The organism is Acinetobacter sp. YH01025 (assembly GCF_013420185.1).
Taxonomy (GTDB): domain Bacteria; phylum Pseudomonadota; class Gammaproteobacteria; order Pseudomonadales; family Moraxellaceae; genus Acinetobacter; species Acinetobacter indicus.
On the sequence record NZ_VOYR01000005.1, the window covers coordinates 1 to 57,671 of the forward strand.

The 57,671-nt window shown below is 49.0% G+C and carries 44 protein-coding genes, 4 tRNA genes and 1 pseudogene (1 of these 49 running past the window's edge); 27 read left to right on the forward strand and 22 right to left on the reverse strand.

The annotated features are described in order from the left end of the window. Positions 1 to 163: 163 nt before the first annotated feature. Positions 164 to 421, reverse strand: coding sequence for a sulfurtransferase TusA (gene tusA / locus FTT89_RS06775; RefSeq protein ID WP_005181880.1), 258 nt, complete (start codon positions 419 to 421; stop codon positions 164 to 166). Positions 422 to 619: 198 nt separating this feature from the next. Between tusA and FTT89_RS06780 the strand changes: the two genes are divergently transcribed. Together FTT89_RS06780 and lnt are read left to right on the forward strand one after the other, a co-directional pair. Beyond that, positions 620 to 1,459, forward strand: a complete 840-nt coding sequence (locus FTT89_RS06780) for an HlyC/CorC family transporter (RefSeq protein ID WP_005181878.1) — start codon at positions 620 to 622, stop codon at positions 1,457 to 1,459. After that, on the forward strand, positions 1,456 to 3,015 hold the full coding sequence (gene lnt / locus FTT89_RS06785; protein WP_180006876.1) for an apolipoprotein N-acyltransferase: 1,560 nt from the start codon (positions 1,456 to 1,458) through the stop codon (positions 3,013 to 3,015). The genes FTT89_RS06780 and lnt overlap by 4 nt, the downstream gene beginning before the upstream one ends. A 150-nt stretch (positions 3,016 to 3,165) precedes the next feature. Here lnt and FTT89_RS06790 read toward each other — a convergent pair whose 3' ends face one another. From FTT89_RS06790 to gspF, 3 genes are all read right to left on the reverse strand, one after another. After that, positions 3,166 to 3,501, reverse strand: a complete 336-nt coding sequence (locus FTT89_RS06790; RefSeq protein WP_168395521.1) for a hypothetical protein — start codon at positions 3,499 to 3,501, stop codon at positions 3,166 to 3,168. Between the two features lie 279 nt (positions 3,502 to 3,780). Further along, positions 3,781 to 4,218, reverse strand: a complete 438-nt coding sequence (gene gspG / locus FTT89_RS06795) for a type II secretion system major pseudopilin GspG (protein ID WP_005181871.1) — start codon at positions 4,216 to 4,218, stop codon at positions 3,781 to 3,783. A 51-nt stretch (positions 4,219 to 4,269) separates the two neighbouring features. Then, positions 4,270 to 5,475, reverse strand: coding sequence for a type II secretion system inner membrane protein GspF (gene gspF, locus FTT89_RS06800; RefSeq protein WP_168416979.1), 1,206 nt, complete (start codon positions 5,473 to 5,475; stop codon positions 4,270 to 4,272). Between the two features lie 151 nt (positions 5,476 to 5,626). Here gspF and FTT89_RS06805 point away from each other — a divergent pair, with 151 nt between their 5' ends. The 6 genes from FTT89_RS06805 to FTT89_RS06830 all read left to right on the forward strand — a co-directional run bounded on the left by FTT89_RS06805 (position 5,627) and on the right by FTT89_RS06830 (position 12,627). After that, positions 5,627 to 7,849, forward strand: coding sequence for a primosomal protein N' (locus tag FTT89_RS06805; RefSeq protein ID WP_005181868.1), 2,223 nt, complete (start codon positions 5,627 to 5,629; stop codon positions 7,847 to 7,849). A gap of 50 nt (positions 7,850 to 7,899) precedes the next feature. Further along, positions 7,900 to 9,741 (forward strand): monovalent cation:proton antiporter-2 (CPA2) family protein, encoded by a 1,842-nt coding sequence (locus FTT89_RS06810; RefSeq protein WP_180006875.1) that lies wholly within the window; start codon positions 7,900 to 7,902, stop codon positions 9,739 to 9,741. A 50-nt stretch (positions 9,742 to 9,791) separates the two neighbouring features. Beyond that, positions 9,792 to 10,667 carry an Hsp33 family molecular chaperone HslO gene (locus FTT89_RS06815; protein ID WP_005181862.1) on the forward strand — a complete coding sequence of 292 codons (876 nt, stop codon included), beginning with the start codon at positions 9,792 to 9,794 and terminating at the stop codon, positions 10,665 to 10,667. Between the two features lie 410 nt (positions 10,668 to 11,077). Further along, the gene (locus tag FTT89_RS06820) at positions 11,078 to 11,539 is read left to right on the forward strand and encodes a DUF2147 domain-containing protein (RefSeq protein WP_005181860.1); all 462 of its coding nucleotides are present in this window, start codon (positions 11,078 to 11,080) and stop codon (positions 11,537 to 11,539) included. A 403-nt stretch (positions 11,540 to 11,942) separates the two neighbouring features. Beyond that, complete coding sequence (locus tag FTT89_RS06825) at positions 11,943 to 12,281, forward strand: chaperone modulator CbpM (RefSeq protein ID WP_005181858.1); 339 nt, start codon at positions 11,943 to 11,945, stop codon at positions 12,279 to 12,281. 76 nt (positions 12,282 to 12,357) lie between these two features. After that, on the forward strand, positions 12,358 to 12,627 hold the full coding sequence (locus FTT89_RS06830; protein WP_034598128.1) for a YdcH family protein: 270 nt from the start codon (positions 12,358 to 12,360) through the stop codon (positions 12,625 to 12,627). An 86-nt stretch (positions 12,628 to 12,713) separates the two neighbouring features. On the opposite strand, the gene FTT89_RS06835 is transcribed toward FTT89_RS06830, so the two are convergent. The 7 genes and pseudogenes from FTT89_RS06835 to FTT89_RS06865 form a co-directional block, all read right to left on the reverse strand. Next, positions 12,714 to 13,940, reverse strand: coding sequence for a magnesium transporter CorA family protein (locus tag FTT89_RS06835; RefSeq protein WP_168369775.1), 1,227 nt, complete (start codon positions 13,938 to 13,940; stop codon positions 12,714 to 12,716). A 97-nt stretch (positions 13,941 to 14,037) separates the two neighbouring features. After that, positions 14,038 to 16,125, reverse strand: a complete 2,088-nt coding sequence (pnp, locus tag FTT89_RS06840) for a polyribonucleotide nucleotidyltransferase (protein WP_171065134.1) — start codon at positions 16,123 to 16,125, stop codon at positions 14,038 to 14,040. Positions 16,126 to 16,372: 247 nt separating this feature from the next. Then, positions 16,373 to 16,642, reverse strand: a complete 270-nt coding sequence (gene rpsO, locus FTT89_RS06845; RefSeq protein WP_004637724.1) for a 30S ribosomal protein S15 — start codon at positions 16,640 to 16,642, stop codon at positions 16,373 to 16,375. A gap of 217 nt (positions 16,643 to 16,859) precedes the next feature. Then, a pseudogene (locus tag FTT89_RS06850) lies at positions 16,860 to 17,868 on the reverse strand (RNA-guided endonuclease InsQ/TnpB family protein). 725 nt (positions 17,869 to 18,593) lie between these two features. Next, positions 18,594 to 20,384 carry an exodeoxyribonuclease V subunit alpha gene (recD, locus tag FTT89_RS06855; RefSeq protein WP_180057036.1) on the reverse strand — a complete coding sequence of 597 codons (1,791 nt, stop codon included), beginning with the start codon at positions 20,382 to 20,384 and terminating at the stop codon, positions 18,594 to 18,596. Between the two features lie 62 nt (positions 20,385 to 20,446). Then, positions 20,447 to 24,163 carry a UvrD-helicase domain-containing protein gene (locus FTT89_RS06860; RefSeq protein WP_180006874.1) on the reverse strand — a complete coding sequence of 1,239 codons (3,717 nt, stop codon included), beginning with the start codon at positions 24,161 to 24,163 and terminating at the stop codon, positions 20,447 to 20,449. Positions 24,164 to 24,166: 3 nt separating this feature from the next. Then, positions 24,167 to 27,853 carry an exodeoxyribonuclease V subunit gamma gene (locus tag FTT89_RS06865; RefSeq protein ID WP_168370337.1) on the reverse strand — a complete coding sequence of 1,229 codons (3,687 nt, stop codon included), beginning with the start codon at positions 27,851 to 27,853 and terminating at the stop codon, positions 24,167 to 24,169. A 181-nt stretch (positions 27,854 to 28,034) separates the two neighbouring features. Here FTT89_RS06865 and FTT89_RS06870 point away from each other — a divergent pair, with 181 nt between their 5' ends. Further along, positions 28,035 to 28,541, forward strand: a complete 507-nt coding sequence (locus FTT89_RS06870) for a hypothetical protein (protein ID WP_005181834.1) — start codon at positions 28,035 to 28,037, stop codon at positions 28,539 to 28,541. Between the two features lie 74 nt (positions 28,542 to 28,615). Here the strand turns inward: FTT89_RS06870 and FTT89_RS06875 are convergent, their stop codons facing one another. After that, a complete protein-coding gene (locus tag FTT89_RS06875) occupies positions 28,616 to 30,040 on the reverse strand; it encodes a phosphate--AMP phosphotransferase (RefSeq protein ID WP_104505587.1) in 1,425 nt (474 codons plus the stop codon). A gap of 207 nt (positions 30,041 to 30,247) precedes the next feature. Between FTT89_RS06875 and FTT89_RS06880 the strand changes: the two genes are divergently transcribed. From FTT89_RS06880 to FTT89_RS06945, 14 genes are all read left to right on the forward strand, one after another. After that, the gene (locus FTT89_RS06880; RefSeq protein ID WP_168370336.1) at positions 30,248 to 30,952 is read left to right on the forward strand and encodes a hypothetical protein; all 705 of its coding nucleotides are present in this window, start codon (positions 30,248 to 30,250) and stop codon (positions 30,950 to 30,952) included. A 207-nt stretch (positions 30,953 to 31,159) separates the two neighbouring features. Beyond that, positions 31,160 to 32,101 carry a bifunctional demethylmenaquinone methyltransferase/2-methoxy-6-polyprenyl-1,4-benzoquinol methylase UbiE gene (gene ubiE / locus FTT89_RS06885; protein WP_168370335.1) on the forward strand — a complete coding sequence of 314 codons (942 nt, stop codon included), beginning with the start codon at positions 31,160 to 31,162 and terminating at the stop codon, positions 32,099 to 32,101. Between the two features lie 19 nt (positions 32,102 to 32,120). After that, positions 32,121 to 32,792 carry an SCP2 domain-containing protein gene (locus tag FTT89_RS06890; protein ID WP_104471776.1) on the forward strand — a complete coding sequence of 224 codons (672 nt, stop codon included), beginning with the start codon at positions 32,121 to 32,123 and terminating at the stop codon, positions 32,790 to 32,792. A 12-nt stretch (positions 32,793 to 32,804) separates the two neighbouring features. Then, positions 32,805 to 34,424, forward strand: a complete 1,620-nt coding sequence (locus FTT89_RS06895) for an AarF/ABC1/UbiB kinase family protein (protein ID WP_104494772.1) — start codon at positions 32,805 to 32,807, stop codon at positions 34,422 to 34,424. Positions 34,425 to 34,618: 194 nt separating this feature from the next. Beyond that, the gene (locus tag FTT89_RS06900) at positions 34,619 to 35,695 is read left to right on the forward strand and encodes a patatin-like phospholipase family protein (RefSeq protein WP_005181814.1); all 1,077 of its coding nucleotides are present in this window, start codon (positions 34,619 to 34,621) and stop codon (positions 35,693 to 35,695) included. Positions 35,696 to 35,843: 148 nt separating this feature from the next. Continuing rightward, entirely contained in the window at positions 35,844 to 36,629 is a 786-nt protein-coding gene (gene hisIE / locus FTT89_RS06905) for a bifunctional phosphoribosyl-AMP cyclohydrolase/phosphoribosyl-ATP diphosphatase HisIE (RefSeq protein ID WP_005181811.1), read from the forward strand. 11 nt (positions 36,630 to 36,640) lie between these two features. Beyond that, positions 36,641 to 38,143 (forward strand): UvrD-helicase domain-containing protein, encoded by a 1,503-nt coding sequence (locus FTT89_RS06910; RefSeq protein ID WP_005181808.1) that lies wholly within the window; start codon positions 36,641 to 36,643, stop codon positions 38,141 to 38,143. 16 nt (positions 38,144 to 38,159) lie between these two features. Next, entirely contained in the window at positions 38,160 to 39,527 is a 1,368-nt protein-coding gene (locus FTT89_RS06915; RefSeq protein WP_168370334.1) for an AAA family ATPase, read from the forward strand. Positions 39,528 to 39,866: 339 nt separating this feature from the next. Continuing rightward, complete coding sequence (locus tag FTT89_RS06920) at positions 39,867 to 42,704, forward strand: monovalent cation/H+ antiporter subunit A (RefSeq protein ID WP_104499198.1); 2,838 nt, start codon at positions 39,867 to 39,869, stop codon at positions 42,702 to 42,704. A gap of 2 nt (positions 42,705 to 42,706) precedes the next feature. After that, the gene (locus tag FTT89_RS06925; RefSeq protein ID WP_075167613.1) at positions 42,707 to 43,072 is read left to right on the forward strand and encodes a Na+/H+ antiporter subunit C; all 366 of its coding nucleotides are present in this window, start codon (positions 42,707 to 42,709) and stop codon (positions 43,070 to 43,072) included. Further along, positions 43,072 to 44,880, forward strand: coding sequence for a monovalent cation/H+ antiporter subunit D (locus tag FTT89_RS06930; protein ID WP_168370333.1), 1,809 nt, complete (start codon positions 43,072 to 43,074; stop codon positions 44,878 to 44,880). Before FTT89_RS06925 ends, FTT89_RS06930 begins: the two co-directional genes overlap by 1 nt. Positions 44,881 to 44,882: 2 nt before the next feature. After that, on the forward strand, positions 44,883 to 45,404 hold the full coding sequence (locus tag FTT89_RS06935; RefSeq protein WP_104499197.1) for a Na+/H+ antiporter subunit E: 522 nt from the start codon (positions 44,883 to 44,885) through the stop codon (positions 45,402 to 45,404). Next, positions 45,401 to 45,676, forward strand: a complete 276-nt coding sequence (locus FTT89_RS06940; protein ID WP_168370332.1) for a monovalent cation/H+ antiporter subunit F — start codon at positions 45,401 to 45,403, stop codon at positions 45,674 to 45,676. Before FTT89_RS06935 ends, FTT89_RS06940 begins: the two co-directional genes overlap by 4 nt. Before the next feature lie 9 nt (positions 45,677 to 45,685). Further along, positions 45,686 to 46,096, forward strand: coding sequence for a Na+/H+ antiporter subunit G (locus FTT89_RS06945; protein ID WP_168370331.1), 411 nt, complete (start codon positions 45,686 to 45,688; stop codon positions 46,094 to 46,096). A 200-nt stretch (positions 46,097 to 46,296) separates the two neighbouring features. On the opposite strand, the gene FTT89_RS06950 is transcribed toward FTT89_RS06945, so the two are convergent. From FTT89_RS06950 to tpiA, 10 genes are all read right to left on the reverse strand, one after another. Continuing rightward, the gene (locus FTT89_RS06950; RefSeq protein WP_005181793.1) at positions 46,297 to 46,701 is read right to left on the reverse strand and encodes a ribosome-binding factor A; all 405 of its coding nucleotides are present in this window, start codon (positions 46,699 to 46,701) and stop codon (positions 46,297 to 46,299) included. Then, positions 46,701 to 49,421: a translation initiation factor IF-2 gene (infB, locus tag FTT89_RS06955; protein WP_005181788.1), complete on the reverse strand. Its 2,721-nt coding sequence runs from the start codon at positions 49,419 to 49,421 to the stop codon at positions 46,701 to 46,703. Before infB ends, FTT89_RS06950 begins: the two co-directional genes overlap by 1 nt. 10 nt (positions 49,422 to 49,431) lie before the next feature. Next, the gene (nusA, locus tag FTT89_RS06960) at positions 49,432 to 50,916 is read right to left on the reverse strand and encodes a transcription termination factor NusA (RefSeq protein WP_005181786.1); all 1,485 of its coding nucleotides are present in this window, start codon (positions 50,914 to 50,916) and stop codon (positions 49,432 to 49,434) included. A 32-nt stretch (positions 50,917 to 50,948) separates the two neighbouring features. Then, positions 50,949 to 51,473: a ribosome maturation factor RimP gene (rimP, locus tag FTT89_RS06965; RefSeq protein ID WP_005181784.1), complete on the reverse strand. Its 525-nt coding sequence runs from the start codon at positions 51,471 to 51,473 to the stop codon at positions 50,949 to 50,951. A 228-nt stretch (positions 51,474 to 51,701) separates the two neighbouring features. Further along, positions 51,702 to 51,778 (reverse strand) — tRNA-Met (locus FTT89_RS06970). A gap of 143 nt (positions 51,779 to 51,921) precedes the next feature. Further along, positions 51,922 to 51,998 (reverse strand) — tRNA-Met (locus tag FTT89_RS06975). Between the two features lie 78 nt (positions 51,999 to 52,076). Then, positions 52,077 to 52,153, reverse strand: a tRNA-Met gene (locus FTT89_RS06980). A gap of 51 nt (positions 52,154 to 52,204) precedes the next feature. Beyond that, positions 52,205 to 52,289: transfer RNA gene (locus FTT89_RS06985), tRNA-Leu, on the reverse strand. A 53-nt stretch (positions 52,290 to 52,342) separates the two neighbouring features. Then, positions 52,343 to 52,672, reverse strand: coding sequence for a preprotein translocase subunit SecG (secG, locus tag FTT89_RS06990; RefSeq protein ID WP_005181783.1), 330 nt, complete (start codon positions 52,670 to 52,672; stop codon positions 52,343 to 52,345). A gap of 13 nt (positions 52,673 to 52,685) precedes the next feature. Further along, entirely contained in the window at positions 52,686 to 53,477 is a 792-nt protein-coding gene (gene tpiA, locus FTT89_RS06995) for a triose-phosphate isomerase (protein WP_005181780.1), read from the reverse strand. Positions 53,478 to 53,765: 288 nt separating this feature from the next. Between tpiA and pilB the strand changes: the two genes are divergently transcribed. The 4 genes in view from pilB to coaE are tightly spaced (at most 30 nt apart) and all read left to right on the forward strand, a layout consistent with a single transcriptional unit that may run on beyond the window. Continuing rightward, entirely contained in the window at positions 53,766 to 55,472 is a 1,707-nt protein-coding gene (pilB, locus tag FTT89_RS07000) for a type IV-A pilus assembly ATPase PilB (RefSeq protein ID WP_168370330.1), read from the forward strand. Between the two features lie 30 nt (positions 55,473 to 55,502). Continuing rightward, positions 55,503 to 56,729, forward strand: a complete 1,227-nt coding sequence (locus tag FTT89_RS07005) for a type II secretion system F family protein (protein ID WP_016659656.1) — start codon at positions 55,503 to 55,505, stop codon at positions 56,727 to 56,729. Beyond that, positions 56,729 to 57,589 (forward strand): A24 family peptidase, encoded by an 861-nt coding sequence (locus FTT89_RS07010; protein ID WP_005181774.1) that lies wholly within the window; start codon positions 56,729 to 56,731, stop codon positions 57,587 to 57,589. The genes FTT89_RS07005 and FTT89_RS07010 overlap by 1 nt, the downstream gene beginning before the upstream one ends. A gap of 10 nt (positions 57,590 to 57,599) precedes the next feature. Further along, on the forward strand, positions 57,600 to 57,671 hold the 5' end (the start) of the coding sequence (gene coaE, locus FTT89_RS07015) for a dephospho-CoA kinase (RefSeq protein WP_005181773.1). It continues 537 nt past the right edge of the window; the window shows 72 of its 609 coding nt (coding positions 1-72); the start codon lies at positions 57,600 to 57,602; its stop codon lies off the right edge, out of view.

Below are 57,671 nucleotides of genomic sequence, written 5' to 3' on the forward strand. Positions count from 1 at the left end.
GCTTGGCATCATTGTTCTGTAATAAATAGCTAAAAAAAAGTGTGGCTATTTTATACAAAATAACCACATAAAACATCGCTTCAACCCGGCCGCTTGTTTATCAATATGTAACTATCCGATAAAAAGCATAGCCTTTAAAACCGCGGCATTGTCGGAGGATGACCTAGCCTTTTTTGACCAGATAATGAAATTCTTTATTACCGGCAGCATCCAGCACTTCTTCCTGTAACAGCAGCTCATGGCCCAAATGCATACAGAATTTTGGAATATCCCACGAAGTAGAATTGTCGGTGGCAAAAATCTCCACCACATCGCCCGATTTAGATTTACGAATAGCTTGATGCAACATCATCACTGGTTCAGGGCAACGCAGACCGCGCGTATTTAGCTGAATGGCAGGGGTAATGGATGAATCAGACATAATAAAACTCGGCGAGATACAATTTTTCTATTCTAACACAAAGCCAGCAAAACCACTGATGCCGCAAGCTGGCTTTATCCGCCTGATAAATCATCAAATTCATTGTTTCAGCGAAAGTCGATAAACAATAGACAACTGTATTTTCTGCGGTATGATTAAATCAAGTTTTTTAGATACAACGAGTCTTTAGGAAGGATCATGCACGAGGAATCAGGCCCATCGTGGGGTATGCGTGGCTTACGTAAATGGTTAGGTACTGCACCGGAAACCCGCGATGAATTGCTAAAATTAGTACAAGATTCACGTCGTTTTTTAGAACCCGATACTGTGGCAATGCTGGAAGGTGTGCTGGATTTGCCGGCCACCAAAATCCGTGAGGTTATGACCCCGCGCACTTCCATGATCAGCTTGCAGGAAGATGATGAGCTGCTGGATATTCTGCATGTACTGGTCGAGTCGGCCCATTCACGCTTTCCGGTCTTCTCTTCAGACCAGCCTGACAATGTAGTGGGCATTCTGCTGGCCAAAGACTTGTTACCCTTTCTGACCGAACCAACGCCGAAGGTTGATATCCGGGCACTGATGCGTCAGCCACTGTTTGTGCCAGAAAGTGCGCGTTCCGATCAGGTCCTGCGTATGCTGAAAAATACCCAGACCCATATTGCCATTGTAATTGATGAATATGGCAGCACTTCAGGACTGGTAACCCTAGAAGATATTCTGGAAGAAATTGTTGGTGAAATTGAAGATGAGCATGATCAGGCCGATGCCGAAGCACAATACATTGTGCCCGATCATGATCCGCAGACCGCCAACACCTGGCTGGTACAGGCACTTACACCAATTGAACACTTTAACAATGTTTTAGATGCTGATTTTTCTGACGATGAAGTAGAAACTGTCGGCGGTTTACTGCTTCAGGAAATTGGATTGGTGAGTGATCTGCAAGGTCAAATTATTGAAATTGGGGATTGGCAGTTTAAGATTCTTGAAGCAGATGCACGCACTATTCATCTGATTCGAGCTGTACGTCAATGAGGACTTATTTCACCAAGCTGTTAGATTCATCCCAACAACACAAACAGCTCCCGCTAGTTTATCCCCTGCTGATTGCCTTAATCGCAGGTGCCATTTTCAGTTTTGCCCTGGCACCGTATTATTACTGGTGGATTGCCCTGCTGTCTCCGGCCTTGCTTTATGCAGTTTTACGTCAGCGCTCTGCCAAACAGGCCTTTTTTATTGGCTGGGCCTACGGTATTGGCCTGTGGTTTGTCGGTGCCTTCTGGCTATATACCTCCATTCATGTCTATGGAGATACCCCGGCCATTTTAAGCGTGCTGATGATTGCGATTATGGCCTTGGCCATGGGGCTGTTTACCGCCATTCAAACCTGGCTGTATCGCCGCTTCTTCCCGGAAACGCCGCTAACTTTTGCGCCGCTGTGGGTGTTCTTTGAATGGGCCAAAACCTGGGTATTTACCGGTTTCCCGTGGCTATTTGTCGGCTATGCCTTTACCGAGCGTTTTCTGGACAGCTATGCGCCTTTATTCGGGGTGTTCGGAGTGTCGTTTGTGGCCATTATTCTGGCCTGTGCGCTGGTGGAAATTCTGAATAAACGCATCTTCTGGCTGGTGCCGTCATTGCTGCTCCTGGCCGGTGCTTGGGGTGCTTCCCAGCTCAGTTTTGTCAGCGAGAAAGATGAACCGCCGCTGTCCGTGTCCTTGATTCAGGGCAATATTCCACAAGACCTGAAATGGCTGACCGAATATCAACTGAAAACCCTGTTAATCTACAGCGAACTGACCCGCACCGAATGGGGCCGCGACCTGATTGTCTGGCCAGAATCTTCCATTCCAATGTTCCAGACCGATATCGAACCGTTTTTAGCCGCCATGAAAACCGAGGCGGAAAAATCGGGAAGTGCCTGGGTCACCGGTATTCCGTATTGGGACCTGCCTGAATCGCAGCAAAATGGCCAGCCGATGTACTACAACAGTATTATGGCCACCGGTACAGATTCAGAAGGCTTATACAAGAAACAGCGCCTGGTGCCATTTGGTGAATATATTCCTTTATCCGGCCTGTTAAGCTGGGTCTTGCCGGCCTTGCAGAATGATCCATCCATGAGTGGTTTTTCGCGCGGTGTCAAAGAGCAAAAACCGCTGATGATTCATAACTCACCGTTGGGTGCAGCCATCTGTTATGAAGTGGCCTATCCGAATCTGACCCGTCGTAATGCCAGCCAGAGTGATTTTCTGGTGACTGTATCCAATGATGCCTGGTTTACCGGTACAGCCGGCCCGTGGCAGCATTTACAGATGGTGCAGATGCGTGCCAAAGAAAATGGCCGCTGGTTTATTCGGGCCACCAATACCGGCGTGACCGCTTTTATTGACCATCAAGGCCATATTGTGCAGCAGGCCCCGATTGATCAGAAAGCAGTGCTACGCGGTGAGTTACCGGCAATGCAGGGCCAGACCTTGTATACCCGCCTTAGTGATTGGCCGGTGCTGATCTTCTCCTTCCTGTTGCTGATTTTGGGCTGGATCTATCGTCCACGTAAGGTCGATGTCAGCTTTAAGTCGAGAAGATAATTCGCCTATGAAGTCCCCCTTTATCAAAGGGGGGGTAAGGGGATTAACTTTATAAATCCCTCCCTTGCGAAGCAGTGCTTCTCACCCTTTGTAAAAGGGAGGCGTAATAAAAAAACCGAGGTTCATGCCTCGGTTTTTTATTGTCTACATTTAAAGCTGGGTCACCAGATAGGACAGCATCGCCGCCAGAGAGAGCATCGGCAGATAGCGATAAACTTTTACCACTGCCTGCTCAAAGTAAGAAGCCTGTTCTGGTTCTAGTTTTAAAACAGTGGCTTGTAGCGCCGACCAGAAACTTAAGAGCAAGCACGAGCTCATCAGGCTCAGCGCGAAGAAACCAACCATAATCTGGCTGCTGCCTTCGGTGCTTTGCCAGAGATGCAAAAACCCCTGACTCAAGGGAAGCAGGCTTAAAATCAGCAGAACAGACTTCAGCATCGTCCAGTGAAACTGGTTAATTTCATCCGACAAGATTAATGCTTTCATACCATCCTCCAGACAAATATGTGCCTTTTGACTTATTATGAACGGTTTTAATGAAATAAATAGATGATATTGCTCCACATTCCCAGGATTATTGTAATCAGTACTGTTGGAAATAATTCTTATTATGAATCTCAAATCTGGAAGATTATCTTAAATTCATATTTATCAGAATATTAGAATATTTTTTATAATTAAGAGCTATTATCACTTCACCTTTAATTGAATAGTCCAATCAGGTGAAGTGATATATTCCATCACGGCATTTATAATCAAGCCGGCTTAAGGCTGATAATAAATATCGGCATCGGTGCCTTCACCGCCCTGCTGACCATCTGCACCAAAAGAATACAGGTCAAAAGCGCGACCTTCAGAGCCTGGAATCACATATTGAATGTCATTGTCCCAGCTGTCTTTTGGATAACCGCCTTTGACATAACCACCCGGCAACCAGTTTTTAGCTGACGCGGGCTGATTGACCAGCGCATCTAAACCACCATCCTGCATGGACGGATAACGGCCATTGTCCAGCTTGTATTGATCCAGCGCACCAGCCACACCTTTTAAGGTAATTGCGGTGGTATCGACTTTGGCTTTTTCACCACGGCCCATCACGTTCGGGACAATCAGCGCCGCCAGCACGCCTAAAATGACAATCACCACCATTACTTCAATGAGGGTAAAACCGGCCTGTTTATTCGAATAGGATTTCCGTTGCATCAGGTTCTCTCTTGAATCTTTCATCATTTGTTATCTTCAATGGGTCTCGATTTAAATCATATTATTCATATTGACAATAGGCAGCATCACCGCAATCACAATCACCAGCACAATACTGGCCATCAGCACCAGCATTAAGGGCTCCAGTAGTGCCAGTAAGGTCGAAATGAGTGTGGTCACTTCGCGGTCCTGCATGGTCGATGCGCGTTCCAGCATCCGGTCGAGCTCACCCGATGCTTCACCACTTTTAATCATTTGTACCATCATCGGCGGGAAATAACCACTGCGCTCCAGCTGGGTGCCCAAGTTCCCCCCTTCGGTGACTTTCTCGGCCGCCAGATTGACCGAATCACGGATCACCCAGTTACTGCTGACCGCAGCGCCAATTTTTAAGGCATCAACCAAAGGCACACCGGACTGGGTCAGAATCGACAGGGTGCTGGCAAAACGTGCTGCGTTTATACCACGTGACAGTTTACCGAATAGTGGCAGTTTGAGGGTTAAACGATCAAATGCATAATGGCCGGCCGAGGTTTTTAAAAAGCGGACCAACAGGAAGATGCCCAGAATCGTCCCGACCAGCAAAAAGGGCCAGGCCAGACGGATAAAATCACTGGCTTGCATTAACACCACGGTAATCCACGGCAAGGCGCCTTTGTCCTGATCAAAGGTTTTGACAATATCCGGCACCACATAGGTCATCAGCCCCATCACAATGGCAAAAGACATCAGCATTAAAATAATCGGATAAATCATCGCGCCCTGCACTTTTTTCTGCATGGCAAAGCGGTTTTCGGTGTAGTCCGACAGCTGGTCCAAAATTAAATCCAGATGTCCAGAACGTTCCCCGGCGGCAATGGTGGCAATATATAAATCCGGAAAATGCCCCGACTGCTGCAAGGCATTGGCCAGTGAATATCCTTCTAAAACCTTGGAGCGTACCGACAGCAATAAATTCTGCACATGGACTTTTTCACTTTGCTTGGCCACGGCGCGCAAGGCTTCTTCCAGCGGAATGGCTGCGGCCACCAGTACCGACAGCTGCCGGGTCATTAAGGCCAGATCATAAGCGGTCATTTTTTTCTGGAACCAGCGCTGGGCCTGATGCTTCTGTTTTTGTTCTACCGGATCAACGCTAATCGGGATAAGGGCCTTGTCACGCAATTGCTGACGAATCTGCCGTGCAGAATCCCCTTCTAAAACCCCTTTTTGCTGCTTTCCTGATGCATCAAGGGCTGTAAACTGATATGCAGGCATTGTAATGCTCTAATTTTCCAAAAAATTATTCAACGCAGTTGCGTCTCACCACCAAAATCATTCATATTCTGAGATATAAATTATTTGCTCACTCTATCATAACTCCAGATCGAGCACGACGACATTTTCATCAGGAAGCAGACCCGCTGTTATGCCAAATTCGCCCGTCCATCCCGCCCCCATCTACCGTGTTCGTGTAGCTGTTCCGGTCTATCTGTATGACGGGTTTGACTATATGCTCAGTGCGGCTGAATATCAGCAGGCTGCCGTTGGCGCGCGGGTGCTGGTGTCCTTTGGCCGGCAGAATCTGGTGGGCATCATTATTGAAAAACTCCCGCCCGATCATCCGCTTGACCCCAAGATTAAACTGAAAGCCATTAGCGAGCTGCTCGACCAGCAGCCGATTCTAGATCAGAAAGTTTTAACTTTGTTGACATGGTCGGCGCAGTATTATCAGTTTCCGATTGGCGAAGTGATGCATAGCGCCCTGCCCAGCCTGTTACGTCAGGGACGCCCGTATAATTTACTGGCACGAATGTGGAAACTACTGGATGATCAGGCCGAAGCCAAACTGAAGCGCTCCGAGAAGCAGCAGGAGGCCTATAAAGTCCTGAAGCTGCATCCGAGCGGGACTTCAGAAAATATCCTGAATCTGGCCGGTATTGAAACTGCAACCTTAAAAGCGCTGGAAAAAAAGCAGATTTGCTATTGCGATCTGGAGCAGCAGGATTTTAGCCCGGTGCCAATGACGCTGGCGCAAATGCCGTTAACCCCGAACAGTGACCAGAAACGGGCCATTGAAACCGTACTGAAAGCGCAGCATCGTTATCAGGCCTTTTTACTCGATGGTCTGACCGGTAGTGGTAAAACCGAAGTCTATCTGCAGATCATGCAGGAAGTGCTAAAACAGGGTAAACAGGTATTGGTGCTGGTGCCGGAAATTGGCCTGACTCCTCAAACCATTAGCCGCTTCCAGTCACGTTTTCACTGTCATATTGCGCTGCTGCATTCCGGTTTAAATGACAGCAAACGTCTGCAGGCCTGGCAGGCCGCCCAGACTGGCAAGGCTTCGATTATTCTTGGTACACGCTCGGCAATTTATACCCCGCTGCCCAATCTGGGGCTGATTATTCTGGATGAAGAACACGACCTGTCATTTAAACAGCAGGAAGGCTTTCGTTACCATGCCCGCGATGTGGCCTTATACCGTGCTCATTTAGAACACTGCCCGGTGATTCTCGGTTCGGCCACGCCCAGCATTGACAGCTATGCCTTAACGGAACAGGGTAAAATGATCCGTCTGGAACTGAACCAGCGTGCCGGCCCGGCACTGATGCCGAAAATTCACATCATTGATTTAAAAGTTGCGCAAAAGCAGCAAGGTCTAAGCCTGCTGCTGATTCAGGAAATCAAAAAACGCCTGCAGAAAAAAGAACAGGTGCTGATTTTCTTAAACCGCCGTGGTTATGCACCGGTGCTGGTCTGTGACAGCTGCGGCTGGCAGGCACAATGCCCACACTGTGATGCCAACTTTACCCTGCATCATAGTCCATATACCCATCTGCATTGTCATCATTGTGGCACCATTCAACGCAAGCCGGAGCAATGCCCGCAGTGCCAGCATAATGAACTGAAAACCCTGGGCATGGGCACAGCCAAGGTTGAAGAAAACCTGCAACAGCTGTTCCCAGATTACGATGTGGTGCGGGTGGACCGCGATTCCACCAGCCGCGTCGGCAGCTGGCAAAAAATTTATGACCGCATTCAAACCAGCCAGCCGCTGATTCTGCTCGGCACCCAAATGCTGGCCAAAGGGCACCATTTTCCTTATGTGACTCTAGTGGCGATTTTGGATATTGATGCCGGCCTGTTAAGTGTTGATATCCGGGCGCCAGAGCGGACTGCGCAGCTGATTGTGCAGGTGGCCGGTCGTGCCGGCCGCGGTGAACATAAAGGCGATGTCTATTTACAGACCCTGCGTCCTGATCATCCGCTGCTGAGCACCCTGGTCGAGCAGGATTATCGTGCCTTTGCCCGGCAAACCTTAAAAGAACGTCAGGCCGCCCTGCTGCCCCCGTTTCGCTATACCGCCCTGATTCGCTGCGAATCCAAAAGTCAGGAGCAGAACCAGCAGTTTTTACAGCAACATGCCCAGTGGCTGCGAGAAAATTCTGAACAGTTAATTGATATCTGGGGACCGATTCCGGCGCCAATGGAACGCAAGGCCGGCCGCTATCAGGCGCATCTGGTGCTGTTGTCGCAAGATCGCGCCCGTTTACATTTTTATCTACGTGCATGGTGGCAAAATATGTTGCATCACAAGCCATCAAATATGAAACTTAGCTTAGATATAGACCCTCAGGAATTCAGTTAACCACTGACTTTGGCTGCAGCCTGAGGGCACCATAACTCCTAGGATTGTCGATGTCGTTACTGCTGCAAATCACCCTGTTTCTGGGTGCCTCTTTATTACTGGTTCCGCTGCTCAAGCGTTTTGGGATTGCCACCGTACTCGGCTATCTGTTTACCGGTATTTTATTGGGCCCGAGTGTGTTCAATATCGCCAGCGACCCGGAAGCCATTCAGGAACTGGCTGAATTTGGCGTCATTTTACTGATGTTCATTATTGGTCTGGAACTCAGACCCCAGCGGCTCTGGCAAATGCGTCAGTCGATTTTTGTCATGGGCAGCGCGCAGGTGGCCGTCACTGGCCTGTTACTGGCGATTCTGGTGTTTTTCAGTTTGCAGCAGCAGATTGCCGCCAGCCTGATTATTGGTTTTGCCCTGGCCCTGTCCTCAACCGCCTTTGTGCTGCAACTCTTGAATGAAAAACAGCAACTGAACAGCAGTTATGGCCAGCAGTCTTTTTCAATTCTGCTATTTCAGGATATCGCCGCCATTCCATTAATTGCAATTATTCCCTTGCTGGCCGGTACTGAATCGACTCATCATGGGCTGGCCTATTTCGCCGCGATTTTAGCCACCTTTAGCGGGCTGTTTTTATTTAGCCGTTATCTCATGCGCCCGTTTTTCCGTTTTGTTGCCAAAACCGGCGCGCATGAGCTGATTACCGCGGTCGGCCTGTTTATTGTGCTGGCCGTGGTCTGCCTGATGGATGTCTTGGGGATTAGCACCACGCTTGGCGCCTTCCTGACCGGGGTGCTACTGGCCGATTCCGAATTCCGACATGAACTGGAAGCCAGTATTGCACCGTTTAAAGGACTATTGCTCGGCCTGTTTTTCATGACCGTGGGGATGACCACTCAGATGTCCCTGCTGATCGACAGTCCACTGTTCATTCTCGGCGGCGCCTTAATACTGCTGTTGGTGAAATTTATTTCCCTGACCGCAATTGCCCGGTATTTTAAATATTCCTGGCAAAACAGTTTGCTACTGGCCACCTGTCTGGCGCAAGGCGGTGAATTTGCCTTTGTGGTGTTACAGGTTGCCTTAACAGAAAAAGTGGTGGCACAGGCCATTTTAGAGCCGATTACCCTGATGGTGACCCTGTCGATGGTGCTAACCCCGGTGCTGTACTGGTTCATGACCAGCCAGGTGATTCCGCGTCTGAATCAGGACAAGACGCCGGAATATGACCAGATTCCCGATGCGCATCCAGCGCTGATTATTGCCGGTTTTGGCCGGGTTGGGCAGATTATTGCACGGGTGGCCTATTTGCAGCACCTACCCTATACCGCCATTGACAGCAACCTGGATAAAGTTGATTTTGTGCGCAATTATGGCGGTAAAGTCTATTATGGCGATGCCACCCAGCCCGATATTTTACGTGCTGCGGGGATTGAACATGCCAAGACCTTTATTCTGGCCATTGATGATATTGAAGACTCGATGAATGTGGCCCGGCATATCCGCCTGAATTATCCGCAGCTCAAACTGCTGGTGCGTGCCCGTGACCGCCATCATGTGCATTTATTGCGGGATTTAGGCGTTGAACACATCTGGCGTGAAACCTATTTATCTTCTTTAGGCATGGCCTATTGCGCGCTACGCGACCAGGGTATTGCTGAAGAAGATGCTTACAAGAGTATCGAATTGTTTCGCAGTTATGATGAAAAATTACTGGCCCAGCAGCAGAATATTTATACCGATGAGCAAAAAATCTATGAAACTCATCGCAATGCACTGGCCGAGCTGGAGCACCTGTTCGAGAATGATGCTCAGGTCCGGGAAAGCCCGACCGGTGTAGATTTAAAGCGTTCACTACAAAACCATCATATTGATGTAACACGTAATGAATCAAACTGACTTGTGATTTACAATATCATCACCATTAATGCAGGGTTATGGAGAATTTTATGTCTGATTTACGCCAACGCTTTTTTATTGAAGATAGCCCTGTCCGCGGTGAGATTGTTCATCTTGAAGAAGCCCTGCAAACCATTTTGGCCCAACGTGACTATGCGCCTGCCATCCAGGTCCTTTTGGGAGAAATGCTCAGTGCCACCGCTTTGCTGGCCAGTACCTTAAAAATTAAAGGTCGGATTAGCCTGCAAATTCAGGCCAGCGGCACCTTTAAATGGGCAATGGCCGAATGTAATCATCTGGGTGAAATTCGTGCTTTGGCAGATTATGAACCAGATCCACATTTCCAGCAGGCTGAAGACAGCAGCACGGTACTCAAAACCCTGGTCAATCCGGTGCTGTTTATTAATATTGAACCGGAATTTGGTGAGCGTTATCAGGGTATTGTGCCTTTAGACAAGCCAAATCTGGCCGGCTGCCTGATGCAATACTATGATTTATCTGCACAAATTCCCACCCGTATTGTACTGGCCAGCAACGACCAGCGTTCTGGCGGCTTGCTGATTCAGCTGTTACCGCGAAATAGCGAAGAAGAACAGCAACGTGTAGATGAAGATTTATGGCCACGTCTGACCATGCTGACCGAAACCCTGAAAACCAGCGAACTGACCGATCTGGAAGTTCAGGAAGTATTGTACCGTCTGTACAACGAAGAAGAAGTACGGCTGCCAGAAGTTGAACATCTTAAATTTGGCTGTACCTGTTCCAAAGAACGCTGTGCTACGGCACTGACCCAGATTGGGGCCAATGCAGTACGCGAAACCTTGGAACATCAAAACCCGATTGTGATGGATTGCCAGTTCTGTAATGCACGTTATCAGTTTACTGCAGAAGAAGCACTTGGCCTGTTTGGTGAACACCTAAGCTAGGCCGCAAGATTCAAGATTACCAAGAGATCAAACCGGAGAACGGTTTGGTCTCTTTTTTTATGTTCAGTTTCATACGTTTATTCAAGCTTTTTGCGCTGTAGATATAGCTTCAAATAGCGCACGCTTTTTACTGAACTCAGCATCAATCTCGCTCAAGCTGTTACTCATCTTTTTTAAGCGACTGGGTTACACAAACCGTACCGCTTTATTCATCTAGCGCAAGCACACATTCTTTGTATAACCTGACTGATGAATTCAAGCGTGTGCAATAGTTGCAACTATTTAGTGGTTTCTCATCTTATTGTGATCTCTTTCACTTATTATTTCATTGATTTAACAGTATTTTCTTCTATAAAATTAGGCACTTTACTCTAATTTTAATAACGCGCATGGCGTTGGGGATAATAATCATGAAAAAGGGGTTTACAGGGATTGTTGCTGGATTGCTTTTGGCAACAGTTTCAGGCGTATCTTTCGCAGAGAATGATCCATTGGTGGGGAAATGGAAAACAATTGATGACCGTACCAGTTATTCCCGTGCCGATGTCGAAATCCGTAAAAAGCCAGATGGCACCTATGAAGGTATTATTGTTGAAACCCGCAACATTCCGGGCGCAGAAAAAATGAATATTTGCCACCAATGTCCGGGTCAACTTAAAAACAAACCGTTTATCGGCTTGCCATTTATCTGGGGCTTTAAGCAGGATCCAAAAAACCCGTTACAGTTTGTGCAAGGCAGTGTACTCGACCCGATTGGCGGCAAAGTCTATAAAGGCAAGGCACGCCTAAGTGCCAACGGTAAACGCCTGACCTTACGCGGCTATGTCGGTGTTTCCGTGATTGGTCGTAGCGTGACCTGGATTAAATACTGATTCTTCAACAGGTTTACAAGAGGCTTCTACGGAAGCCTTCATTTTATCTTAATGATATGGACATAATTTGAAACAATATAGTTGCTCTACCCTCTGTCCGTCCCTCTCGAAAGCCTGAATAATGAATAAAATTTAAACAGTTTATTTAAACTGGAGATTAGCCAAAAGTAGGCCTGCTGAGCGTCCTTGGTGCCAGCAAAATGGCGAAAAAGCAAGCAAGGCTACGTTTCAAGCACAAAGGAATACCAAACAAAACAGCCAAATGCTGAAATATGGTTTTAAATAAAATTAATCCTTCAGATAAAACAACAAGAGCGCAGCGCATAGACCCGAAATTACGTTAGAACAACCCATGCATCTGCTCTTCCTTGTTTTAACAAGTTCAAGCTAAAAGGAGTAAGCCATGACCACGATCCAATATCGCGAAAACTCCCAGTCTGGTCGCCCACAAGCTGAAATTATAGATGAGCGCGTATCTTTTGATTTAGAGCATTTTGCTGAAGCTTGTGGTCAAAGCCCGGAATGGGTATTACAGCTTTTAGAATATGACATTCTCCCTTCACGTCCGGAAGAACGGATTCACCAGTTTTTTGGGGAAGATGTCTCTCGTGCCCGCCAGGCCTATCGCCTGCAACGTGATTTTAATGCCAGCTTTTCTGCCGTCGCCATGATGCTCGACCTGATTGATGAGCTGCAAAATTTGCGCAAAGAAGTCAAACATCTGCATTTAAGACAAAGCTAGGCACCACGCCATTTACTCTCTACAGGGAAATCTGCGTATTTCCCTCTCTTTATTTTTGGGAAAATAGACGGTCGCAATGAAAACAAAAGAATGCAACAAAAAGGTCAAACTCATGTTCCCGGAGTTTCGGGAATTAATGCAACAACTGCGCGAAGACAACCCACATTTTGCGCGCCTGTTTGAAGATCATGAACATCTGGACCGGAAAATCAGCCAGCTCGAGCTTGATCCGGTTCATCAGATTAATGATGATATCGAGGCGCTGAAACGCAAAAAATTAAAACTGAAAGATCAGATTTATCAGCTTTTGCAGCAGGCCCAGCAAAATCCTTCATCTTCACCTTAACCGGTTTTTATTGCAGTGCGATGAAATCTGCACGCTGCCCGAAAGAAAGCAGATGCTTTCTTTCGGGCAGGCAAATGAAGGCTGCATTATTTTGGTTTAAGCTGAGAATCTCGAAGAGCGTTCTGACCTTCCGGCAGTAATGGCTTGCCAGGCACATAATCCAGAAACCAGAACAGGTCCATCCGGGTCCGATCCGGCCGCTGCGAAAGCATGTCCAGTACGCTTTTTTCACCGCGTCCCACCATATGTCGCCGATAAAAATAATACAGCAGCAACAAAGTGGTAATAAGCATGGTGCCAAGCATCACCCAGAAGGCATAGGGTGAATCCAGCCCCGGAATCATCACGAAATTCATGCCATAAATTCCGGTTAACAGGGTTAAGGGTGCAAACACCGCGGTAATAATCGCCAGAATCCGCATATTTTCATTGGTCTGGTTGGCAATAGCAGAAAAATGCAGGTCAATCGCCGCCTGAATGGCACTTCTTAAACGCAAGGTATGTTTCTGGATGCGGGCCACATGGCTGCTTAAGTCATCTACCCGCACCAGCATGATTTCCTGTTTTTCACTGCGTTTCTTACCTTTTAAATGCAGATAGTTTTCGACAATTTCATCGCGCAGTTCCTGCAAGGTATCAATCTGTTCTTCACACAGATTTTCCACATGCTGAAATGCCATATTTTCCTGTAGCAACTGATGCCACTGGTTAAAACGGCGATGGCCCTGCAACAGCTCACGCTGCCAAAACTCGACCCGGCGGGTTAAAGGATGACGCAGGTTTAAATAGTCATCGACCATACTGTTCAGTAAACGTAAGGCCAAATCTAGAGGCGAGGTCGCCAGTTTTTTTGGTTTATTCTGCTCTTCAGCCGGCCGGCTTAAAATGGTATCTAAACGGGCAATATAATTTTCAATGGCTTTATTGCCCTGCTCACTCACCGTAATAAGCACCTGCGGGGTCAGAATAAAACTGACCGGTGTGGTGCTTAAGCCAAACACATGCTCATGCGCTTCGTCATTAAAGTTATGAATCTGGTCATCCGGAGTAATCAGTTTGCGGAAAATCAGCAGGTCATAATCTTCCAGACTGTCGAAATTACAGGGATGTTCCAGATTTAAAATATCTCGCAGATGATATTCATTCAGCCACAGCTGGGTGTGCTGCAGTACCTGTTGCTGCCACTGTTCCGGATGCTGGCGTACATCTTCCCGGGTATAGTCCAGCCAGATAAATTCTGCCTCGGCGGCCGGCCCCCGATGCAGAAATAACTGTTGTGTGGTGTCATGGAGGGAAAAATAATACTGTTGCATCCGCGTGCATCCACATTCCTGTCATTTTATTTTGCGATCATGCCATAAAAAAGCCCGCTTCATAAAGCGGGCTTTTTCAATTCATCAGGGCCTGAAATTAAGCCTGATCAATGTCTTTCATGGTTAACTTGATACGGCCACGGTTGTCGACATCTGCAACCTGGACTTTCACTTCCTGGCCTTCTTTCAGTACGTCAGTCACGTTGGCTACACGCTCATTTGAAATTTGAGAAATGTGCAGCAGACCATCTGTACCCGGCATGATGTTTACGAAGGCACCGAATTCAACAATACGAATTACTTTACCGGCGTAGATTTTGCCTGGTTCAACTTCAGCAGTTAAAGCCTGAATTTTGGCAATAGCCGCTTGTGCAGCTGCTTTGGTTTCACCAAATACGCGAACGGTACCGTTGTCTTCAATATCAATTGCCGCTTTGGTTTCTTCAGTGATTTGACGAATGGTTGCACCGCCTTTACCAATCACGTCACGGATTTTGTCCGGGTTGATGGTAATGACCTGGAAGGTAGGCGCATGCATTGAAATTTCTGGACGTGCACGTGAAATCACTTTGTTCATTTCGTTCAGGATGTGCATACGACCGGTATAAGCCTGGTTCAATGCCACTTCCATGATCTCTTCAGTGATCCCTTCGATTTTGATGTCCATTTGCAGCGCAGTAATACCGTTGGCAGAACCGGCAACTTTAAAGTCCATGTCGCCCAGGTGGTCTTCGTCACCCAGGATGTCAGAAAGCACTGCGAAACGCTCGCCTTCTTTGACCAGACCCATCGCAATACCCGCAACTGGTGCTTTTAGTGGAACACCGGCATCCATCAGTGACAGAGATGCACCACATACAGACGCCATAGAAGATGAACCGTTCGATTCAGTAATGTCCGATACAATACGGATTACGTACGGGAAGCGGTCAGCAGCTGGAAGAACCGCTTGTACACCACGACGTGCCAGACGACCGTGACCGATTTCACGACGTTTAGGACCAGACTCACGACCCGTTTCACCAACCGAGTAAGCCGGGAAGTTGTAGTGCAACATGAAGTTGTCAGTTTTGGTTCCAGCCAGGGTATCAACCATTAATGCATCACGGGTGTTACCAAGAGTCGTTGTTACCAACGCCTGTGTTTCACCACGGGTGAACAGCGCAGAACCGTGAGCACGATCAAGAACGCCCACCTGTACATCTAACGCACGTACAGTTTTGGTGTCACGACCATCAATACGCGGCTTACCAGACAGGATGTTGTCACGTACAGTGCGGTATTTCAGATCTTCAAACAGTTCATTCAGGTCATCTGCGATGCCATCTACATCTTCTTCAGGTACGAACTGCGCAACCGCCTCTGCTTGCAATGCATCCAAAGCAGCATAACGGTCTTGTTTGATTGCAATGGTATAGGCTTCAGAGATTTTCGCTTCAAACGCTTCTTTTAATTTCGCGCGAAGGTCTTCATTTTTCTCTGGTGCAGTCCAGGTTGACTCAGTTGCGCCAGCTGCTGCTGCAAATTCATTAATCGCCTGAATCGCAATTTGCATTTCGTCATGACCGAATAACACTGCGCCCAGCATCTGGTCTTCAGACAGTTCTTTCGCTTCAGATTCAACCATCAGTACTGCAGCTTCTGTACCTGCAACCACGAGGTCAAGGTCAGACTGTGCCAGCTGTTCGTGGTTCGGGTTCAGGATGTATTCACCGTTGATTAAACCCACACGTGCTGCACCAATTGGGCCACGGAACGGTGTACCCGCAATTGCCAGTGCTGCTGAAGTACCTAACATGGCAGCAATATCCGCTTCCATGGTTTTGTCAGAAGAGACAACTGTTGCTGTTACCTGGATTTCGTTGTAATAACCTTCCGGGAACAATGGACGAATTGGACGATCAATAAGACGTGAAATTAAAGTTTCTGCCTCAGACGCACGGCCTTCACGTTTGCCATAACCACCCGGAATACGGCCAGCAGCGTATTGCTTTTCTTGATAGTTTACGGTTAGTGGGAAAAAGTCCTGACCGGCTTTTGCTGTTGGCTGTGCAACTACCGCCACCAGTACCGATACACCACCCATGGTGATTAAAACCGAGTTGGCCTGACGTGCAACACGACCGGTTTCCAGTACCACGTTGTACTGACCATATTGGAATTCTTTACGAATAATATTAAACATTGACATGTATTTTTGTTTCCTGATTTTATTCTAGTGGAGACCCCTAAGGTTTGGCATTCACGACTCAGGTTCAAGTAAATGACAAAGCTTAGAAGCCGACCTCACTAGAAATATAGGTTTTTTAAACACAAAGAAGGAGCGAAACAATCGCCCCTTCTTAATTACCCGGTCAACGCCGGGTACACTTTAGTTTTCAGACATACAGCGCAACGCATGCAATAACCCGAAAATAAAAGTCTAAATCGAATTAACGACGTAAACCTAAAGCACCGATCAACGCAACATAACGACCGTGATCTTTACCGTTTAAGTAGTCTAATAATTTACGACGTTGGTTAACCATACGGATCAGACCGCGACGGCTATGGTGGTCGTGTTTGTGCTCTTTGAAGTGACCTTGTAAGTCATTGATTTGAGCAGTTAAAAGAGCTACTTGAACTTCTGGTGAACCAGTGTCGTTTTCAGCACGAGCAAATTTAGCGATGATCTCTGCGCGATCTGCGTTTGTTAAAGCCATTCGATTTCTCCGAGATGCTTATAAAATACCTTGATAAAAATCAAACCGATGTCAAGCATCTGTCTGACTGCCGTGCATCACTACAGCAAGTGCATTATTTTAAGACAAAACCGCTTAAATTGCAAAACACAACGCGAAAAAGCCATGAATTATCCGATGCGATGTCACATGAATGATGCAGCGTCTACCCGGAGGATTGATTCTATTCTTGACATCCTCACCCACCTGAAAGGAGGGTGATTCCTACTGCTAGACGCTTATGCCCAAGCGCAAGTATGTTCTTGGCGGAGTTTAAATCGCGTTGATTTACACTTCCGCATTCACATTCCCATACTCTTATTCGCAAATCTATCTTTCGGACTGCTTGCGGTGACTGCACCGCAGCTCGAACAGGTTTGGGTTGTGAATCTCTCGTTGACTTCCTCAAACATGACCCCTGCGTTCTCGCATTTATACTTGAGCATGGTTTTGAGTGCTAAAAATCCTGTATCTAAAACAGATTTCGCCATTTTAGTTTTTACAAGTTTGTTCGCACTTAGATCACCAACGACAATCAGTGCATTGTCTTTCACCAGCTGGGTGCTAGCCTTGTGCAAATGGTCTTTACGACAGTTTGCAATCTTGGCGTGTAATGCACGGACACGCTTTTTATTTCTCGCTCTCTGAGCAATCCCTAATTTCTGTTCATATTGATGGTAGAACTTGGGATTGGAAATGATCGTACCATCTGAACAAGTAGCAATATCTTTTAAGCCTAGATCAATGCCCACGGCTTTTGTGGCGGTAGGTTTGTTTTGTTTGGGTGAATCAACCACTAAGCAGACATACCAACGTCCACGACTATCCTCTACAAATGAGCCTGTTTTAATGCTGTATTTCGATAGTCCGTAACTATCCCATAGCTTGAATTGATGCTTGCCATACTGAACGTATCCATCGGCATATTTAATAGCGACCTTTTTAAAGGGTATCCAACCTAGTGATCTTCTTGCTGATTTCTTATTACTGACACGCCATCTCAATTTTAATTTTTTGAACTGTTTTCTGCGAGTGACCAATTCTTCTGTTACAGCCTGAATAGTTTGGCTATGAAGATTACATTCCTTTGATGCGCCTTTCGTATATTTAGCAATATCGTATGCTGAAAAGAATTGTTGTTTGCGCTGTAGGTGTTTGAAACACAAATCATTGACATAGTTCCAGACAAAATTAACTTCAGATGCCAATTAGTCTAGCACCTTTGTGTGACTGTTTTTTATGCGTAATTTAAGTGTTTTCATGGGCTTATATTAGCTCATATTAGGCTTAATATATTGTTTTTTAGCAATTAAACGACATTTCATGTCGTGTCGCTTATATCTCTGACCTGAAAGACAGAGGTTTACGCTCCATTTGATAAAACACCGAGTAGAAGCCCAAGATGATCAAACGCAAATAAGCCAAGATGGAATAAAAATAGCCCGGGAATAAATTCCCGGGCTATTTTTTGCGCTGTAGTTTCTTCTTTTTTCGTTGTTCTAATTTTATTTATTGTGATGTATAGCGAGGCTTTGGCCTTCTTCTAATCAACATTCCCTGTTTTAATTGGCTTTCCTTATGTGATAGATTTTGCCACAAGCCCTTGGGGAAAGAAGCAGATAATTACCTCTCTCCTTGTACGTTTTCGCTTACGTCGATGAATGACGCTTCATTTTTTTGATTTTGAACTGCCAATAAAAAAGCCCTGTAGTCTCTCCCAAAACTACAAGGCTTAGCGGCTGTAAGTTTCCTCTTTTTTTTCACCTACTTCAATGTAAGCTCGCTGTCTCTCGACTTTCTTATTCTGGTTTTGCGATTTTCCTCAACTTTCCGTGTTGAGCTTTTGTGTGAAGTCATCTTCTCAAAAACTCAGGCAAAGCTCTATGCGCAAATTTCTCGAATCGTTGTAAGCATTTTCTTACAACGGCCGGGTTTATTTATGCCAACTTGATAATGACAAATGTTCATTTACTTTTTCTAACACACCACTGTTACGGCTGGTTTTCACGGTTAAGGCCTGTACCAGCGCCTGCCGGTCAGCCAGTAAACTCACCACCGATTTGGCCCGGGTAATGGCGGTATAGATCAGTTCCTTGCTCAGCAGATTCTGCGCGGCCTGATCCAGCACCACCGCCACATGCTGAAACTCCGAACCTTGAGATTTATGAATGGTCAGAGCAAATGCGGTTTCAATATTTTTTGGCAAGCGTGTGGCTGGCACCCATTTATCCAGACTCGGGAAATACACTTCAAACTGCCGGTTGCCCTCACGCAGACGTTGCAGACACAGGCCAATATCACCGTTGGACAGGCCGAGCTGATAGTCGTTATAGGTCATCATTACCGGCCGGCCGACATACCAGTCGCCCTGCTTGGCCACGTCCAGAACCAGTTGCTGCAACAAACGCTGCTCAATCTGCATGTTCAGCTGTTGCAAGCCCAAGCCACCATGCCGAATTGCAGTCAGAATCCGATACTGGTCAAAGGCTTTCACCACCTGCGCCACCATCGCGTCCGGATCATCGGCCTGTAAATACTGTTTTAGGCTGTGCACATAGCCCTGATAGCCCAGCATCAGTTTGTCATAATAGCCCTGCCCGGCTATGGGATCCGGGGCTTCATCGGGTAAATATTCCAGTTGCAGTACATCGGCCATGTCCTGCGTTAAAGTTACGGCCTGTAATTCGCCCGGCTGCACCAGCTGTGCGGCAAACTGCTGCAAGATTTGCGCGGCCGGCTGTTCAGCCGTTTGCTGCTGAATAAAGCGGGCCATTTCACCAATTAAGGCACCGGCTTTAAAACGGCGACTGGTGACCAGATGCACATGATTATCTGCCAGTGCCGGCACCTGCTGTAAATCGGCCAGTACCGAACCAACATCGACCGACGCCAGCTGCTGCGCATCTCCCAGTAAAATCACCCGGGTCTGTTCAGCAATGGCATTGAACAGCATACTGGCCAGATTCAGGTCCAGCATGGAGGCTTCATCAATCACAATCAGGTCATAAGGTAAAGGCTGCCGAGCATGAAAACGTGGCTGCTGCCGGTTGCCAAGGCCCAAAAGCCGGTGGATGGTAATCGGGGTCAGGCGTTTGAGATCGTCACTGACCAGATTGGCAATTTTCGGATCATCAAAGGAATTCTGCAGTGCTTCTTTCATACGCTGCGCGGCTTTTCCGGTCGGGGCCGCCATGGCAATCCGGATTTCCGGCAAGGCCTGGTTTAGCACGGCAATAATCCGCGCCAAAGTATAGGTTTTACCGGTACCCGGGCCGCCCGTAATCAGGTTAAAAGCGGTAGTCGCGGTCATTTTGAGCGCCTGCTGCTGGTGCTGGTCTTCCAATAAATGCAGATAGTCCGACACATCTACCGCCGTAACAGCTTGCTGTTTTAAGCGTGCCACCTGCTGTGCCAGCGCCGACTCCAGCGCCCAATAACGGTACAGGTATAAATGCTGCTGGTCATAAATAAACGGCGCCACCGAACCCGGTTCAGAACCGGAACCGACCAGATTGGCCAACGCTGCCACCTGTTCGGCAGAAGCGGCTATACAGCTGTCACCATTGAGAGTAGCCTCCAGCAACTGCGCGATGATTTTAGCGGAATCTTCTCGCTTTTCCGCCTGAAAAAAAGGCGCCTGTAAAAGATAGTTACTCCAAAGCGCAAACCATGCCGGGGTTTGGGTTTCAGGCGTTGCTGCTAAAACTGTCCGCTGGTTGTCCACACTATTATCCTCAAAGTTATCCACATGCTAAATCATTCTTTCTTTAAATGTTATTAAATGATTTAGGCAATTTTCCCCAGTTGATCGACAGTTGGATTCCCCAACAGTGCATCCAGTCGCAAAATAAACTCGACCGGCGGTTTCCAATGGTACACGCCCTGCCCGGCCTGACCATTCATGCCGCGCAAATACAAATAGCTGGCCCCACCTAAATGTTGATAAATATCGTAATTTTCCAGATGGACTTTCAGGTAGCGATGCAGGGCCACCAGATACAGACCGGCCTGCAGCCAGTAACTGGACTGTGACATGCTGGCCTGCACCGAGGCCGCCTGATAATGCGACTGATCGGCGCCTAAAAAGTTGCTTTTATAATCGGCAATATGGTAACGGTGGCCATCAAAATACACCAGGTCAATCGAACCGGTTAAATAGCGCGCCGAATTGGCATCATGAAAATCCAGCATCTGAATGCCATATTCATCAAACAGCTGATGAATCCGCTTGATCGCCAAGACCTGATCGGACAAGGACAGATAAAACGGAAATTCTGCCAGATGCTGCTCGGGCGCCAGCTGTTTTAACTGAAAGCCCGGATGCAGCGGTGTACTCAGCACATCCAGCAGCCAAGCCGACAGCCAGCTCAGCAAGATGTCCTCCGTATGTTCCGGATATTCCTGACTAAACTTGTCCTGCAGCTCCTGCCACAAAGAAGGATAATCATTTTTAAAACGGCGCTGGATTTCCAGCGGCCAGTCCTGCTGATCCTGAAAATCAATGTGTTCAAAAATCTCATGCAGGAAATTACCGGCCAGCGTACCCATCGGGAACTGGCGTTTAATCCAGGCAATCGGCTGATTCAGGATGTCGACATCAGCCACCGCTACTGGCTGATGCAGTTCATCAGAGGCACTGCTGTGCTGCTCAATATGAGCCGCCAGCGCATCAATCGCCTGTTTACGGCTTAAATGCTGGGCCAGAGCACTGAAACTGGTTTTACTGCGCGGATAAAAACGCTGCTGCGGGAAAGTCTTTGCCGTTAATGGCAGCGTCTGCTCATGCTGCTGCAGCTTCAGCCTTGGCGGCTTTTCAGTCAGCAACGCTTCATCGCCACAATGCGGATGCTGGAAAACGTCGCTGCCCTGACCGCGCCAGAAGGCCAGACCGGAGCAGGATTTTCCGCTCTGATCCTGCAAAATGGCATAGACCCGATGGCTGGCCCGGGTCAGTGCCACATACCACAAACGGCGTTGCTCAGCTTCGGCCCGGAGCTGATGCTGCTGTTGATCCTCTGCACTGAGCAAGGCTGCTGCATTTACCGCAATCAGACGCTGCTGCTCGGTTTGACCGGTCAGCGGATTGACCGCCTGAATGGTCGAAAAATTCAGGGTTTTGTTGACCTCACGAAAATCCTTATCCGCCCCCAACAAGAACACCACTTTAAACTCCAACCCTTTGGACTGGTGGATGGTCATCAACTGTACCCCGGCGGCATTGGACAGTTTTCGCTCCAGTTCCCACTCGCGTTCACTTGGCGCCTGCAACTGTTTTAAATACCACTGATACAGGGTTTGTGCGCCCTGATAATGTTCGCTGTGCTGGCTAAGCAGTTCGCTTAAATGGCGCAGATTGACCACCACCCGTTCATTGTCACGGCTGTGGTGGGCGACCAGATTCTCCCAGACCTGAAACAGGTTCAGGGCATATTGCCAGGCACTTAAAAAGCCTTTTTCAAACCAGATGCTGCGGATGCCGTCAAAATCATCCATAAACTGGCTCAAGCCGGCCGGATGGGCTTCCAGTTCCAGTAAGCGCTGTAAATTAAAATTCAGCAGGCGGCTTAACAAGGCTCTTTTGACTTTGGCTTCATCATAAGGATGCATAATTGCGGTCAGCACCGCCCCCACATCTTTGGCGATCTGGCTGTCAAACACACTGCGTTTGGATGGACGGTTCACCCGAATCCCGAGCCGCTCCAGTTCATACTGCACCTTGTCCAGCCCGTCATGGTTTTTGGACAGCACCGCAATATCATCTTCAATTAGCGGGCTGCGCTCCTGACCATTGTGCAGATAGATTTGCTGCTGCGCCGCCTGATTTAAAAGCGCCCGGATTTTCCAGGCCACCTGCAATGCTTCATTATTTTTGTCTTCCAGCATTAACCAGCGTAAAGGCTGCCGGTTCTCCCCTTGCCCGTCAATTAAGGCCGGATGGGGACGAGGTCCGGCTTCTACCAGGCTATATTGCACCTCTTCACCAAAATCTATTTGGCGCTGGAACAAGGCGTCCACCACTTCCACCAGAGCCGGAATAGAACGATGATTGTATTTCAGGCTATACAGGCGCCCCTGTTTGGCCTGCACATCGGCCCGGGCCTTGTTATAGGTCAGCATATCACCGCCGCGGAAACCGTAAATGGCCTGTTTTGGATCACCCACCATAATCATGCAGCCCTGCTGATAATAGCGGGCATGACGCCAGATACTGGCCAGCATACTGTCCTGATCCTGGTTTGTATCCTGAAATTCATCGACCAGAATCAACGGATATTTACTGTGCACAAACTGGGCAAAACGCAGTCCCTGCTCGCCCTGCAAGGCTTCCGACAGGCTGCGGATCTGCTGGGCAAAGGTGGTTTCACCTTTTTGCTGCAACACCTGTGGCAGGCGTTTTTTCACTTCGCGGCTTAAATAGTATTTGAGATAGGCATCCAGCAGCTCTAAATCCAGTTGCAGCTGCTGCAACTGCTGGCAGAAGGCTTTTAGCCGTTGAATCACCGCATGCTGTTCAAACTGCGTCAGCACCTCGTCCGGACATTTGTTCAGCACTTTTTTGGTGGATAAATCGGTACACAGCTTTAAGGTTTTTTCAAAATGTGGTGCAAACAAGGCATAGCCACGTTGCTGGGACAACGCCTTTAGTAATGCCGGCAAAGCCTCGCATAAGGTGTGTTGCATCAGCTGATTGGTGCGCCACTTTTTCCCAACCAATGCAGCGTACTGGCCCTGCTCCAGATAATAGTCGCTTAGGCTGTCGACATCAGCCAGATCCAGCTGCAACAACTCATCAATGGCTGCTTCAAACTGGTTTAAATCCAGTTCGGGCGCCGGTACTTCACGAAACTGGGCCGAGGCAAAATTCAGGGTATTTTCAACAATACCCACATAGGCGTCGACATGCTTGAGTTTCTTTTGCAACAGCAGATAATTCACCACCTGCTGTGGCTGGGCCTGCAGCCATTGCCGCAGCACATCATGAATCAGCTGATGCACATAACTTTTGGCATCATCAGTAATATCGGCGCGTTCAATCTTGCCACATTCAAAACTGAATTCTCGCAACAACTTCTGGCTAAAACTGTCTAAGGTACCCACAAACAGTTCATCCAGCTGGTCAATCACCAGCTTGAGCCGGTCACGGGCAAAGTCCGGTTTGGCAGCATAATCCGCCAGCACTTTTTGCAATAGCGGATCGGACTCAGTCTGGGCCTTGGCTTGCAGTTCGGCTTCAGTATAGGACTGGCACTGTTCAAAATAACGTAGGGTTTCAACCAGACGTGCACGAATCCGGCTTTTCAGCTCGGCCGCGGCGGCACGGGTAAAGGTGGTCGCCACCACCTGATGGGGTAAATAGGCTTCCAGAAAAATCCGCACAATCAGGCTGGATAAGGTATAGGTCTTGCCGGTGCCAGCCGAAGCTTCAATCCAGTGCAGCCCCTTGAACTGCATGTCGGTAATGGGCTGGAAAGATAGTGGCGAAGAATGTGGAGTAGCGGCCATCATTTACTCCTCAAGCGTCTGCTGGTGCCAGAAAATCGGCTGGTATAAATCATAGGAAAACTGTTCACAGGCATGCGCCAATAATAAACTGGCATCCTGCTCCTGCAAAATAAACTGCCAGTCACGATGATGCTTGCAGGCTTCGTTGTCGGCCACCGAAAAGGCACTAAACTGGCCCGAATCATTCCAGTCCTTATACAAGCCATCCAGATCTTTCAGCTGCATACGCTGTTCGGCATCGGGTTCCCATTCATGCTGCTTGCCTTTTTCCGCCACTTTCAGCAGCAAGGCCGATGGCAGCACCAAAGGCTGGCGCTGGCCATAGTCCCAAGCCTTAAACCAGTGTTCCAGCCACTGTCTGGCCTGATTGGAACTGACTCCTTCACAGCAGACGGTATCATCACTAAATACCACAATCCGCTGATGCTGCTGGCCACCATCGCCCAGATTCAGATAGGCCAGCCAGAGCAGATATTCCAGCCAGAGTGCGGTACGGCGTTTGGCACGCGCACTGGACGCTTCCAGACTAACCCAGCGCTCGGCGCCCTGTTTTGGCAGGGTCAGGCGGATGTGCAAGTCAGGACGCACTTTCCAGACCTGTCGGGTGATAGTCGTTTCACTCGGTGCATAGTGCTGCAAGCGGGCCTGTAGCTGCTGCTGTTCGACCAGACTCATGGTCCAGCTGCCTTCACGAATTTTGCCAATCGGCAGGCGGTCTTGTAACAGCGCCGGATCGGGCGTGTTGTGCTGCTGCTTCAGAAAGTCGCGGATGGTATAACGGCCCAAACCATCCAGCAATAACGGCTCGGCCTGATCGCTGCGCTGTTCCGGACGCAGGTTTTCCACCCCGACACTTTTTAAATACAGCCGCGCCGGGAAAATCATGTCCTGAATCCATTGCTGGCTGTCCAGCACCTGCAAATCCTGGGTCAATAAAGGATAAGGCTGATTGGCCCAGTGACTGCGCTGCCCACCCGGCTGACGAATCTGCTGTGCCACTGCATACCACTGGTCCTGAAAACGGATGATCTCGCTGGATTCAAAACCGAGCGGATCAAACGGCTGTAAACGGTGCACACAGTACAGCTGACGCAACTGCTCCGGCACCTCAATCCCGTCAATACTCACGGTCTGGTTCAGCGCAGACTCGGGCTGCGGCGCGGCAACAATCAGCGCCAGATGCTGAATCAGCTCCTGCAAGATGCTGGACGGATCACGCACCTGCCCGTCATTGACATCAAAGCCGTTATAAAACAGCCAGACCTTGTCCTGCGCCAATAGCAGTGCATCCAAAAATGCACCCTGATCATCTTCCAGACGTGAGCGGTCACCCAGTTGCGGTTTCAGCAACTGCATTAAATCGAATGGCAGCTGCACATTACGATTCGGGAATTTGCCACTGTCCAGATTCAGCATCACCACCAGTTTATACGGCAGCGGACGCAGCTGGCCCAGCTGGCAAAAGGTAATCTGGCCGCTTGGTTCAGCCTGTTCCAGTTGTGCTGCCAGCTGTGCTTCAATTTCTTCCAATATATACGGCAAAGGCAGACTTAAGGCCGCCAGTGCATGCCGGTCCTGCTCATCATAATAGCTGGCCAAAGTCAGCATACGGTATTGCTTTTTAATGATTTTATAGACGTTTTCCAGCGCGGTGACACCAGCTGCGCTAAACTCGTCAATGTCTTGCATTAAGCGTTTTAGCCACTGTTCGGCCCGCGTGTTCTCGCCGCGTTCATGCGCAATCATCCAGTGCCGGCGCTCGGCCAGGTCCTGATAAATCTGGATCAGTTTGGCAATCAGTTCAAAATCGGCCGGCATTACCTCGGCAAAACACAGCGTATCCTGAAACAGGGTATGTTCCGGAATGGCCAGCCCCAGCGCCAGACGATCCAGCGCAAATTTAAAGCTGAAGCGATAATCCTGATCATCGGCGCTTAGGCTGCGCTGCAAATGCTCGGCATCAAAACCGCGTTTAAAACCGGCAGCACTGAGTAGCTCCAGCAGACGCTCCAGCTGGGCAATGTCCAGCTCATAACGCTGCAAACTGGCCGCTAGCCCGAGCCAATCGGCAAATTCATCCAGACTAAAGCGGCCCTGTAACAGACGAATCCGGCCAGCCACGGCGCGCCAGGCATTGCTGACATCCAGCTGGCTGACCCCGGCAATCTGAATTGGCAAATACACGCCGTGCTGGGCCAACCGGCTACTGTCATGTAAGGGATTGCCCAGATCACGCGCACTCGGTGGCGGCGCAAAGACACTGCGGATTAAAGGCTCAAGCTCTTTTAAATTTGGACTTAAAACCAGAATATCGCTTGGCCGGCGTGGCTGCTCTTTTGTGCCTTGCGACAGCCAGTGCAGCAGCTGGTCTTTTAACACTTCCAGCTGACGCAGACTGGAATGGCAGACATGAATCTGGATGGAATCATCATGCTGCTCTAAAGCATATTGATGCGCGGCCGGTTCATTTAAATACAGGATATCGGCCTGCAGCTTGCCCAATAAGCTGGGCTGATAGTCATCAATAAACAGATCGGCCCAGACGCCTTCTTCACCGGAAGATAAGGCAGAGAGTAAGGAGAAATGATCGCGTGCCTGCTTGCCCAGACGGGTCAGCAAGGGATGACGCGACTCACGGTTCTGGGCATTAAAATGCAGGGTAAACTGCTCGAAAAACTGAGCAATCTCGGCGTCATTGGCCTGTGGATGCTGCGCCAGAAAACGCTGTTTCACCCGCGCATCATAACGTGCCTTCCAGTTCGGATCGACACTGTCGGCCCAGTATTCCTGTGAAGGGTTATAATGCAGGATAAAAATTTCAATGTACTGACCTAAACGGCGCAGGAACTGTAACTGCTGCGGCGGCAAGTCCAGCAAGGTAAATACCACCAGCTGTTTCGGTAATTTGCGTAGCGCCTTGCCCGGCTGCTCCGGACTGCCCAGCGCCTGCCAGAACAGCTGGTCAATCTGCTGCATCTGCTCAAAATCTTCATGAAAAACTGCCTGCCACAGCCAGCGCTGCCACGCCTCCAGTTCTTCTGCCTGCTGCAGCATAAAGCCCGACACTTCGCTGTCGGTTTTAAAGAACATCTGCTCCAGATCAAGGGCCTGATCACGGCCCCATTGCATCAGCCAGTTGGTCGGACAGCGGCACTGCTCGCCACAGCCTTTCTGGCAATGCCCACGATAAGTCATATAGTGGCTAAACAGTTTGGATACCTGTTCGGCCACCCAGTACAGCATGCTCTGTTTTTTCAGCTGGCGTTCCAGCGGCTGTTCCAGCCGGTCAGCACTGGCATAAATCCGCTGGATAATCGGAAACAGCGCATGGCTGGTTGCTAGCGGATTCTGTTCCGGCTGAATAAATTCTTTTAGCGCCTGAAATACGCGCCATTTAATGATAATTCGTGGAATATTGGCTTGACGGACCAAGTCTTTCTGATCGTGCAGCACCCATTGATAGGCACTCCACTGGAAACCGCGAATCCGGTGATGAAACTCGGTATTGGCACAGATGCTTTGATGTTCGGCCAGACGTTGGGTTAACCAGGCTTCCACCGCAGGGGACGGCACAATAAAGTGCTGGGTTTTTAATACCTCCAGCGGATGCGCTGCAGGTTTACGGACTGTCTTCAGCATCGCCTCGACCAGTACATCGACACGCTGACTTTGAATGACATGAATCCCCATAACGCTCTACCCTGTTAAACTTTTGCCATGATATCTACAAAACCATAAAGATTCATTACTATACTTTTGCAGTTGCCTATGTCACTTTTAGCTCATGGTTCGATTCAAAAATGCTTTGAAATACGTACCTTAATAGTGCTTCAATAAAAAAATCGATACACCGCTTAAGGTATTTAATATTATGAAAATAGACAAGATTCCCAACTCGATTGACCCCAATTTAAATTTAGAGCAAGTTCGTGCTGACTGTCTGGAGCTGGTCAAAAAACGGGCCTACGTGTCCGCAGGCGCGGCGGTCATTCCGGTTCCATTTTTAGATGTCGTGATTGACGTCGGTATTTTGTCACAACTGATTCCTGAAATTAATGCCCGTTTTGGTCTGTCGCCGGAACAGGTCAGTGTCTATGACCCCGAAACCAAGCAGATTCACTGGCAGGAACTGCGTAAACGCGGCATTGAATTTTCCGGCCTGGTGGTGGCACGTACCGCCGTCAAAAAATCATTGAACAATGTTGCCGCGAAAGTGATCACGAAGCAAGTCACCAAATTTATTCCTTTAGGCGGACAGCTGGTGGCGGCCAGCCTGGGCTATTTTGTCATGAAGAAAGTCGCCGAAGCGCATGTGGAAGAAAGCTATAAGATTGCCAAAGGCATCCAGCAGAAACAGACCCAGGTGGTCAATGGCTAAGCCTTTTTCCTCAATCTGATGCCGGTCCAGTGACCGGCATTTTTATAGCGGATTCATGCCTGTTTGCTGCCGGCTTAATCAGCTTTCAGCTGTTTTAAGATGGTTTTCAGCACTTCAATCCGGGCACTGTTTTTATCATTGGTGGCAATAATATGCCACGGCGCATCCTCGGTGCTGGTATGGGCAAACATATCGGCTGCGGCATTTAAATAATCATCCCAGCGATTCCGGTTCCGCCAGTCTTCCTCGGTAATTTTAAAGCGTTTATGTGCAGTCTGTTCACGCGCTTTAAAACGCTGTTCCTGCTCATCTTTGCTAATCGCCAGCCAGAACTTGATAATCACGGTCTGATGCTCGGTTAAATCCTGTTCAAAGCGGTTAATTTCCGCATACGCACGTTGCCATTCCAGATCACTGGCAAAACCTTCAATCCGTTCCACCAGTACCCGACCATACCAGGAACGGTCAAAAATACAGATTTTTTCTTCTGGTTGCAGCTTGGTCCAAAAACGCCATAAATAAGGCCGGCGTAATTCATATTTTTCCGGTGCGCCAATGGTATAAATTTCGTATTCACGCGGATCCAGCTTTTTCACAATCCGTTTAATTGCGCCGCCTTTGCCGGCTGCATCCATCCCTTCAAACACAATCACCACGTTGCGGTCATCAAAACGCAAGGCATCGGCCACTTTGCGGCTGAGTTTTTTGAGTTCGGCTTTATAGTCGCCCTCATCCAGCGCGGCATTGTCCGGATTGAGCAAGGCCTCAGGAATGGGCGCCTGCTGCCAGCTCTGCTCAACAGTTTTCGGATGCTCCGGGCAATCTTTAAAAGCCTGTAATACATGCTGGGCAAACTGCTGGTCACGCAGCTGCTCATCTTCACCATCAATAATAATCCAGTCATCGGTAAAGCGCTGGCGCAGCTTTTGCAAGGTGTCGTACTGTTTTTTGTTACGCCAGTCGAGGCCATTCATCTTATGCCAGCGCACTTCGCTCGGGTCCATCTCGTTCAGGCGTTTTTGCAGGGTTTTCCAGGACAGGTCAAACCAGATCTTGACCACATCGACCTGGTTGTTTTTTAAATCCTGTTCAAAGGCCCGAAAACGCTGCACATACTCATCAAACAGGCTGTCATCAAAAGGCTTCGAGACATGGGTGGCACTGCTGAGCAGATCGCTATACCAGTTGCCAAACAGAATCATGATCTGCCCTTCGGCCGGAATAAAACGGGCATAGGGCTGCCAGAAACTGGTTTTGAAATCAAACAGGTGTGCGGCATCGGCCTTCACATGCAAATAACGCGGATCGACCCATTCACGCAGCTGTTTCACCGCCTCGCCTTTGCCAGCCAGCTCAATGCCGCTGACCAGAATCACCAGACTTTTGGCATTGCTCTGACCGCGGCTGTCTTTTAGGGCATATTGTGCTTCAATCAGCTCGACAGACAGCTGATCTTCATCCATTAACTGAAATTCTGTTTGCGGGTTCTGCTCGGTCATAGGCACACACTCTTGTTTTATTGTTCCGTTCAGTATAACCAGCCTGCTGGCCGGGCGGCTGATGATTTTGTATAGCGCGTCTGTCTGATTTTGTCTATTTCTAGTGCAAACTGACCCGATGATCCTGAATCTGTCACCAATTTGTCATGGCCTGTGCATCTAACTGGCTTTAGAATGCCGCTTAAGTCAAAACAATTGAGACGCTCCATGTCCAAACTTGCGGTTTTAGATGACCTTTTAGAACTTTATAATCAATTTGAATATCATCGCCAGCCGGAAATTTTCACACGTTTGCAGGAAGTGCAGCTGTGGCAGAAACAGCGCATGCAACGTACCCATGCCCCGCATTTTGCCGAAAAAAATAATGTACTGATGGCCGAATATTTTCTGAACCGTTTATACGGCGGCCCCGATTTTGATGCGCTGGCCGGACAGATTGCACGCCTGACCAAATACGCACATAAAGCAGAAAAACTGATTCCGGAAAATGCCATTAAAACCGGCACCTCCGGGGTGGCCCTGGCCATTTTAGCAGTGCAACTGGATGAACAGGTTGCCATTCAGCTGTTAAAGGATTATCCGGCGCAGACGCCATTGAGCGACGAGATGATGCGCCTGACCTATTTAAAGCTCGATCAGGGCAGCGCGCGTTTAAAACAGCTGGACATGCTGGATGAACTGGGCAAAAGCCTGGACAAATACATGCGCTCCTTTATGGTTTATACAGCCTTTAAAATGTGTAAAGGCGCCGCGCATAAATATAATTTCGATATCATGTACGAGTTTATGCAAGATGGTTTTGTGGCCATGAAACCGCTGAAATCTGCAGAAAAATTTGTCCGCGAATTTACCGCAGTTGAACGCCAGATTATTGACAAAGTGCATCGGGGAGATCCGCAGCCCTTTCAATAAAGCCACATAATTTTTTGCATGTGATGGCCAAAATTTGGTACAAAAACAGCAGTAAAACGAATATGCATTCACGTTCATCAGGATAACAATTCAATTTTCTGTATTTTATTCCTGACAATTGCAGGCCGATGACTGTACAACGCCTAAGAATCTGTCATCATGCTTGCACTGCCACATCAACCCGATTTTCATGTTAGGAGTGACACTATGTCTAATGAAGAGCAAAAGCCTACCCATCCAGAAACGGCAACCAACACAGACAAAGTGAGCCCATTCTTAACCTCGCCATTACCGGAAGGTGCACCACAAGGTCAGCAGCAGTCTCTAGAACAGCGCCTAACCGATACTCCGGTAACGGGCAGCATTCCAAAATACAACCTGCCACGTGGCGCCAATACCGGTAATGTCGGTGCGACCACACATTTTGGCTACCAGACCGTAAACAGCGAAGAAAAAGCCCAGAAAGTGGCGGAAGTATTTCATTCGGTGGCCAGTAAATACGACATCATGAATGACCTGATGTCTTTTGGTATTCACCGTTTATGGAAACGCTTTGCGATTAACATGTCGGGTGTACGTCGTGGCCAGCACGTACTGGATATTGCGGGCGGTACCGGCGACCTGGCCAAAGTTTTTAGCCGTGAAGTTGGTCCAAGCGGCCATGTGGTCCTTTCAGATATTAATGAATCGATGCTGAATGTCGGTCGTGACCGTCTGATTGATGCCGGCTGTACCAATGTCGATTTCGTCCTGGCCAATGCTGAAACACTTGAACCTTTTGATGACAACAGCTTTGACCTGGTGACCATTTCTTTCGGTTTACGTAATGTGACCGATAAAGATGCTGCACTGCAAGCCATGTACCGTGTGCTTAAGCCAGGCGGCCGTTTACTGATCTTGGAATTCTCAAAACCGGTATTTGAACCGTTCTCGAAACTGTACGACCTGTACTCGTTCACTGCACTGCCAATCATGGGCAAACTGGTGGCGAATGATTCTGAAAGCTATAAATATCTGGCGGAATCAATCCGTATGCACCCAGACCAGCGCACCCTGAAAGGCATGATGGAAAATGCCGGCTTCCAGAACTGTGACTACCACAACCTGACCGGTGGTATTGTGGCGGTGCACCGCGGTTTTAAACTCTAATTCCGAAAAGGACACTGCTATGTGGTCGATTCTGGCCTTAGGTGCCGTTGAACGATGCATCCATCATGTCATTAATCTGGATGCGATTACCCGCATCCAGCTGAACCAGCTACAGGGCAAAACCCTGCGCGTGGTGATGGATGCGCCGCAACTGTCGGTAGATGTATTTTTTGATGAAAACAAGGTGCGTCTGGAGCCGACCGTTACCGGACAGGCAACCCAACCGTCTATTTTCGAGCAGCGCCCGTTTGAGCGCGAACAGCAGCTCAGTGAAGCCACCGCCACCTTGCAGGTCAAGAATGTGGTGGAACTGCTGAAACTGCTGCTGGCCGATGATGTCGGCACCATTCCGGTACAAGGCGACTATAAGCTGCTACAGGACATCCAGCGTATTATCGAGCAGGCCGAACCCGATCTGGCCGCGCATCTGTCGCCATGGGTTGGCCCGACACTGGCACATGAGCTGGGTAAAATCCAGCTGGCACCCAAGCAGCTGAAAAAAACCTTGCAAAGCCAGCTGTTTTTCGCCGAAGATGCCCTGAAAGAAGATTCCGGCCTGTTTGCACCGCGCTGGCAAATGGATGATCTGCAACAGGATACCCGCATCCTGAACCAGAATATCGACCGCGTAGAGGCCAAGATTCAACAGCTCCGCAAGCAGCTTGAAGACACTCCAGATTCACACGACTAGGTAAAGAGATTTATGATTCCGCACGTTTCACGTTTAATCGAACTTTGGCGTATTGCTGCGCACTATAGACTCGACACGTTGTTCCCTGCGGAAGAATTACCAGAAAAAGCCCGCCATATTCTGAGTCTGATCCGGATGCATCCGGCGGCCTGGTCCAGTAAGGAACGGAAAAATCCGCTCAAGCTGAAACAGGCCCTGGAAGATATGGGACCGCTGGCGATTAAACTCGGTCAGCTGTTATCGACCCGTCGTGACCTGATTCCACCTGAAGTATTACAGCAGCTGGTCTTGCTGCAGGACCGGGTCAAACCCTTTGGTTCCGATGTCGCGCAAATGCGGATTCAGGAATCCTTAAAGGCCGATGTCAACACCCTGTTCGCGCGTTTTGATGAACAGCCGCTGGCAGCTGCTTCAATTGCCCAGGTGCATACCGCTGCCCTGCACGATGGCCGCGAAGTGGTGGTCAAAGTCACCCGTCCTAATATCCGCCAGCAGATTCTGCAGGATTTTGAAATTCTGCAATGGCTGGGCCATTTTCTGGAAAAACGTCTTGAAGCGGCACGCGCGCTGCATTTATCCGAAATTATTCAGGACTATCGCCAGATTATCCTGAAAGAACTCGATCTGACCTTAGAAGCGGATAACACCCGCCGTATGCGCCATTACTTCACCGGCTCCAGCATGATGTATGTGCCGGAAGTGTATATGGACAGCAAAGATGTGATGGTGGCCGAGCGGATTACCGGGGTACCAATTTCCGATGTGGCCACCTTTGACCGCTTGGGTATGGACCGCGCCGATCTGGCGCAAAAAGGCCTGACCATCTTCTTTACCCAGGTGTTCCGCGACAACTTCTTCCATGCCGACATGCACCCGGGCAATGTGTTTGTAGAAACCATCAATCCGCAAAACCCGCGCTTTATTGCGCTGGACTGCGCGATTATGGGCGAGCTGTCCAAGCACGATCAGATGACCGTAGCGCGCATGTTACTGGCAGTCATGAACAGCGACTTTATGCAGCTGATCCAGATTGTGCATCAGGCCGGCTGGATTCCACCGGGCACCGATCAGGATGCTTTGGCACGTGAAATGCGCCGTACGGTAGGACCGATGGTCTCCAAACCCATGCATGAGCTGGACTTTGCCGGCATTCTGATTGAAGTGATGGATATTGCCCGCCGTTTCCATCTGGAAATTCCTCCACAGTTAATGCTGCTGCTCAAAACGCTGGTGCATGTTGAAGGTCTAGGCACCGATCTGTATCCAGAACTGGACATCTGGAGTCTGGCCAAACCAATCCTCACCGATTGGGTCAAGGCACAAATGAATCCGCAGAAAAACCTGAAAGAGCTGGGACAAAAAATTCCGGACCTACTGTTGGGTGCGCAGGATTTACCGACCTTGATGATCGACAGCTTAAACGGCCTGAAAAACCAGTCGGCCTGGCATGCCAAACAGCTGAATGAACTGCAAAGCATGCGTCTGCAAATGGAACATCAGCAAAAACGCAGCTGGATCTTTGGCAGCGTAATGGCGATTCTGCTGTCGATTGCGATTATTTCACCGTGGTTTGTCTCAGTCATTCTGATTGTGCTGGCCAGTATTCTGGCAGTCTGGCGCGTGGCCAAATAAGGCGAAATGGGCAAGTTTCCTGAATCCTTATATTCCTCCATTATTTAAACCGGTCACATGACCGGTTTTTTTATGGCCTGCAATTGCAGATAACATACCGGATGACTGAGCAGTCAGAGAGTGAACATTCCTGCCCTTGTGAGCCTTGGTCACTGGCCTAAAATACAGACAACTGTTTATTTTTCTGCCTGACTATGATCCAGATTCTGCAAAAACGTCCACCTGCCCTCACCCTTCGTGCCGGTCATCTGGCCCGGCAGCTGATTGCCGAGCAGGGCCTACAACCCGATCAGGTCGATATGATTCCGGGTGCTGCCGGTGGTCCAAAAGGTATTGGTATTCAGGGACTGGATCAGGCCATTTTTGGCGAGTTTTTGCCGCAGTCAGCGCAGCGCCGCACCCTGATTGGTTCTTCAATTGGCAGCTGGCGTTTTGCCAGCATTCTGGCCTGGGGCGCCAAAGCAGGTACCGAACGGCTGGCAGACTTATATACCAATCTGAGCTTTCATAAAAAAATGTCACGGCAGGACGTCAGTCATGTCTGCCGCGATATGCTGTTGAATCTGGTCGATGGCAAGGCACAGCAGCTGGTCGATCATCCGGATTATCATCTGACCGTGCTCTCGGTAAAAGCACAGCACATTTTCCAGAGTGACCGTGCACTGGCCCTACTGGCCTCGGTGGCTGGTATTGTCAGCGGCAATGCACTGGCGCGCAAACACAACCGCCTGTTTATGCAGCGCGTGATCAGCCAGCCAGCTCAAGGCAACCAGTTTCAGGTGCAGGATGATTTCTTTACCCATTATCATGCGCTAACGCCGGACAATGTCACCAGCTGGCTGATGGCTTCGGCCTCAATTCCGGGCGTGATGTCCGCAATTCGGGATATTCCGGAAGCGCCGGGCAGCTACCGCGATGGCGGCCTGATTGACTATCATATTGACCTGCCGTTTCAGAGTCAGGGACTGGTGCTGTATCCGCATTTTACCGATAGCATTACCCCAGGCTGGTTCGACAAAATGCTGAAACACCGCAAGGCCAATCCGGACAATCATGCACGGACCCTGCTGATTTCACCATCAGCCGAATATTTACAGTCTTTACCCCTGGGCCGCCTACCCGACCGCAAAGACTTTAATTTAAAAGGTATGGATCAGGCACAGCGCATTCAGCTGTGGAAACAATGTATTGCGGAAAGTCAGCGTCTGGGCGATGAGTTTTTAGAACTGGTCGAAAAGCAGTGTTTGCCGGAGGTGTTACAGCCGCTTTAAACAGGACGATAAATGAATGTTAGAGTGGTAACATCCTGAGCGAAAATAGGCAAAGATTTTTTCCTGCAAGCCGGTCAGATACCGTACACTATAGCGTTTGCGCACTGGCGTAATCTCGTTTTTCTGAACAAATTTTGGTGACATACTCATGAATAACTTGCAATGGCTCGATGAAGTAAAATTTAACGAACAGGGATTAGTGCCAGCCATTGCACAGCATCATCAAACCGGTCGGGTGTTGATGGTGGCCTGGATGAACCGCGAAGCGCTGGCCTTAACCGCAGAAAAAAATCAGGCGGTGTATTTTTCCCGTTCACGCAACAAACTCTGGCACAAAGGTGAAGAATCCGGTCATTTCCAGACCGTGCATGAAATCCGTCTGGACTGCGATGCCGATGTGATTATCCTGCAAATTGAACAGCATGGCGGCATTGCCTGCCATACTGGCCGTGAATCCTGCTTCTATCGCAAACTGACTCCGAATGGCTGGGAAATTGTTGATGCGCAGCTGAAAGACCCGAATGCGATTTATGGCGAGAAGTCCAGCAATCCGCACACCCTGGCCATGAATGCCTCCACTGCGCAATCTGAACAGGTCGAAATTCTGAGCTATTTAGGCAAAATGATGGCTGAACGTAAAGCCGCCGATCCGGATTCTTCGTATGTGGCCAAGCTGTATCACAAAGGCCTGAACAAGATTCTGGAAAAAGTTGGTGAAGAAAGCGTAGAAACTATTCTGGCAGCCAAGGAATATCAGGCTGCAGCTTATGAAGACAATAAAAATGACCTGATCTATGAAGTGGCTGACTTATGGTTCCACAGTCTGGTCATGCTCGGCTATTTCAATCTGGACCCGCAACTGATTCTGAATGAACTGGCACGCCGTCAGGGCTTATCTGGTCTGGTGGAAAAAGCCAACCGTACTCAGGCTTAAGCTGTCGCCCTGTGTCTGAGCTGAAGAAACCGACCGCCACCTATGAGCAGGCCACTGCCATTGATAACGCACGTCTGGGTAAATCCTTCAAGGTGATTGCCTATGCCGGCACAGGGAAAACCACCACCTTGCAGATGATCAGTGAAGCCATGCCGGAGCGGCGTGGCATGTATCTGGCCTTTAACAAATCCATTGCCGCAGAAGCGCAACACAAGTTTCATCGCAATGTCGATTGTCGCACCTTTCACTCGCTGGCCTTTCGTAGTGTTCCACGTGGAGTCACCGACAAACTGCGCCTGCCGCGCCTGAGTCCGAGTTTTATTGCCAAGGAATATCGTCTCGAGCCAATTACCCTGCGCCGGATGATGGGTGGCCGCTATGAAAAATATGTGCTGATGCCTTCACGGCTGGCCAGTCTGGTGGCCAATGCCGTTGGCTATTTCTGCTCGACCAGCTCGCAATATCCGGCACCACGGCATATTCAGGCACCGAACTGGCTGCACCCTGATGATGCCGAGCTGCTGCAAAAACATTTGTATCCGGCAGTGGAACGGCGCTGGCTGGAATCAATTGATCCGAACCATCAGGCCGGAATCGGTCATGATATTTACCTGAAACTGTGGGCGCTGTCGGAACCGAATATTCCGGCCGATTATGTGCTGTTTGATGAAGCGCAAGATGCCGACCCGCTAATGCTGGGGATTCTGCTCAAACAACGCAACACCCAGGTGATTTATGTGGGCGATGCCCATCAGCAAATTTATGCCTGGCGCGGTGCCATCAACGCCATGCAGCAACTGCCTTTGCCGGAGTCGCGCTTAACCACCTCATTCCGTTTTGGTCCGGACATCGCCATGACCGCCAATGCCATTCTCGGCGGCTTAAATGAAACCGTGCCGCTGCTCGGCAACCCGGATTTACATTCCAAAGTGGTGAACAAGCCGCATACCAAACAGCGCGATGCGATTTTATGCCGCACCAATGCCCGGGCGATGGAATTGCTGCTGGCCGGTCTGGTACATGGTGACAAGGTCAGCCTGCAGGCCGACCATGTCAAACTGAACCGTTTTGTCGATGCTGCCAGTATGCTGAAACAGGGCCGCCGCGTCACCGATGTGCCGGAACTGGCCTGGTTTAACTCCTGGCACGATGTACATGAATATTGCGAAACCAATGAAGGCAGCGACATTAAGCCGCTGGTAAAACTGGTGGATGATCATGGTACCGATCCGCTGAAAAAGGCGCTGGCCAAAATCACCCCGATTGGTCAGGCGGACTATATTATTTCAACCGCGCACAAAGCCAAAGGGCTGGAATGGGACCGCGTGCATCTGGAAGATGACTATCAGTTCAAGGTCAATGAACGCGATCATAAAATTAGTGATGAAGAGTTACGATTACTGTACGTGGCCTGCACACGTGCTAAAGTAAGCTTAAATATCCATCATATTTACGATCTGGTGCAACAGCTGAAACAGCAGATGCCGGTGTCCTTGCGTAAGGCGGTGGGTTAAAGCATGCAGGTGACCCATGAAAATTCAGTCTGTCCAGTTCAAGCACATCACCCACTTTACCGACCTTCAGCTACAACTGCATCCGCAGCAACAGCCTGTGGCCTTAATTCTGGGCAATCAGAGTTCCGGTAAAACCTCGCTACTGCGCTTCACCTATCAGGCACTGACCTGGTTTGCTGCCCGCTATAAAGATTTACGCACCTCCGGACTGGTCATGCTTGATCAGGACATTATGCACACCCGGCTGCAGTCCAAAATTGATCTGTGCGTGTGTTTTCCCAAAGACATTGGCAGCCTGCCGGAAAGCAGCGATGCCCAGCAGCAGGACCGTCAGTGCTGCGACTGGCAGCTGTACAAAACCCTGAACAGCAACGGCGTCGGGGTCAGCAAGGCTGAAACCCAGAAACTGGAAAAAATGGTCAGCCTGTACCAGCAGGCGGTAAAACAGGACCCGCTACAAGGCTTGCCATTAATTGCCTATTACCCGGCCGAACGTTTTGTCAATGAAGTCAATCTGCTAAGTAAAAACAATCCGCTGATTTTTCAGGCCGCACATGCCTATGAAATTTCGGCCATCCCCTTCACCACCTTTACACGCTTCTTTGAGTGGTTCCGGGAAATTTCCGATATTGAAAACGCCCAGAGCGCCCAGCTGATTGAACAGTTATTACATCCGCAGCATCCCGACGCAGAACCTCCACGGCGTGACAAACTGATGCAGGCACATGCCCAGATGCACGCGCCAAGTCTGCAGGCCCTGCGCGATGCACTACAGATTGTACTGCCAGAACTGAGCCAGATTTATCTACAATATCATCCAAAACTGCAATTAATGGTCACCTATCAGGGCAAAACTCAGCTGTATCAGCAGCTGTCCAACAGTATCCGCAACTGGATTGCACTGGTCGGAGATATTGTGCGGCGTTTATGTCTGCTCAATCCCTATAGTCTGTATCCAACTCTAGAAGGCGACGGCATTCTGCTGATTGATCAGGTCGATCATCAGCTTGATCAGGATATGGCCTCGGTAATTCTGGCGCGTTTGCATCAGGCTTTTCCGGCACTGCAGATTATTGCCACCGGTAACCGCACGGCACTCTTGGAAAATGCCGAAGACTATCAATGTTTAAGGCTGGATCAGCAGCAATTGCATCCAATTCATCTGCAACCGGTGCAGGAACAGCTGGACGCTATTTATGCCCAGTTTATGCAGACTGAAGCCAGCAGCAGCGATGAAAGCCTGAGTGAAGCGGTACAGGAGCCCACCAGCGTAGATGACATCTATCAGCAGATTCAGCAGCAACTGAGTGCCGAACAGCAGGAAGCCTTGCTGAAACGGCTGCAAAATGATGATGACACCTCGACCCCGCATCCGTTGCCTTAAATACGGCTTTGAATAGAGGGGAATATCGGAAAATCAGCCGAAAAAATCCGGTCTGATCTAACAATTTCATCCTGAAAAAAGTTCGGCGGCGTATAATGTCTGCCGTGTGCGCAAAAACAAATTGATGTTGTTTTATTCATGTAATAAAATCAATCAGATTTATATTTTTATAGTAAAATCCGATTTTCTATAAGTTTCTCAAGTTGCGCAACACAACTTGTTTATTTAGACATAATTCTATTTTTCGGCTTTCAAGATTGAGTATTTTGGACTGCTCCTTGCATTCCTGTAATCCTTGAAAGATAAGATTCACCCTTAGGTTTTGAACCTATCAAGACAATGGATACGAGTGTGCTATCGATTATTATATTGCTACCGCTGGTACTTGGCACAACCCTTGTCTCGTGGCTGAAGCAATTCTCGCGCGGGGTAACGGCTTTAGGGGCGATAGGAGTCAGTTTAAGCAGTCTGATCCTGTTACTGACTCAAGCAAAGGATGTCTTTAATGGCGCCACCATCATTCAGTCATGGTCGTGGCTACCCCAGTTAGGGATTGATTTAAGCTTTCGCCTGGATGCTTTAGGTTTATTATTTTCTTTGCTGATTACCGGTATCGGTACCCTCATCTTTATTTATGCTTATTATTATTTAAGCCCCAAAAACTCCCTCAGCAAACTGTATCTCCTGCTCATGCTGTTTATGGCAGCCATGCTCGGGATTTCATTGTCAAATAACCTGATTATCCTGCTGGTGTTCTGGGAACTGACCAGTATTTCCTCCTTCCTGCTGGTGGGTTACTGGAGCAATTACGAAGCGGCTCAACGCGGCTCACGTATGGCCCTGACCATTACCGGCATGGGTGGCTTGGCTATGCTCGGTGGTTTTGTCCTGCTCGGACAGATCACCGGCACCTATGAGCTAGACCAGATTCTGACCATGACCGATCAGATTCAAAGCCATGCGCTGTTTGTACCCAGTTTATTGCTGATTTTACTCGGCGCCTTTACCAAAAGTGCCCAGTTCCCGTTCCATTTCTGGTTGCCGAATGCCATGGCGGCACCAACGCCGGTATCGGCCTATCTGCACTCCGCGACCATGGTGAAAGCCGGGATTTTCCTACTGGCACGTCTGCTGCCAATTTTTGCCGGCGCAGCGCTGTACCATAATCTGGTGACCTTTGTTGGTCTGTTTACCCTGTGTATCGCGGCTTTCTTTGCCATTTTCAAAGAAGATCTGAAAGGTCTGCTGGCCTATTCCACCATCAGCCATTTGGGCCTGATTGTCTGCCTGCTCGGGATTGGTTCTCCGCTGGCCGTGGCTGCAGCCATTTTCCATATTATCAACCACGCCACCTTTAAAGCGGCGCTGTTCATGATTGCCGGGATTATTGACCATGAATCCGGCACCCGTGATTTACGCAAACTGAGTGGCTTATGGCAGCTGTTACCGTTTACCGGTACGCTGACCATGATTACGGCTGCGTCGATGGCAGGTGTGCCTCTGTTCAACGGCTTCCTGTCCAAAGAAATGTTCTTTACCGAACTGCTGGCCAATTTAAGCGGACCGGTGGTGGTGATCTCGGCAATTGTCGCGACACTGGCCGGTATTTTTGCCGTGGCCTATTCGGTGCGCTTAGTGCATGGCGTGTTCTTCGATGGCCCGATTGGCAAAGACGTACCCAATAAAGATGCACATGAACCGCCAATGGGCATGCGCGCACCGGCCCTGATTCTGGCGATTTTATGTATTGCTGTCGGCCTGTTCCCTGCCCTGCTGGTTGAGCATCTGGTCAATAGCACCACCCGTGCCAGTACCCAGCTGATGAATTTTGAAGGCACCCATCTGGCCATCTGGCACGGCTTTAACCTGCCATTGCTAATGAGTGTGATTGCGCTGGTGGGCGGTCTGGTGATGTATTTTGCCCTGGCCAAAGGCGGCCGTATCCGCGAGATTGATCTTGATCCGGCATTGGGCCGCTTACAGGGACGGGTGTTATTTGACCTGTTCTTAAAAGGCCTATTGCTGAACTCGCGCCGCTTTAAACGCCTGACCGAAAACGGCTCCCTACAAAGTTATCTGTTCTGGATTCTGGTGTTTACCATTGCACTGGTGTCGGTGCCGCTGCTGAATCAGGGGATTGGTACCGGTACGCGTGAGCTGACCCAGGCACCTGCAATTGCCATTGTCTTGTGGCTGCTGTTATTCAGTGCCTGCTGGATGATGCTGTGGTTCCATCATGAACGGATTAAAGCTGTCCTGATCAGTGGCGCCGTCGGTCTGGTGGTAACCATGATCTTTGTAACCCTGTCGGCTCCGGATCTGGCTCAAACCCAGATTACCGTCGATGTGGTGACCACCGTCTTGTTACTGATGAGCCTGTCACTGCTGCCACAATTAACCCCGTATGAATCAAGCAGCACCCGCCGCTGGCGCGATGCCGGAATTGCAATTCTGGCCGGTGCTGGCATCAGCTGGCTGGCCTGGTTAATCATGACCCGTGATCACAACTCGATTTCATGGTTCTTTAACCAGCAGTCGATTCCACTGGGCGGCGGTACCAACGTGGTCAACGTGATTCTGGTCGACTTCCGTGGTTTCGATACCTTCGGCGAAATTACCGTACTCGGTATTGCTGCCATTGGCGCCCTCTGCCTGATGGATGGGATGCGTGCCCACGGCACCACCATGACGCAGGGCCTGACCTATCGTTTTAACCCATCTCCACTGATGCTGCGCATGACCGCTTCCTGGATTTTACCGGTGGCCTTAGTGGTCAGCCTGTATATTTTCCTGCGCGGGCACAATCTGCCAGGCGGTGGCTTTATTGCCGGACTGGTCACATCAATGGCACTGATCATTCAGTACATTGCCATTGGTCAGGACCAAACCGAGCAAATGCTGAAAGCCAAATCCGGACGTTTATATGAAATCTGGATTGGTTCCGGTCTGACCATTGCCGGCCTGACCGGGATTGCAGCCTGGTTCTGGGGCCGTCCATTCCTGACCAGTGCACATATTTATGTCAATCCGCCGGTGATTGGTGAACTGCATTTGGCTTCAGCGGCACTGTTTGATGTTGGAGTTTACGTTACCGTTGTCGGGGCAACCATGTTGCTGATTTCCGTGCTGGGCGACTCGCGTCACTCCAGTATGTCTGGTCCAATTCCTCGGGGGTAAGCATGATTAGTATCGAATTTTTAGTCGCAACCTCTGTAGGTTTACTGGTCGCCACCGGCGTGTACCTGATCTTAAGGGCACGTACCTTTCCGGTGGTACTGGGCCTGGCCATGATTGGTTATGCAGTCAATATTTTCCTGTTCGCCATGGGCCGGATTCAGCTGAATGCACCGGCCATTTTAACCACGGCAGCACAATCCACCGACCCTTTACCGCAAGCACTGGTGCTGACTGCTATTGTAATTGGCTTTGCCACCACCGCCTTTGTGGTGCAACTGGCCTTACGCAGCCGTTATGAATCGGGAACCGACCATGTGGATGCCAAAGATGATCCTGCTTTACTTGACCCACGTGAGGATGAGCCATAATGCATGACTTTATCCAATTCTGGGCGCAACACACTCCTATTCTCAGCATCCTGCTGCCGGCTTTTACCGGTTTTATTCTGGTGCTGCTGGGCAACCCGGGTTCGGGTTCGCTGTCGTATGACTGGCGCCAGCCGTGGCGTCGTGGCATCAGCCTGATTTCCACTATTCTCGGACTGGGCTTGGCGATCAGCTATCTGATGCTGGCCAAAACCGGCCAGATTACCGTCTACAACCTGTCCGAATGGTCAGCTCCATTCGGGATTGTACTGGTACTGGATCAGCTGTCTGCGCTAATGCTGGTGCTGACTTACGGTCTGGCCTTGCCAGTGCTGTGGTTCGCCTGCCAGCAATGGGATGAACGTGGCCGCTACTTCCATGCCATGTTCCATTTCCTGATGATGGGCTTGTGCGGGGCTTTCCTCACCGGCGATTTATTTAACCTGTTCGTATTTTTTGAAGTGCTACTGCTGGCTTCATATGTACTCTTGCTGCACAGTCAGGGCAAACCGCGCTTTCAGCTTGGGGTGCATTATGTCACCATCAACCTGCTGGCTTCAGCACTGTTCCTGATTGGTCTGGGCATGATTTACGGCAGTGTTGGCAGCCTTAACATGGCCGATGTGGCGCGTTTAATACCGACGCTGGCAGAAGATCAGCATCGTCTGGCGGTGGTCGGCGGCTTGATCCTGTTTATTGTGTTCGGGATTAAAGCGGCGATGCTGCCGGTCGGCTTCTGGTTACCGAAAACCTATGCCGTAGCAGCTACCCCTGTGGCGGCGATTTTTACCATTATGACTAAGGTCGGGATTTATGCGATTTTAAGGGTCAATGGGACGGTCTTTGATGATGAACTGAGCCAGAAAATTCTCAGCAACTGGTTATTGCCAATTGGCCTGATTACCTCACTGTATGGCGTCATTGGCGCGATTGGGGCAGAACGCTTACGTCGTTTTGTCGGCTTTATGATGCTGTCGTCGGTTGGGACCATCCTGATTGCGATTGCCCTGTTTAGCACCCAGGCCTGGACGGCAGCGCTGTATTACTTGGTACACAGTACCTTAATTGCCGCTGCCTTCTATCTGTTCTGCGGCTGGGTCACGGCGCAGCGCGGTGAATTTAAGGATCACTTTAATATCGCCCCGCAAATGAAACAGCATAAAGTGATGTCAATTACCTATCTGCTGATTGCACTGATGATTGCCGGCCTGCCGCCTTTTAGTGGCTTCCTCGGTAAAGTATTCTTGTTACAGGCCACGGCTGATGCGCCTTATCAGGGCATTATTATTGCCGTGGTGCTGCTAGTTGGTTTACTCAGTATTCTGGCCCTGACCCGGGTTGGCTTTATCCTGTTCTGGCGCGCATCGCGTCCGGAAGATGATCCGGACAATGACGCCTATCACAGCTACCAGGCCCTGCCAGCCAAGGCCCCGAAAGGCAATGATAAGGCCATTTACCTGTTATTGGCAGCACTGGTGGCTTATGTGGTTTTTGCTAATCCAATCCAGCGTTATGCCTTTAGCACGGCCCAGCAAATGCAGAACAACCGTCTGTATGAAATGGCGGTGTTAAAGCAGGATGAAACCGGCCAGGTGATTAGCGTCCAGCCTTATGATCCAAACTATTTGCCAGAAACCAAATACAGTGGTGAAAAACCGGACCCGAATGCCAAGCTGATTCCGTATGTAATCAGTCCAAATACACTGGAAGGTGAGCATATTTCGGACTATAAACAACGTCAGATCAATCAGCAGATTGAGCAGGACGCCGCAAGCAACGACCTGCCACAACTTAAACCTATGGAGCCATAACTATGCAAAAGACATCGTTTTGGGATATCTGGCTGCCACATCCCTTTGTTTCGGTGATTGTGGCCATTAGCTGGTTGTTACTGGCACATAGTGTTTCTGCCGGCAATCTGCTGATGGCATTGATCCTGAGTATCCTGATTCCACTGATGGTCAAACCGTTTATTGCCCGCACCCCGAATATCCACTGGGTGCCAGCCTTTAAACTGTTCTGGGTGGTGGTCTGGGATATTATCCTGTCCAATATCCGCGTCGCCAAACAGGTGCTGGGACCCACCGATGCGCTGCATCCGAAATGGTTCCGTGTACCGCTGGAGACCGAGCATGAACAGGTCAACACCTTGCTGGCGATGATCATTACCACCACGCCAGGGACGGTCACGGCCGGTATTGACCAGGACCGCGGCGATATTCTGGTGCATGCCTTAAGTACCGATGATGAAGAAGCTGAAATTGCCCTGATCAAGAGCCGTTATGAACAGCCGCTGATTGAAATCTTTAACGTCAAGACAGGAGTGGCCTCATGATGATATTGCCTTATGCGATTGGCATCTGCCTGATTGCCATTGCCGGCTCGATGTTTATGTGCCTGATTCGTCTGATTATGGGACCGTCAATTGTCGACCGTCTGCTGGCGCTAGATACCCTGTTCTTAAATGCGACCTGCCTGATTGTAGTACTGGGTATTTACTGGACCAGCACTTCACTGTTTGAAGGTGCATTACTGGTGGCGATGCTGGGCTTTGTTTCAACCGCTGCCCTGGCCCGTTACTTCACCTCTGGCCACGTGATTGATTAGGAGAACAGCATGCAACTGATGATGGAAATCCTGGTCTCCATTTTCCTGTTAATCGGCACCTTCTTTATGCTGGTCGGCGGAATTGGCATGATTCGTCTGCCGGACCTGTTTATGCGCCTGCATGCCCCGACCAAGTCCAGTACCTTAGGTCTGGGCAGCTTCCTGATTGCTGCCATTATTTATTCAGCTTATCTGGGTCGCTTTGGTTTTGCCGAAGTGCTGATTACCCTGTTTGCCTTTATTACCGCGCCGGTATCGGCCAACCTGATGGCACAGGCAGCCCTGCATTTACGTCTGCGCTCGATGAGTGGTGAAGTCCCAGAAACCCTGGAACGTCCGCTACCATGGCAGCGTAGCCGTCACCGCGCCTTTACAGATCGTGAACCACTGGGCAGAATCAAACCCTCTAAAGACGAATAAGTCTTCGCGTCATCTTCTAAAAAAACCTGACCCGGATTGTTCCTGGTCAGGTTTTTTATGTGCTGTCTCAACCGCCCTGCCCTTGCCTGATTGCAATCTTAAAGGGCTTGTATCCGCTGAGAAATAGCAAGTCAAGCAATTATGAAGGACATAAAAAAGCCACCCGAAGGTGGCTTTTTTGCATAGACCTGCTGGCCTACTTATTCTTCATCTTTTTTTGCATCGGCAGCTGGTAAATCTTTTACTGCTTCTGCAATCAGACCAAACATATAGTTACCGTAGGCATTGGTTTTATCGTAATGGAAACGCAAACGCGGCGTAATCCGGGTCTTGATCCGACGGCTCAGCTCATGGCGCAGGAAACCGGAGGCTTTGTTAAGCACATCCAGGGTTTCCTTGTTTGCCGCTTCACTTTGCTCATCGCCAAGTTCACGACCCATTACGGTCACATACACTTCGGCATAGCCTAAATCTGGGCTGACTTTCACCGCCGAGATGGTCACCAGACCACCCAGACGTGGATCTTTCAGCTCCTGGCGGATCAGGTCGGACAACTCGCGTTGTACCGTATCTGCCATTCGCTTAAGACGCTGACTACCCGCCATTAAAGACTCCGTTTAATTAGTTGGACATCGTACACTTCAATCTTGTCTTGTACTTTGATGTCTTTATAGCCTTTGACTGCAAGACCACATTCCATACCGGCACGGACTTCTTCCACCACGTCTTTATAACGACGCAGAGATTCAAGTTCACCCTGGAACACCACCACATCATCACGTAATACGCGAATCGGCTTGTTACGGTGTAAAGTACCTTCCAGTACCATACAGCCTGCTGCTGCACCGAACTTGCTTGAGTGGAATACTTCACGGACTTCAGCCACACCCAGAATCGTTTCACGGTGTTCTGGTGCCAGTTTGCCGCTCATCGCATCTTTCACGTCATCAATCAATTGATAGATGATCGAGTAGTAACGGATGTCGATACCGTCAGCATCGGCTTTTTGACGTGCAGTATTGTCGGCACGAACGTTAAAGCCCAGCAGTACCGCTTCTGAAGATTCAGCCAGCGTTACGTCAGATTCAGTGATCGCACCGACACCTGAACCAATCACACGGACTTTCACTTCATCCGTTGAAAGCTCGGCCAGTGCCACGTGCAATGCTTCCAGCGTACCACGTACGTCAGTTTTCAGTACCACGTTCACAATCGGCACATCTTTCTTGCCCATAGACGCCATGATGTTCTCAAGACGCATTGCAGACTGACGCTCAAGACGTTTCTGACGTTCACGATCCATACGCGCATCAGCAACTTCACGCGCTTTCTTCTCGTCATTGACCACCAGTACTTCATCACCCGCCATTGGCGCTTCTGGCAGACCCAGAATTTCCACTGGAATTGATGGACCAGCAGACTTGATGCGTTTACCGTTTTCATCGGTCATGGCACGTACACGGCCATAAGATGAACCGGCAAGTACCAAGTCACCCACTTTCAGGGTACCGTTTTGAACCAGAATCGAGGTCACTGCACCACGGCCTTTATCAACACGTGCTTCAATCACCACACCTTGTGCTGCACCTTCTTCAGAGGCTTTCAATTCCATCATTTCTGCTTGAATTGAAATCAGGTCAAGTAATTCGTCAATGCCGGCACCGGTATGCGCGGAAACTTTGGCGACTGGAACATCACCGCCCCATTCTTCAGGCACGATTTCCTTGGTGGTTAATTCGTTCAGTACGCGGTCTGGATCAGCTGAATCTTTGTCCATCTTGTTGATGGCAACAATGATTGGCGTACCCGCTGCACGCGCATGGTCAATCGCTTCTGCAGTTTGTGGCATCACGCCATCATCTGCTGCAACCACCAACACCACGATATCAGTCGCTTTGGCACCACGTGAACGCATCGCGGTAAACGCGGCGTGACCCGGAGTATCCAGGAAGGTGATGATACCTTTGTCTGTTGTCACATGGTAAGCACCGATATGCTGGGTAATACCACCGGCTTCGCCTTGTGCCACTTTAGCACGGCGGATACGGTCAAGAAGCGAGGTTTTACCATGGTCAACGTGACCCATGATGGTAACAACAGGTGGACGCGTAGTTTGCTCACCACGTGCTTCTTCAGCCGCTTCCAGCAGGTTGTCTTCTGCCGCAGTTTCAGACACCAGCACCGGATTGTGGCCCATTTCTTCAACCACAAGCACCGCAGTATCCTGATCAATGGCCTGGTTTTGTGTGACCAGCTCACCCATCTTCATCAGGGTCTTGATTACTTCACGTACTTTAATTGCCATTTTCGCAGCCAAGTCAGCCACAATAATGGTTTCACCAATTTCTACATCATAAACCTGTTTTTTCACCGGTTTTTCAAAGCCATGCTTGTTGGCCTGACTGGTTTTTAAACCACGTTTATGCGAGTTGTCACGGAATGACTGTTCTTCACCACGACGGCCGCCTTTCTTCTGGCCACGGGTATCTTTGGTTCCGCCACCACGTTTGATTTCACGGTCTTCTTTGGCAAATGAATCTTCATACGCCTGACCCACCAGACCTGCGGCCAATGGTGAATCATCAATTACGCGAATGGTCGGTGCAGCATCATCAGATGAATACTTCGATGCCATTTTACGCATTTGCTCAAGGGTACGTTGCTGCGCTTCTTCAGCTGCCTTACGACGTGCAGCTTCTTCAGTCGCTTTCAACTGTGCTGCCTGTTCTTCACGGGCGCGTTTTTGCTCAGGCGTTTCAACCACTTTAACCTGGGCTTTCACCACTGGCTTGTTGGTTGATTTACGCTTCACCACCACAGCGGCTTTAGAAGTTTCCTGTTTGGCGGTTTCCTGTTTCGCAGCAGCACGCATTGCTTCTAAGGCCTGTTTGGCTTTAGATTCGCCTTTGCTGGCAGCTTCTGGCGCAGCTTTTGGCTTCGCCGGTTCACGGGCTTGCTGTTCAGCTGCTTTGGCTTCTGCTTCAGCCTGTGCTTTGGCCAAAGCTTCTGCTTTGATTTGCTCAGGGTCTGGCTTGACAAATGTATGCTTCTTGCGCACTTCTACATTAATTGTTTTCGCCTTACCTGACGTACTTGCCACTTTAGCAGTACTGGTAGTTTTACGTTTCAACGTGATTTGTCCTGCATTACCCGCATCTTGACCATGTACTTTTTTCAAGTGGGTCACGAGGGTATCTTGTTGTTCAGTGGAAATAATGTCGTCAGCTTTACGTTGCGGTAAACCTGCATCACGAACCTGCTCCAGGAGTTTCTCAACTGGACGTCCTACGCTGAGCGCTAACTCTTTAATCGTCTTGTCCGTCATACATTACCTCCTAGTTAAACCATGATTCGCGTGCTTTCATAATGAGTTGACCCGCTTTGTCAGCACCTAGACCTTCAATATCTGCGATATCGTCGGTGGCCTGGTCTGCCAAGTCATCAACGGTCACTACACCACGAGCAGCAAGCGCATAGGCGATCTCTTGTGTCATCCCTTCCATTGCCAGAAGTTCGTCACTCGGATCCTGAATATTTTCTTGCTGTTTTAACGCATCTGCCAAAGCCACTTCTTTGGCACGACTTTGCAATAATTCAACCAGCTCGGCATCAAGCTCAATTTCATCAAATGTTTCTGCTGGTACATAGGCAATCTCTTCCAGTGAAGTGAAGCCCATTTCAACCAGTGCCATCGCCAGGTCTTCTGCAATGTCCAAACGCGATACAAACATATCCAGATATTGCTGCGCTTCATTTTGCTGACGCGCGTAATATTCTTCTTCCAGCATCATGTCCAGTTTATAACCGGTCAGTTCAGATGCCAGACGTACGTTTTGACCTTGTGAACCAATGGCACGGGCCAATTGATCGCTGGTGGCAAAAATAATGTCAGCAGTACGTGCATCTTCATCAATCACGATACTCGATACATCAGCCGGCTCTAAAGCGCTGGCAATGTACTGTGCCGGATCATCTGACCACACCACCACATCAATACGTTCACCATTAAGTTCCTGCTGGACTGCCTGGATACGCGTACCACGCATACCAATACATGCACCAACCGGATCAATACGATGATCGTTGGTTTTCACTGCAATCTTAGCACGAACGCCTGGTTGACGCGCAGCCGCCTTGATTTCAATGATTTCTTCAGAAATTTCAGGAATTTCTTTTTTCATTAACGCCATCAGCATTTCAGGTTTTGCACGTGACAATAATAATTGCGCACCACGACCTTCACGGTTGACGTTAAATAAAATGGCATTCACGCGCTGTTTTGGACGCAGAATTTCCTTTGGAATCATTTCTTCACGTGCCAGATACGCTTCGGCATTGTCACCTAAATCAATGATAAAGCCATCTTTGGTCTGCTTTTTCACTTCACCGTAAATCAGCTCGCCCACTTTGGCTTCATAAGCATCGGCAACGAGTGCACGTTCTGCTTCACGAATTTTCTGAACAATTACCTGTTTGGCAATTTGCGCCGCAATACGACCGAAATCAATTGATTCCACTTCAAGTTCGCGAATGTCACCAATTGACCACTGCGCCGGATCGACATCAGAAATCGCATCCTGACATGCTGGCATTTCATGATCTTCATCCGCCACCACTTCCCATTGACGGAAAGTACGGTAGTCACCTGTTTTACGGTCGATTTCTACACGTAAACGTGCTTCTTCCGCATTTGTGCCTTCGTAAAATTTCTTTTTCGTCGCAGCAACAAGAGCCTGCTCTAGCGCCTCAAAGATTGCTTCACGACTTACACCTTTTTCGTTACTAACCGTTTCAACGACGGTAAGAATTTCGCGTGCCATAAGTCACCTATTTTAGATTCTTATTTATTGAATTAATCTTGATAAACCAGATTGGCCTTATCGATATTATGGCTGTCAATTTCCAGCACTTGCTGTTTTTCAACTTCAACCTGAATGGTTTCATTTTCAAGGTCAACTGCCACCAGTTTCGCCTGGAATTTACGACGGTTTTCTACCGCGCTAATCAAACGCAAGGCAATGGTCTGGCCAATATAGGCAGGAAGCTGTTCCAGCTGGAAAAACGGACGATCCCAACCTGGTGAAGACACTTCGAGTGCATATTCACCTGAGATCGGATCATGAACGTCCAAAATGGCGCCCACTTGCTGAGTCACGCGCACACAATCCTGTACGCCTACACCACGACCCTGCTCGAGTTCACCGTCTTCATTCAGGACCGGTGCGGCATTTTCATCAACCGCTTTGTCGATATAAATACGCAATAGTGAGCGTTTACCTTGTGGCAGGAATTCAATTCCCCACAAATCTACATCACAGGCTGCAACTGCGGGTGCAATCAAGTCCTGGAGTGCCTGGGTTTTATTTGATAGCTTCATTTACTCTCGTCATATGGGTGCGATTCAATGGCCTGATCTGACCACTACAGTCTCATTCAAGCTATAGTAGTAGTGAAACATGACACTTGAGTTTATGCCGTATCCGGCTCATATCGACACTACACGATAGCCAATAAAAAAGGGCGTAAATCGCCCCTATTATTACACAGAAAAACCAATGTCCACTGTGCAAAAAGGCCCACCTTGTTGTGAGCCTCTTAAGAAACTTGGTAGCGGGAGCTGGATTTGAACCAACGACCTTCGGGTTATGAGCCCGACGAGCTACCAGACTGCTCCATCCCGCATCAACGTGCAAAAATTATATACAAAATATGCGCAATTTTCAATGAAAATCGTATGTCCTGTATATGGCGTTATTTATCGCTGAAGAATGAGTAACAAGCGTCAGATTCAACCAACATGAAATATATTACTCAACCATTAAAAATGGTAGCGGGAGCTGGATTTGAACCAACGACCTTCGGGTTATGAGCCCGACGAGCTACCAGACTGCTCCATCCCGCATCAGCGTACAAATAACTCTTCTCAGCTCAAGAAACTTAAGCCGCCTTTTTAAAGTTTGCATCTTTAAAAAGGATTGATTGGTAGCGGGAGCTGGATTTGAACCAACGACCTTCGGGTTATGAGCCCGACGAGCTACCAGACTGCTCCATCCCGCATCAACAGAAGTTTTGCTGCATACACCAAACTTATGTTCTGGATTATAAGTTTGGTGCGGAAGGGGGGACTTGAACCCCCACGCCCGAAAGCACTACCACCTCAAGGTAGCGTGTCTACCAATTCCACCACCACCGCAGCTGTGACGCATTCTAGTCGCATCACCGCGAAAAATAAAGGCCTAATTGCAATTATTCGCCAGTTTGAGGTGTAGTTGGTGAAGAATCAGGCAATGTTGCCGGCGCGGTTGTGGTCGCCGGAATTGATTTTAAACTGTAGGCATCGGTGGTTTGCTGTTTGGCAAATACCGCCAGGGTCAGACTGGTGATAAAGAACAAAGCCGTTAAAATTCCAGTCAAACGGGTCATAAAATTACCCGAACCAGAGGCACCAAATACGGTCGCCGCACCGCCGCCACCAAAAGAAGCACCAGCATCTGCCCCTTTGCCGTGCTGAACTAGAATCAGCACAATCATCAAGACGGCTAAAATAATATGTACTACCAGCACAAAAGTTTGCATGCTGAACTCCTAATTATTGTGTATTGGCAAAGGCCTGCGCAATTTGATGGAACGATGCCGCATTTAAAGAAGCACCGCCGACCAGCGCGCCATTAATATCTGGGCAGGCTGCTAACTCTACTGCATTTTCCGGCTTAACACTACCACCGTACAGAATAGCCATTTGCGGACCATAGCTGGTCAGCTGGGTCAGACCTTCACGAATTTTGGCATGCATGGCCTGCGCATCTTCAGGCGAAGCGGTTTTACCAGTACCAATGGCCCAGATTGGCTCATAGGCAATTACAATATTCTGCCACTGCTCTGCCTCGACCACTGCCGCAATGTCACAAATCTGCTGTAATACCACCTGCTCGGCCTGGCCACTTTCACGCTGCTGCAGGCTTTCACCGACACAGTAAATTACGGTCAGACCGGCTGCCAGTGCATTTTGAATTTTTGCATTTAGAATTTGCACATTTTCAGCAAAAATTTCACGGCGTTCTGAATGACCGACCAGTACAAAGCCAATCTGGCTGTCTTTTAATAGCTCGGCACTCACCTCACCAGTATAAGCACCTAAACCAGCAATACGTGAAACATCTTGTGCCACGGTATACACCGGACGTACCGCAGTTTTCAGCTGTTCCTGAACACTGCCCAATGCGATTGCAACTGGCGCAACCCCTAAATGACACTGTGCGGCATCAATGGCCTGCTGTTCTAATAATGTTTTAAATTCTGAAACCAGCTGTTGCGCTTCTGCTTGCACTGGGTTCATTTTCCAATTGCCAATCACCCAAGGCGTAATCGCCGAACCCGACATACAATACCTATTCAAATACCTATGTTTCAATCGCGCACATTCTACACGTAAATCGATTCAGGACAGAACAATTTGTTGCGGCATTTTTAGATTTGCAGTCTAAATAGGCCCATCTGAACATCGGCTTAACAAAAATCTTTGCCGATTAATTGCGACTGGTTCATGCTTTTAGGGGATACTTAGGTGGTGACATCATTTTCAGATATGGTATTTTTATGCAACAAAAGTATAATTTTGTGATACCAATTATAAACAAACTTTTTTGATTTTTTTTAAGGACGTTGGGGAATGTCAGTACAACAAGCAATGCCTAGATTTACAGGTTTTATTCGGCGACTGGTCGAAGAAGGGCTTGTGACGGCTGAAAATATGCAGCAAGCCATTGTCGCGGCGAAAAAAGCCGAGACCGATATTGTGCCGTATTTAATTCAGCAGTTGCAGATTTCACCGCTGACCATTGCTGAAAAAATTTCCTATGAATTTGGTGAACCGATTTTTGACTTGGCGGTGTACGATTCGCGTCTGATTGTACGTGAAGGTCTGGATGAAAAACTGTTCACCAAATACCGAATTCTGCCCATTTTCCGACGTCACAATCAGCTTTATATCGCTACCAGTAACCCAACCAATATCGAAGCCATTGATGCGATCCGCTTTAACAGCAAGCTGAATATTGAAGTGGTGATTGTTGAGCATGACAAGCTGGAACGGCTGATTGAACAGAACTTTACCGAAGACAGCACCTTTGACTTTGATGAAGACTTTGATCTAGAAGTTGGCGACAACGCTCCCGAAACACAAGAAGATAACGATGAGCCACAAGGCGATGAAGCCCCAATCGTCAAATATATTAACAAGTTACTGATCGATGCAATCCGTATGGGCGCCTCGGATTTACACTTCGAGCCTTATGAAAAAAGCTACCGGGTCCGTTACCGGATTGACGGCGTACTGCGCCAGATTGCCAATCCTCCGTTACAGCTGGCTACACGGCTCGCCTCACGTTTAAAAGTTATGTCACAAATGGACATCTCGGAAAAACGTATTCCGCAGGATGGCCGGATCAAGCTCAAGCTGTCAAAAAACAAAGCCATCGACTTCCGTGTCAACTCACTGCCCACCCTGTTCGGGGAAAAAATTGTACTGCGTATTCTCGATCCATCTAGTGCCATGCTGGGGATTGATGCACTTGGTTATGAACCGGAGCAAAAAGAGCTGTTTATGGAGGCGCTGGACAAACCACAAGGCATGTTGCTGATCACCGGCCCGACCGGTTCCGGTAAAACCGTATCTTTATATACCGGCTTAAACATTCTCAACCGCGAAGACACCAATATTTCTACCGCCGAAGATCCGGTGGAAATTAACCTGGAAGGCATCAATCAGGTCAACGTCAACCCGAAAGTGGGTCTGACCTTTGCCGCAGCACTAAAATCATTCCTGCGCCAGGATCCGGATATTGTCATGGTCGGTGAGATCCGTGATCTGGAAACTGCAGAAATTGCCATTAAAGCCGCACAAACCGGTCACATGGTCATGTCGACGCTGCACACCAACAGTGCACCCGAAACCCTGACCCGTTTACGCAACATGGGCGTCCCCTCATTTAACATCGCCACCTCGGTGAACCTGGTGATTGCCCAGCGTCTGGCACGTCGTCTGTGTCAGAAATGCAAGGCCCCGGTGGAGATTCCACGCCAGAGCCTCTTGGAACTCGGTTTTACCGAAGAAGATTTAAACCAGCCAGAGTTCCAGCTGTATCAGCCGGTTGGCTGCCCGGAATGTCGTGAAGGTTATAAAGGCCGTGTCGGGGTCTATGAAGTAATGAAAGTCACCCCGGAAATCTCACGCATTATTATGGAAGATGGTAATGCCTTGCAAATTGCAGCAGCCTCGGCAAAATCTGGGTTTAACAATTTACGCCGTTCAGGATTAATCAAGGTCATGCAGGGGGTCACTTCTTTACAGGAAGTGAATCGTGTGACCAGCGAATAGATGAAGCATTTAAAATAAGGATAAACACGCATGGCTGTCAAAAAAGCACAGATGATGCCCACCTTTATTTATGAAGGGATTGACCGCAAAGGGGCAAAACTTAAAGGGGAACTGCCAGCACGTAATATGGCGCTGGCCAAGGTCACGTTGCGCAAGCAAGGGATCACCATCAAAACCATCCGCCAGAAGAAGAAAAATATTCTTGAAGGCTTGATGAAGAAAAAAGTCTCGACCCTGGACATCACGATTTTTACCCGCCAGCTGGCGACCATGATGAAAGCCGGTGTACCGCTGGTGCAAAGCTTTGAAATTGTGGCTGAAGGTCTGGAAAACCCGGCCATGCGTGAAGTTGTATTGGGGATTAAAGGCGAAGTCGAAGGGGGCAATACCTTTGCTGGTGCACTGCGTAAATATCCGCAACATTTCGATAATCTGTTTTGCTCGCTGGTTGAATCGGGTGAACAGTCGGGTGCTCTAGAAACTATGCTGGACCGGGTAGCGATCTATAAAGAAAAGAGCGAATTACTCAAACAAAAAATCAAGAAAGCCATGAAATACCCGGCAACGGTGATTGTGGTGGCGGTGATTGTCACCATTATCCTGATGGTCAAAGTGGTACCGGTGTTTGAAGAACTCTTCACCTCTTTTGGTGCCGACTTACCAGCCTTCACCAAAATGGTGGTGAATATGTCGCAGTGGACCCAGAAATACTGGTTTGTGCTGATTATTGTGGTCGGCTTTGCGATTGCAGCTTTTCTGGAAGCCAAGAAACGCAGCAAGAAATTCCGTGACCTGCTGGACAAAGCCGCCCTGAGAGCACCAATTTTTGGTGATCTGGTGTATAAGGCGATTATCGCGCGTTATAGTCGTACCCTGGCCACCACCTTTGCTGCCGGTGTTCCCTTAATTGATGCACTGGAATCCACTGCCGGCGCCACCAACAACGTGGTTTATGAAGAAGCAGTAATGAAAATCCGTGAAGATGTCGCCACCGGTCAGCAGTTGCAGTTTGCCATGCGGGTCACGGATAAATTCCCATCCATGGCCGTGCAGATGGTTGCGATTGGTGAAGAATCCGGTGCGCTGGATGCGATGCTGGATAAAGTCGCTACTCACTACGAAAACGAAGTCGATAACGCCGTCGATGGCTTAACCTCGATGATGGAACCACTGATTATGGCCGTTCTCGGGATTCTGGTCGGCGGTCTGGTGGTCGCGATGTATCTCCCAATCTTCCAAATGGGCTCTGTGGTTTAATGCAAGAATTCATTCATTATCTGATTCAACACCCAACTGCGCTGTATTTCGTAGTTGGGATTTTTAGTTTATGTATTGGCAGTTTTCTGAATGTGGTGATTTACCGCACGCCAAAAATGATGGAACAGGAATGGCGCAATGACTGTCAAATGCTGCTGCATCCTGAACAGGCCATCATTGATGAAAGCAAAATCAGCCTCAGTCAGCCAGCCTCGACCTGTCCGAAATGCCACAGCCCGATTCGCTGGTATCAGAATATTCCAGTAATCAGCTGGCTGCTTCTACGTGGCAAATGTGGCCAATGCCAAAACCCGATCAGTATTCGTTATCCTTTTATTGAACTGCTGACCGCAGTGTGTGCCTTAACCGTAGTCGCGGTTTTTGGCCCGACCCTGCAAATGCTGTTTGGCCTGGTGTTGACCTATGTGTTAATTGCCCTGACCTTTATTGATTTTGACACCCAGCTGCTGCCTGACCGCTATACCCTCCCCCTGGCTGCACTCGGCTTGGGGGTGAACAGCTATGCCCTGTACACCTCCGCTAGCTCTGCCATTTGGGGATATATCATTGGCTTTTTATGTCTGTGGGTGGTGTATTACCTGTTTAAGCTGGTGACTGGCAAAGAAGGTATGGGCTATGGCGATTTTAAATTGCTGGCCGCCTTAGGTGCCTGGATGGGCCCGCTGATGCTGCCGCTGATTGTGTTGCTATCTTCTCTGGTTGGTGCAATCATTGGCATTATTTTGCTGAAAATCCGCAAAGAGAACCAGCCTTTTGCCTTTGGCCCTTATATTGCCATTGCCGGCTGGATCGCCTTTTTGTGGGGTGATGCAATCATGAAGCTTTATTTAGGTCAATAAGGACAACAGGATGACATTTGTTTTGGGTTTAACTGGCGGCATTGGCAGCGGTAAATCGGCAGCAAGTCACTGGTTTGAAACC

Coding starts and splice junctions, on each gene's coding strand:
- FTT89_RS06900 (WP_005181814.1), top strand. CDS start 34,619: ATGATCCAGATTCTGCAAAAACGTCCACCTGCCCTCACCCTTCGTGCC.
- tusA (WP_005181880.1), bottom strand. CDS start 421: ATGTCTGATTCATCCATTACCCCTGCCATTCAGCTAAATACGCGCGGT.
- pilB (WP_168370330.1), top strand. CDS start 53,766: ATGTCAGTACAACAAGCAATGCCTAGATTTACAGGTTTTATTCGGCGA.
- FTT89_RS07010 (WP_005181774.1), top strand. CDS start 56,729: ATGCAAGAATTCATTCATTATCTGATTCAACACCCAACTGCGCTGTAT.
- FTT89_RS06815 (WP_005181862.1), top strand. CDS start 9,792: ATGTCTGATTTACGCCAACGCTTTTTTATTGAAGATAGCCCTGTCCGC.
- FTT89_RS06805 (WP_005181868.1), top strand. CDS start 5,627: ATGCCAAATTCGCCCGTCCATCCCGCCCCCATCTACCGTGTTCGTGTA.
- FTT89_RS06810 (WP_180006875.1), top strand. CDS start 7,900: ATGTCGTTACTGCTGCAAATCACCCTGTTTCTGGGTGCCTCTTTATTA.
- FTT89_RS06875 (WP_104505587.1), bottom strand. CDS start 30,040: ATGACCGAGCAGAACCCGCAAACAGAATTTCAGTTAATGGATGAAGAT.
- gspF (WP_168416979.1), bottom strand. CDS start 5,475: ATGCCTGCATATCAGTTTACAGCCCTTGATGCATCAGGAAAGCAGCAA.
- FTT89_RS06935 (WP_104499197.1), top strand. CDS start 44,883: ATGCAAAAGACATCGTTTTGGGATATCTGGCTGCCACATCCCTTTGTT.
- FTT89_RS06830 (WP_034598128.1), top strand. CDS start 12,358: ATGAAAACAAAAGAATGCAACAAAAAGGTCAAACTCATGTTCCCGGAG.
- FTT89_RS06895 (WP_104494772.1), top strand. CDS start 32,805: ATGATTCCGCACGTTTCACGTTTAATCGAACTTTGGCGTATTGCTGCG.
- FTT89_RS06835 (WP_168369775.1), bottom strand. CDS start 13,940: ATGCAACAGTATTATTTTTCCCTCCATGACACCACACAACAGTTATTT.
- FTT89_RS06930 (WP_168370333.1), top strand. CDS start 43,072: ATGCATGACTTTATCCAATTCTGGGCGCAACACACTCCTATTCTCAGC.
- FTT89_RS06950 (WP_005181793.1), bottom strand. CDS start 46,701: ATGGCGGGTAGTCAGCGTCTTAAGCGAATGGCAGATACGGTACAACGC.
- FTT89_RS06940 (WP_168370332.1), top strand. CDS start 45,401: ATGATGATATTGCCTTATGCGATTGGCATCTGCCTGATTGCCATTGCC.
- lnt (WP_180006876.1), top strand. CDS start 1,456: ATGAGGACTTATTTCACCAAGCTGTTAGATTCATCCCAACAACACAAA.
- ubiE (WP_168370335.1), top strand. CDS start 31,160: ATGTCTAATGAAGAGCAAAAGCCTACCCATCCAGAAACGGCAACCAAC.
- FTT89_RS07005 (WP_016659656.1), top strand. CDS start 55,503: ATGGCTGTCAAAAAAGCACAGATGATGCCCACCTTTATTTATGAAGGG.
- FTT89_RS06780 (WP_005181878.1), top strand. CDS start 620: ATGCACGAGGAATCAGGCCCATCGTGGGGTATGCGTGGCTTACGTAAA.
- rpsO (WP_004637724.1), bottom strand. CDS start 16,642: ATGGCTTTAACAAACGCAGATCGCGCAGAGATCATCGCTAAATTTGCT.
- nusA (WP_005181786.1), bottom strand. CDS start 50,916: ATGGCACGCGAAATTCTTACCGTCGTTGAAACGGTTAGTAACGAAAAA.
- FTT89_RS06860 (WP_180006874.1), bottom strand. CDS start 24,163: ATGGCCGCTACTCCACATTCTTCGCCACTATCTTTCCAGCCCATTACC.
- FTT89_RS06870 (WP_005181834.1), top strand. CDS start 28,035: ATGAAAATAGACAAGATTCCCAACTCGATTGACCCCAATTTAAATTTA.
- FTT89_RS06880 (WP_168370336.1), top strand. CDS start 30,248: ATGTCCAAACTTGCGGTTTTAGATGACCTTTTAGAACTTTATAATCAA.
- hisIE (WP_005181811.1), top strand. CDS start 35,844: ATGAATAACTTGCAATGGCTCGATGAAGTAAAATTTAACGAACAGGGA.
- FTT89_RS06920 (WP_104499198.1), top strand. CDS start 39,867: ATGGATACGAGTGTGCTATCGATTATTATATTGCTACCGCTGGTACTT.
- infB (WP_005181788.1), bottom strand. CDS start 49,421: ATGACGGACAAGACGATTAAAGAGTTAGCGCTCAGCGTAGGACGTCCA.
- tpiA (WP_005181780.1), bottom strand. CDS start 53,477: ATGTCGGGTTCGGCGATTACGCCTTGGGTGATTGGCAATTGGAAAATG.
- FTT89_RS06790 (WP_168395521.1), bottom strand. CDS start 3,501: ATGAAAGCATTAATCTTGTCGGATGAAATTAACCAGTTTCACTGGACG.
- gspG (WP_005181871.1), bottom strand. CDS start 4,218: ATGCAACGGAAATCCTATTCGAATAAACAGGCCGGTTTTACCCTCATT.
- FTT89_RS06890 (WP_104471776.1), top strand. CDS start 32,121: ATGTGGTCGATTCTGGCCTTAGGTGCCGTTGAACGATGCATCCATCAT.
- FTT89_RS06915 (WP_168370334.1), top strand. CDS start 38,160: ATGAAAATTCAGTCTGTCCAGTTCAAGCACATCACCCACTTTACCGAC.
- FTT89_RS06925 (WP_075167613.1), top strand. CDS start 42,707: ATGATTAGTATCGAATTTTTAGTCGCAACCTCTGTAGGTTTACTGGTC.
- pnp (WP_171065134.1), bottom strand. CDS start 16,125: ATGTTTAATATTATTCGTAAAGAATTCCAATATGGTCAGTACAACGTG.
- FTT89_RS06945 (WP_168370331.1), top strand. CDS start 45,686: ATGCAACTGATGATGGAAATCCTGGTCTCCATTTTCCTGTTAATCGGC.
- FTT89_RS06825 (WP_005181858.1), top strand. CDS start 11,943: ATGACCACGATCCAATATCGCGAAAACTCCCAGTCTGGTCGCCCACAA.
- FTT89_RS06865 (WP_168370337.1), bottom strand. CDS start 27,853: ATGGGGATTCATGTCATTCAAAGTCAGCGTGTCGATGTACTGGTCGAG.
- secG (WP_005181783.1), bottom strand. CDS start 52,672: ATGCAAACTTTTGTGCTGGTAGTACATATTATTTTAGCCGTCTTGATG.
- rimP (WP_005181784.1), bottom strand. CDS start 51,473: ATGAAGCTATCAAATAAAACCCAGGCACTCCAGGACTTGATTGCACCC.
- FTT89_RS06820 (WP_005181860.1), top strand. CDS start 11,078: ATGAAAAAGGGGTTTACAGGGATTGTTGCTGGATTGCTTTTGGCAACA.